Origin of the sequence: Pseudomonas trivialis (assembly GCF_001439805.1) — a bacterium.
GTDB classification, from domain to species: Bacteria; Pseudomonadota; Gammaproteobacteria; order Pseudomonadales; family Pseudomonadaceae; genus Aquipseudomonas; species Aquipseudomonas trivialis.
On record NZ_JYLK01000021.1, the window covers coordinates 1 to 56,754 of the forward strand.

General features: G+C 61.4%; 52 protein-coding genes (1 of these 52 only partly in view). 25 read left to right on the forward strand and 27 right to left on the reverse strand.

Annotated elements, in window-relative coordinates; all coding sequences use genetic code 11:
* Positions 1 to 127: 127 nt before the first annotated feature.
* Positions 128 to 2,521 carry a hybrid sensor histidine kinase/response regulator gene (locus TU79_RS22835; protein WP_057010110.1) on the reverse strand — a complete coding sequence of 798 codons (2,394 nt, stop codon included), beginning with the start codon at positions 2,519 to 2,521 and terminating at the stop codon, positions 128 to 130.
* 275 nt (positions 2,522 to 2,796) lie between these two features.
* Between TU79_RS22835 and TU79_RS22840 the strand changes: the two genes are divergently transcribed.
* The 4 genes from TU79_RS22840 (at position 2,797) to TU79_RS22855 (ending at position 6,343) form a co-directional block, all read left to right on the forward strand.
* The gene (locus TU79_RS22840; protein ID WP_057010111.1) at positions 2,797 to 3,594 is read left to right on the forward strand and encodes a hydroxymethylpyrimidine/phosphomethylpyrimidine kinase; all 798 of its coding nucleotides are present in this window, start codon (positions 2,797 to 2,799) and stop codon (positions 3,592 to 3,594) included.
* Between the two features lie 44 nt (positions 3,595 to 3,638).
* On the forward strand, positions 3,639 to 4,262 hold the full coding sequence (gene thiE / locus TU79_RS22845) for a thiamine phosphate synthase (protein WP_057010112.1): 624 nt from the start codon (positions 3,639 to 3,641) through the stop codon (positions 4,260 to 4,262).
* A gap of 17 nt (positions 4,263 to 4,279) precedes the next feature.
* Entirely contained in the window at positions 4,280 to 5,563 is a 1,284-nt protein-coding gene (gene hemL, locus TU79_RS22850; protein WP_057010113.1) for a glutamate-1-semialdehyde 2,1-aminomutase, read from the forward strand.
* A gap of 225 nt (positions 5,564 to 5,788) precedes the next feature.
* On the forward strand, positions 5,789 to 6,343 hold the full coding sequence (locus tag TU79_RS22855) for a tetratricopeptide repeat protein (protein ID WP_057010114.1): 555 nt from the start codon (positions 5,789 to 5,791) through the stop codon (positions 6,341 to 6,343).
* Positions 6,344 to 6,471: 128 nt separating this feature from the next.
* Here the strand turns inward: TU79_RS22855 and TU79_RS22860 are convergent, their stop codons facing one another.
* Positions 6,472 to 6,798 (reverse strand): DUF1820 family protein, encoded by a 327-nt coding sequence (locus TU79_RS22860; RefSeq protein WP_003236992.1) that lies wholly within the window; start codon positions 6,796 to 6,798, stop codon positions 6,472 to 6,474.
* Positions 6,799 to 6,929: 131 nt separating this feature from the next.
* On the opposite strand from TU79_RS22860, the gene miaB reads away from it, so the two are divergent.
* The 5 genes from miaB to lnt all read left to right on the forward strand — a co-directional run bounded on the left by miaB (position 6,930) and on the right by lnt (position 12,347).
* Positions 6,930 to 8,258, forward strand: a complete 1,329-nt coding sequence (miaB, locus tag TU79_RS22865; RefSeq protein ID WP_057010115.1) for a tRNA (N6-isopentenyl adenosine(37)-C2)-methylthiotransferase MiaB — start codon at positions 6,930 to 6,932, stop codon at positions 8,256 to 8,258.
* Positions 8,259 to 8,474: 216 nt separating this feature from the next.
* Positions 8,475 to 9,479, forward strand: a complete 1,005-nt coding sequence (locus tag TU79_RS22870) for a PhoH family protein (protein WP_057010116.1) — start codon at positions 8,475 to 8,477, stop codon at positions 9,477 to 9,479.
* Positions 9,472 to 9,930 (forward strand): rRNA maturation RNase YbeY, encoded by a 459-nt coding sequence (ybeY, locus tag TU79_RS22875; protein ID WP_057010117.1) that lies wholly within the window; start codon positions 9,472 to 9,474, stop codon positions 9,928 to 9,930. The genes TU79_RS22870 and ybeY overlap by 8 nt, the downstream gene beginning before the upstream one ends.
* Before the next feature lie 45 nt (positions 9,931 to 9,975).
* On the forward strand, positions 9,976 to 10,815 hold the full coding sequence (locus tag TU79_RS22880) for a CorC family transporter (protein WP_015373027.1): 840 nt from the start codon (positions 9,976 to 9,978) through the stop codon (positions 10,813 to 10,815).
* Between the two features lie 8 nt (positions 10,816 to 10,823).
* Positions 10,824 to 12,347 (forward strand): apolipoprotein N-acyltransferase, encoded by a 1,524-nt coding sequence (gene lnt, locus TU79_RS22885; RefSeq protein WP_057010118.1) that lies wholly within the window; start codon positions 10,824 to 10,826, stop codon positions 12,345 to 12,347.
* Positions 12,348 to 12,409: 62 nt separating this feature from the next.
* Here the strand turns inward: lnt and TU79_RS22890 are convergent, their stop codons facing one another.
* Both TU79_RS22890 and TU79_RS22895 read right to left on the reverse strand, forming a co-directional pair.
* Positions 12,410 to 13,171 carry a YdcF family protein gene (locus TU79_RS22890; RefSeq protein ID WP_057010119.1) on the reverse strand — a complete coding sequence of 254 codons (762 nt, stop codon included), beginning with the start codon at positions 13,169 to 13,171 and terminating at the stop codon, positions 12,410 to 12,412.
* Between the two features lie 72 nt (positions 13,172 to 13,243).
* A complete protein-coding gene (locus TU79_RS22895; protein ID WP_057010120.1) occupies positions 13,244 to 13,561 on the reverse strand; it encodes a hypothetical protein in 318 nt (105 codons plus the stop codon).
* A 262-nt stretch (positions 13,562 to 13,823) separates the two neighbouring features.
* Between TU79_RS22895 and leuS the strand changes: the two genes are divergently transcribed.
* The 5 genes from leuS to TU79_RS22920 all read left to right on the forward strand — a co-directional run bounded on the left by leuS (position 13,824) and on the right by TU79_RS22920 (position 19,852).
* Complete coding sequence (gene leuS, locus TU79_RS22900) at positions 13,824 to 16,430, forward strand: leucine--tRNA ligase (protein WP_057010121.1); 2,607 nt, start codon at positions 13,824 to 13,826, stop codon at positions 16,428 to 16,430.
* 89 nt (positions 16,431 to 16,519) lie between these two features.
* On the forward strand, positions 16,520 to 17,125 hold the full coding sequence (locus TU79_RS22905; RefSeq protein WP_057010122.1) for an LPS-assembly lipoprotein LptE: 606 nt from the start codon (positions 16,520 to 16,522) through the stop codon (positions 17,123 to 17,125).
* A gap of 39 nt (positions 17,126 to 17,164) precedes the next feature.
* Complete coding sequence (holA, locus tag TU79_RS22910) at positions 17,165 to 18,202, forward strand: DNA polymerase III subunit delta (protein ID WP_057010123.1); 1,038 nt, start codon at positions 17,165 to 17,167, stop codon at positions 18,200 to 18,202.
* 98 nt (positions 18,203 to 18,300) lie between these two features.
* Positions 18,301 to 18,465: an alternative ribosome rescue factor ArfA gene (gene arfA, locus TU79_RS22915; protein ID WP_057010124.1), complete on the forward strand. Its 165-nt coding sequence runs from the start codon at positions 18,301 to 18,303 to the stop codon at positions 18,463 to 18,465.
* 61 nt (positions 18,466 to 18,526) lie between these two features.
* Positions 18,527 to 19,852, forward strand: a complete 1,326-nt coding sequence (locus tag TU79_RS22920; protein ID WP_057010125.1) for a lytic murein transglycosylase — start codon at positions 18,527 to 18,529, stop codon at positions 19,850 to 19,852.
* A 115-nt stretch (positions 19,853 to 19,967) separates the two neighbouring features.
* Here TU79_RS22920 and TU79_RS22925 read toward each other — a convergent pair whose 3' ends face one another.
* The 13 genes from TU79_RS22925 to TU79_RS22985 form a co-directional block, all read right to left on the reverse strand.
* On the reverse strand, positions 19,968 to 20,885 hold the full coding sequence (locus tag TU79_RS22925) for a S66 peptidase family protein (protein WP_057010126.1): 918 nt from the start codon (positions 20,883 to 20,885) through the stop codon (positions 19,968 to 19,970).
* Positions 20,886 to 21,037: 152 nt separating this feature from the next.
* On the reverse strand, positions 21,038 to 22,042 hold the full coding sequence (gene lipA, locus TU79_RS22930) for a lipoyl synthase (RefSeq protein ID WP_162276090.1): 1,005 nt from the start codon (positions 22,040 to 22,042) through the stop codon (positions 21,038 to 21,040).
* A gap of 26 nt (positions 22,043 to 22,068) precedes the next feature.
* Positions 22,069 to 22,716 carry a lipoyl(octanoyl) transferase LipB gene (lipB, locus tag TU79_RS22935; protein ID WP_057010127.1) on the reverse strand — a complete coding sequence of 216 codons (648 nt, stop codon included), beginning with the start codon at positions 22,714 to 22,716 and terminating at the stop codon, positions 22,069 to 22,071.
* Entirely contained in the window at positions 22,716 to 22,991 is a 276-nt protein-coding gene (locus TU79_RS22940; RefSeq protein WP_003237028.1) for a DUF493 domain-containing protein, read from the reverse strand. The genes lipB and TU79_RS22940 overlap by 1 nt, the downstream gene beginning before the upstream one ends.
* 85 nt (positions 22,992 to 23,076) lie before the next feature.
* Positions 23,077 to 24,234: a D-alanyl-D-alanine carboxypeptidase family protein gene (locus TU79_RS22945; protein ID WP_057010128.1), complete on the reverse strand. Its 1,158-nt coding sequence runs from the start codon at positions 24,232 to 24,234 to the stop codon at positions 23,077 to 23,079.
* Between the two features lie 178 nt (positions 24,235 to 24,412).
* Positions 24,413 to 25,423, reverse strand: coding sequence for a septal ring lytic transglycosylase RlpA family protein (locus TU79_RS22950; protein ID WP_057010129.1), 1,011 nt, complete (start codon positions 25,421 to 25,423; stop codon positions 24,413 to 24,415).
* Positions 25,423 to 26,433, reverse strand: a complete 1,011-nt coding sequence (mltB, locus tag TU79_RS22955) for a lytic murein transglycosylase B (protein WP_057010130.1) — start codon at positions 26,431 to 26,433, stop codon at positions 25,423 to 25,425. The genes TU79_RS22950 and mltB overlap by 1 nt, the downstream gene beginning before the upstream one ends.
* 17 nt (positions 26,434 to 26,450) lie before the next feature.
* Positions 26,451 to 27,554, reverse strand: a complete 1,104-nt coding sequence (gene rodA / locus TU79_RS22960) for a rod shape-determining protein RodA (protein WP_057010160.1) — start codon at positions 27,552 to 27,554, stop codon at positions 26,451 to 26,453.
* 31 nt (positions 27,555 to 27,585) lie between these two features.
* Positions 27,586 to 29,484 (reverse strand): penicillin-binding protein 2, encoded by a 1,899-nt coding sequence (gene mrdA / locus TU79_RS22965; protein ID WP_057010131.1) that lies wholly within the window; start codon positions 29,482 to 29,484, stop codon positions 27,586 to 27,588.
* Between the two features lie 15 nt (positions 29,485 to 29,499).
* The gene (rlmH, locus tag TU79_RS22970) at positions 29,500 to 29,967 is read right to left on the reverse strand and encodes a 23S rRNA (pseudouridine(1915)-N(3))-methyltransferase RlmH (protein WP_003176297.1); all 468 of its coding nucleotides are present in this window, start codon (positions 29,965 to 29,967) and stop codon (positions 29,500 to 29,502) included.
* Positions 29,968 to 29,976: 9 nt separating this feature from the next.
* The gene (gene rsfS / locus TU79_RS22975) at positions 29,977 to 30,471 is read right to left on the reverse strand and encodes a ribosome silencing factor (RefSeq protein ID WP_003237041.1); all 495 of its coding nucleotides are present in this window, start codon (positions 30,469 to 30,471) and stop codon (positions 29,977 to 29,979) included.
* A 69-nt stretch (positions 30,472 to 30,540) separates the two neighbouring features.
* Complete coding sequence (nadD, locus tag TU79_RS22980; RefSeq protein WP_003237043.1) at positions 30,541 to 31,185, reverse strand: nicotinate-nucleotide adenylyltransferase; 645 nt, start codon at positions 31,183 to 31,185, stop codon at positions 30,541 to 30,543.
* A complete protein-coding gene (locus TU79_RS22985; RefSeq protein WP_057010132.1) occupies positions 31,185 to 32,450 on the reverse strand; it encodes a glutamate-5-semialdehyde dehydrogenase in 1,266 nt (421 codons plus the stop codon). Before TU79_RS22985 ends, nadD begins: the two co-directional genes overlap by 1 nt.
* Positions 32,451 to 32,625: 175 nt before the next feature.
* On the opposite strand from TU79_RS22985, the gene TU79_RS22990 reads away from it, so the two are divergent.
* Both TU79_RS22990 and TU79_RS22995 read left to right on the forward strand, forming a co-directional pair.
* Positions 32,626 to 33,309 (forward strand): DNA-3-methyladenine glycosylase, encoded by a 684-nt coding sequence (locus TU79_RS22990; RefSeq protein ID WP_057010133.1) that lies wholly within the window; start codon positions 32,626 to 32,628, stop codon positions 33,307 to 33,309.
* A gap of 116 nt (positions 33,310 to 33,425) precedes the next feature.
* A complete protein-coding gene (locus TU79_RS22995; protein ID WP_057010134.1) occupies positions 33,426 to 34,742 on the forward strand; it encodes a bifunctional DedA family/phosphatase PAP2 family protein in 1,317 nt (438 codons plus the stop codon).
* Here the strand turns inward: TU79_RS22995 and TU79_RS23000 are convergent.
* From TU79_RS23000 to TU79_RS23010, 3 genes are read right to left on the reverse strand one after another with little or no spacing between them, the layout of a single operon-like run.
* Positions 34,736 to 35,329, reverse strand: coding sequence for an LON peptidase substrate-binding domain-containing protein (locus TU79_RS23000; RefSeq protein ID WP_057010135.1), 594 nt, complete (start codon positions 35,327 to 35,329; stop codon positions 34,736 to 34,738). The genes TU79_RS22995 and TU79_RS23000 overlap by 7 nt on opposite strands.
* 23 nt (positions 35,330 to 35,352) lie before the next feature.
* On the reverse strand, positions 35,353 to 36,069 hold the full coding sequence (locus tag TU79_RS23005) for an LrgB family protein (RefSeq protein WP_057010136.1): 717 nt from the start codon (positions 36,067 to 36,069) through the stop codon (positions 35,353 to 35,355).
* Positions 36,066 to 36,419 (reverse strand): CidA/LrgA family protein, encoded by a 354-nt coding sequence (locus tag TU79_RS23010; RefSeq protein WP_057010137.1) that lies wholly within the window; start codon positions 36,417 to 36,419, stop codon positions 36,066 to 36,068. Before TU79_RS23010 ends, TU79_RS23005 begins: the two co-directional genes overlap by 4 nt.
* A gap of 186 nt (positions 36,420 to 36,605) precedes the next feature.
* Between TU79_RS23010 and TU79_RS23015 the strand changes: the two genes are divergently transcribed.
* From TU79_RS23015 to TU79_RS23025, 3 genes are all read left to right on the forward strand, one after another.
* On the forward strand, positions 36,606 to 37,061 hold the full coding sequence (locus tag TU79_RS23015) for a MaoC family dehydratase (protein ID WP_057010138.1): 456 nt from the start codon (positions 36,606 to 36,608) through the stop codon (positions 37,059 to 37,061).
* Positions 37,062 to 37,166: 105 nt separating this feature from the next.
* Entirely contained in the window at positions 37,167 to 38,885 is a 1,719-nt protein-coding gene (locus TU79_RS23020; RefSeq protein WP_057010139.1) for a C13 family peptidase, read from the forward strand.
* Positions 38,886 to 38,914: 29 nt separating this feature from the next.
* Complete coding sequence (locus TU79_RS23025) at positions 38,915 to 39,556, forward strand: oxidoreductase (protein WP_057010140.1); 642 nt, start codon at positions 38,915 to 38,917, stop codon at positions 39,554 to 39,556.
* A 237-nt stretch (positions 39,557 to 39,793) separates the two neighbouring features.
* Here the strand turns inward: TU79_RS23025 and TU79_RS23030 are convergent, their stop codons facing one another.
* The 7 genes from TU79_RS23030 to TU79_RS23060 form a co-directional block, all read right to left on the reverse strand.
* Positions 39,794 to 40,078 carry a YceK/YidQ family lipoprotein gene (locus TU79_RS23030; RefSeq protein ID WP_057010141.1) on the reverse strand — a complete coding sequence of 95 codons (285 nt, stop codon included), beginning with the start codon at positions 40,076 to 40,078 and terminating at the stop codon, positions 39,794 to 39,796.
* Complete coding sequence (ubiX, locus tag TU79_RS23035; RefSeq protein ID WP_057010142.1) at positions 40,071 to 40,700, reverse strand: flavin prenyltransferase UbiX; 630 nt, start codon at positions 40,698 to 40,700, stop codon at positions 40,071 to 40,073. The genes TU79_RS23030 and ubiX overlap by 8 nt, the downstream gene beginning before the upstream one ends.
* The gene (mpl, locus tag TU79_RS23040; RefSeq protein WP_057010143.1) at positions 40,697 to 42,046 is read right to left on the reverse strand and encodes a UDP-N-acetylmuramate:L-alanyl-gamma-D-glutamyl-meso-diaminopimelate ligase; all 1,350 of its coding nucleotides are present in this window, start codon (positions 42,044 to 42,046) and stop codon (positions 40,697 to 40,699) included. The genes ubiX and mpl overlap by 4 nt, the downstream gene beginning before the upstream one ends.
* Positions 42,047 to 42,158: 112 nt before the next feature.
* Positions 42,159 to 42,866 carry a hypothetical protein gene (locus TU79_RS23045; RefSeq protein ID WP_231986876.1) on the reverse strand — a complete coding sequence of 236 codons (708 nt, stop codon included), beginning with the start codon at positions 42,864 to 42,866 and terminating at the stop codon, positions 42,159 to 42,161.
* A 517-nt stretch (positions 42,867 to 43,383) separates the two neighbouring features.
* Complete coding sequence (locus TU79_RS23050; RefSeq protein ID WP_139136754.1) at positions 43,384 to 46,335, reverse strand: hypothetical protein; 2,952 nt, start codon at positions 46,333 to 46,335, stop codon at positions 43,384 to 43,386.
* A gap of 191 nt (positions 46,336 to 46,526) precedes the next feature.
* Positions 46,527 to 47,705 carry an NHL repeat-containing protein gene (locus tag TU79_RS23055; RefSeq protein WP_139136755.1) on the reverse strand — a complete coding sequence of 393 codons (1,179 nt, stop codon included), beginning with the start codon at positions 47,703 to 47,705 and terminating at the stop codon, positions 46,527 to 46,529.
* Between the two features lie 229 nt (positions 47,706 to 47,934).
* A complete protein-coding gene (locus tag TU79_RS23060; protein ID WP_057010146.1) occupies positions 47,935 to 49,812 on the reverse strand; it encodes a sigma-54-dependent Fis family transcriptional regulator in 1,878 nt (625 codons plus the stop codon).
* Between the two features lie 259 nt (positions 49,813 to 50,071).
* Between TU79_RS23060 and exaC the strand changes: the two genes are divergently transcribed.
* The 6 genes from exaC to TU79_RS23090 form a co-directional block, all read left to right on the forward strand.
* Positions 50,072 to 51,592 carry an acetaldehyde dehydrogenase ExaC gene (gene exaC / locus TU79_RS23065; protein ID WP_057010147.1) on the forward strand — a complete coding sequence of 507 codons (1,521 nt, stop codon included), beginning with the start codon at positions 50,072 to 50,074 and terminating at the stop codon, positions 51,590 to 51,592.
* Between the two features lie 197 nt (positions 51,593 to 51,789).
* Positions 51,790 to 53,223, forward strand: coding sequence for an ethanolamine permease (eat, locus tag TU79_RS23070; protein WP_057010148.1), 1,434 nt, complete (start codon positions 51,790 to 51,792; stop codon positions 53,221 to 53,223).
* Positions 53,224 to 53,275: 52 nt separating this feature from the next.
* Positions 53,276 to 54,670 carry an ethanolamine ammonia-lyase subunit EutB gene (locus TU79_RS23075; protein WP_057010149.1) on the forward strand — a complete coding sequence of 465 codons (1,395 nt, stop codon included), beginning with the start codon at positions 53,276 to 53,278 and terminating at the stop codon, positions 54,668 to 54,670.
* Positions 54,667 to 55,500: an ethanolamine ammonia-lyase subunit EutC gene (gene eutC / locus TU79_RS23080; protein ID WP_057010150.1), complete on the forward strand. Its 834-nt coding sequence runs from the start codon at positions 54,667 to 54,669 to the stop codon at positions 55,498 to 55,500. The genes TU79_RS23075 and eutC overlap by 4 nt, the downstream gene beginning before the upstream one ends.
* Positions 55,501 to 55,590: 90 nt before the next feature.
* On the forward strand, positions 55,591 to 56,049 hold the full coding sequence (locus TU79_RS23085; RefSeq protein WP_057010151.1) for a GNAT family N-acetyltransferase: 459 nt from the start codon (positions 55,591 to 55,593) through the stop codon (positions 56,047 to 56,049).
* A 211-nt stretch (positions 56,050 to 56,260) separates the two neighbouring features.
* On the forward strand, positions 56,261 to 56,754 hold the 5' portion of the coding sequence (locus tag TU79_RS23090; RefSeq protein ID WP_003237086.1) for a DedA family protein. It continues 163 nt past the right edge of the window; only the first 494 of its 657 coding nucleotides appear in the window; it begins with the start codon at positions 56,261 to 56,263; its stop codon lies beyond the right edge, outside the window.

Genomic DNA, 56,754 nt, shown 5'->3' on the forward strand with positions numbered 1-56,754 from the left:
AAAAAGGAAGGAAAGTATTAATATCGTGCATAAGAACGCCGGTTTGGTAGATGTGTTTGCTCGCACGAACATCATCAATCAAATCGGCGTTCTTGTTTCTGTCTTTCCCGGGATTCCGTGAAGAACCTTAAAAAAGTGGCATACCCGCCGATTGCACGGCGCCTTCGCCCTCTTGCGCACGCAGCACGCGGCGTTCCAGTACCGTCTGCAACACCTCGAAACGCACGGGTTTGAGCAGTCGTTCAGTGATGCCGACGCCATGACAATGTTCGCGCTCAGGGGTATTCGATGAACTGCCCAGGGCAATCACCGGCAGCTCGCCGCAGCCAGGCAGTGCGCGGATCTGGCAGCACAACGAGAAACCGCCTTCAGGCACGTCCAGCAAAACGGCGTCAAAATGCTCGGCTTGCAAGACCGCCAGCGCCATGGGCCCGCTGTCCACGGTTTTCACGCGGTAACCCAGCTTGAGCAACATGCCGCGCACGGCCAGTTGGCCAACGCTGTTGTCGTCCACCAGCAGCACCGCGCACTCATTGGCGGAGCGCTCCTTGCCCGAGCGCACGGCGTCGGGGTCTGGCCTCACGCTGTCCATGTCCACGTCCAGCTGGAAGCGGCTGCCCTTGCGCGGTTCGGAACGATGGGTCAGGCGCCCGCCCTGCAACTCGATCAGTTGCCGGCAGATCGCCAGGCCGATGCCCAGGCCGCCGTATTCACGGGTCATCGAGCCGTCAAGCTGGAAGAAGCGCTGGTACAGGGTGGCCTCTTCGAGAAAGGCAAAACCGATGCCGGTGTCGGTAACGATAAAGCTCAAGCGCAGGCGGCCGTCGCTGTGGGGCACGCCCACCACGCGCAGGCGCACAGAGCCGTGGTGAGTGAACTTAAAGGCGTTGTCCAGCAGGCAATCGAGGCACTGCACCAGTTTGTCGGCGTCGCCGATCAGTGGGTCTGGCAGTTCATCGGCCACGTCGATGGTAAACGCAAGGCCCCGGCTCTGCGCGCTGGCGCTGAACTGCTGGCGCACGCTGTCGAGCGTGCCACGCAGGCTGAATACACGAGGCTGCGGGCTGAGGCGCCCAGCCTGCAGCTCGGTGAGGGTGAGGATGCCATCGACCATACGCATCATGTCCCGCGCCGATCCGGCGGCGGTTTGATGGTAGTGCGCCAGATCGCCCGTCAGCGGCTGGGTGTGCATCAGTTCCAGTGAGCCGATAACGCCGTTCATCGGGGTGCGCAGTTCATGGGTCAGGGTGGCGAGGAACTCGTCCTTGAGCCGGTTGCTGCGGGCCAGTTGCTGGTTGAGCCCTTCGAGTGTCTGGCTGGCGTCCAGCAGAATCTGCGCCTGCTGCTCGCGCATGGCGTTGATGCGGTCGGCCAGGGCCAGGGACAGCAATGACACTTCAATGGCCGAACCGATCTGGCTGGCGTACATGGTGAGGAACACATTGGGCAGGTAGCCCAGCACCATCAGCGTATTGACCACCCCGCCCAGCAGGAACGCCGACCAGGCGATGATGAAATAGCGCGCCACGCGCTGGCCGCAGTACCAGGCCTTGATGGCCGCGACAAAGATGGTCACGGTGAACACCAGCGCCAGGCCGGTGGCCAGGCGCAACGCGAGGGCGTAGCTGGTCATCAGCGACAGCAGCATGACCACCGCGCCGCAGCCCACCAGCGTCAGCAGCAGGCGATTGATCCAGCGGCTGTGCTCGGCGGTGCTGAGGAAACTGCGCGTGAACAGGCTGCCGAACAATGCCGCGCAGCCGATCAGAAACGGCGTCGCCGCATTGGCCCACCATGGGCTGTTCGGCCAGAAATATTCAACCGCCGCGCCGTTTACCGACAGCTGATACATGCCGAACGAGGCGATATAGAGGATGTAATAGAGGTAGCTGGTGTCGCGCACGCTCAGGTAGATGAACAGGTTGTACACCAGCATGCCCAGCAACACGCCGTAGATCAGCCCCAGCACGTACAGGCGCAGCGGCTGTTGCTCGAGGTACGCGGTGCTGGACCACAGCGTCAGCGGCGCCTGGATCGAGCCTTCGCTTTGCAGGCGCAGGTAGACGGTCTTCTGTTCGCCAGGGGTGAAGTCGAGTTTGAACAGGTAGTTGTTCTGGCGAATCTCGCGGCTGGAAAACGGCAACGCGTCGCCGGTGCGGCCGGCCAGGCGATAGTGACCGGTGCGGTCGGGCAGGTACAGGTCAAGGTGGTCCAGGGGCGGATAGGCCAGCTCCAACAGCCAGGTGCGCTGGGCATCGGCAAGCCGGGGCACGTACTGCAGGTCGACCTTGAGCCAGAACACCGAGCGCGAATAGCCGGCGTTGAGGGTGTCTTGGTCATGGGGCTTGAACCGCGCGGCCGCAGACGGCGCGCTGACATCGGCAATCGTCAGGGCGTCGGAGGGGTCCTCGAAGACGTGCATGGCCCTGCCCAGCGGCAGGCTGCGCGTGTCCTGAGTGAACTCGATGGCGCTGGCGAGCATCGGCAGCCCGCATAACAATACAATCAGCAAATAGCGCATAGAGCCCCAGCGTGGCCTGTCCGGTCAGGTCAATAAGCCCCCCATCCTTTTGAGTAGACGTATACCGGCAATACATTAAGGTGTTTGAATTCACTCTAGCATAGCCGCTAAAGGCCATTGGACACTATTGGGACGTTATTTTGAAAGGCTCTGGAACGGGCTTTTCAGCCATTTTTCAGGCGCAGTAAAAACGCCAGGAAAACGACGCCCTCGCGCAAAATTCAGCCATCGCCCGACGGTCACGCCAAAAGCGTTTGGTGGTAAGCTCGCGCACCATGAATATCTACAGCTCTCGCCCTGTTGTTCTCTGTCTCTCCGGCCATGATCCCAGTGGTGGCGCCGGCCTGCAGGCAGACATCGAAGCCCTGCTCGCCCAGGGTTGCCATGCGGCGCCGGCCGTCACGGCGCTGACCGTGCAGAACACGGTCAATGTCAGCGATTTCCGCGTGCTCGACCGCGAGTGGGTATTGGCCCAGGCCAACGCCGTGCTCAGCGACTCCGAAGTGGCGGCGGTCAAGCTGGGCATGCTCGGTTCCACCGCGATGGTCGACACGGTGGTCGAGCTGCTAAAGGCGCACCCGCACCTGCCGGTGGTCTGCGACCCGGTGCTGCGGGCCGGCGGCGGCGGCAGCCTGGGCAAGGACGAAGTCGGCTATGCGATGCGCGAGCGCCTGTTGCCGCTGTCGCTGATCGCCACGCCCAACCTGCCCGAAGCGCGCATCCTCGCCGAACTGCCGGACGGCAGCGCCGATGACTGCGCCGAGAAGCTACTGCCGTTTGTCCGGCATCTGCTGATCACCGGCGGCCATGGCGACGAGCATGAAGTGCACAACCGCCTGTACAGCCGTGACGGCACGCGCCAGACCTTTACCTGTCAGCGCCTGCCCGGCAGCTATCACGGTTCGGGCTGCACGCTGGCCAGTGCCCTCAGCGGCCGGCTGGCCCACGGCGAAGGGCTGGTCAGCGCCGTGCAGTCAGCGCTCAACTACACGTGGCGTACCCTGCGTGACGCCGAACAACTCGGCCAGGGCCAGTTCGTACCGCGCCGGTTGCCGCTGGATTTCTGTTCGTAACGTCCGTTCGCACCATCAATCAGCAACACCGAGAGGCCTGCTCGATGAAACTACGTGGCCTTTACGCCATTACCGACAGCCAACTGCTGGCCGGTAAATTTCTCGCCTACGTCGAAGCGGCGCTGGAGGGCGGTGTGACCCTGTTGCAGTACCGCGACAAAAGCAGCGACGAGGCCCGGCGCCTGCGCGAAGCGGAGAAACTCCACGAACTCTGCTCGCGCTACAAAACCCGCCTGATCATCAACGACGACGCCGAACTGGCCGCACGCCTGGGCGTCGGTGTTCACCTGGGCCAGACCGACGGTCCTTTGGCCCCGGTGCGCGCCCTGCTCGGTTCCAAAGCGATCATCGGCGCCACCTGCCACAGCCAGATCGAACTGGCCGAGCAGGCCGCCAGAGAAGGCGCCAGCTACGTCGCCTTTGGCCGCTTCTTCAATTCCAGCACCAAGCCCGGCGCGCCCGCCGCCAGCGTCGACATGCTCGCCCAGGCGCGCAAGCGTCTGCAGTTGCCGATCTGCGTGATCGGCGGTGTGACCCTCGACAACGCCGAACCGCTGGTGGCCCACGGGGCCGACCTGCTGGCCGTGGTCCATGGCCTGTTTGGTGCAGACAGCACCCGGGAAGTCACGCGCCGCGCCCGTGCCTTCAACGCCCTTCTCAAGATTTGATTGCAGAGAGACTCATCATGTCCCGTTCCGAAACCCTGTTTGCCAATGCCCAGAAACACATCCCCGGCGGTGTGAACTCCCCCGTGCGTGCGTTCAAGAGCGTGGGCGGCACCCCGCTGTTCTTCAAGCACGCCGAAGGTGCCTACGTCACCGACGAAGATGACAAGCGCTACGTCGATTACGTGGGTTCGTGGGGCCCGATGATCCTCGGCCACAGCCACCCCGACGTGCTCGACGCGGTGCGCCAGCAGTTGCAACACGGTTTGTCCTACGGCGCGCCGACCGCCATGGAAACCGAGATGGCGGACCTGGTCTGCTCCATCGTGCCGTCGATGGAGATGGTGCGCATGGTCAGCTCCGGCACCGAAGCCACCATGAGCGCGATCCGCCTGGCCCGTGGTTTCACTGGCCGCGACAGCATTATCAAGTTCGAAGGCTGTTACCACGGCCACTCCGACAGCCTGCTGGTCAAGGCCGGCTCGGGCGCACTGACCCAGGGCGTGCCGAGTTCGGCCGGTGTCCCGGCGGCGTTTGCCAAACACACCCTGACCCTGCCGTTCAACGACATCGGCGCGGTCGAGCAGATGCTCAGCGAAGTCGGCCAGGAGGTTGCGTGCATCATCGTCGAGCCGGTGGCCGGCAACATGAACTGCGTACCGCCGGCGCCGGGCTTTCTCGAAGGCCTGCGCGAGCAGTGCGACAAGCACGGCGTGGTACTGATTTTCGACGAAGTGATGACCGGGTTCCGCGTGGCCCTCGGCGGCGCCCAGGCCCATTACGGCGTTACGCCGGACCTGAGCACGTTCGGCAAGATCATCGGCGGCGGCATGCCGGTGGGCTGCTTTGGCGGCAAGCGCGCCATCATGCAGCACATCGCGCCGCTGGGCCCGGTGTACCAAGCCGGTACGCTGTCGGGTAATCCGCTGGCCATGGCCGCCGGCCTGACCACCTTGCGCCTGATCAGCCGCCCGGGCTTCCACGCCGAGCTGACCGAGTACACCACCCGCCTGCTCGACGGCCTGCAGGTGCGCGCCGATGCCGCTGGCATTCCGTTCGTCACCACCCAGGCCGGCGGCATGTTCGGCCTGTATTTCAGCGGCGCCGACGATATCGTCACCTTTGATGACGTCATGGGCAGCGATGCCGATCTGTTCAAGCGCTTCTTCCACTTGATGCTGGAAGGTGGCGTGTACCTGGCGCCGAGTGCCTTCGAAGCGGGCTTTACCTCGATTGCCCACGGCGATGCGGAATTGAAACTCACCCTGGATGCAGCCGAGCGCGCCTTCGCCGCCCTGAAATAAACTCGCACAGTCGTCTGACGTTGCCCACAGCAGCGTCGGATTGCTACCTTGCCTACAGAGATTTCTTACTTTTTTCGAGATTTAACCTGCAATCCGGCAGATAACTTGCCCAAGCAGCAGAAAAACGAGTAAAGACTTTGTAAGCAGAGGCCTGCTTATTTCATAATGCGCGCTTATTGGATCCCGCGAGGGTCCGCGCGCCCCGTCAGAGGTAAGTCGATTCCCATGAAACGCACCGGCCGCACCCTGATTCTGGGCTGCCTGTTGCTCCTTCAGCCGCTGCTGGCACATGCCCAGGCAGGCGGCAACTCGTTGTTAATTCCAGCGATGGGTCGTTGCACCCTCAATACCCAGCCAGACGGCCAGGCCGAAGCCCTGAGCGCGTGCCAAAAACAGGCTGAGGACGGGGACGCGCAAGCGCAATACGAGTTGGGCGAGTTCTACCACGACAGCAAAAACCCTGCCGTGGACCTCAACAAAGCCTTGAGCTACTTCGAGAAAGCCTCGTTGCAAGGCCATGCCCAGGCGCAGTTTCAGCTCGGCAACATGTTTTTCAAGGGTGAAGGCGTGCCGGCCAATAACATTCAGGCGTATATCGTGCTGAAGATGGCCGCGGTCAACGGCGCCGAAGATGCGCTGGACACCGCCGATGAAGTCGCCGAGCACATGCAGCGCGATGAGCTGGAAGTGGCGACCCAGGTGCTGGGGCAGATTTTCCGCAACTATTTGCAGGAATTGCAGAGTGCCGATGGGCGTTCGCCGTTTTCACCGCTGCCCTGATTTTTGCTGAACCCTTCTACCACTATCGCAGGCAAGCCAGCTCCCACAATTGACCGAGTTCCAGCCATGGAATGCAGTCACCTGTGGGAGCTGGCTTGCCTGCGATAGCCACACCCCGGTCTTGAGCCCTACTTCTCAGGCATCGGCATCGGAAACGGCATCACGTTGCTCACGCCCCGTGCCTCGCTGATCTTCGGCGTCCCCAGGCGCTCGACTTCATCGATGCGCACAATCGAATGCATTGGCACGAAACTGCGCACCACGCCTTCGAACTGAGCCTTGAGCTTTTCTTCGCCCGGATCGACGACCAGCTGCGTGCGCTCGCCAAAGACGAACTCCTCCACCTCCAGAAAGCCCCACAGATCACTTTGATAGATCTGCTTGGCGTACATTTCGAACACCTGGCCCTGGTTGAGGAAAATCACCTTGTAGATTGGAGCTTCACGTTTGGTCATGGTGGGCGAGCAACACATCGCGGATATAAAAGAGGGCGCGAACTATAGCATGGCACCCGATGCACGACGCTAGGAACCAATGGGCATGCCCCCTATAATGCGCGGTTCTTTACCACCAGTTGACGATTCCCATGGCCAAGAAGCTCTATATCGAAACCCACGGTTGCCAGATGAACGAGTACGACAGCTCGCGCATGGTCGACCTGCTGGGCGAACACCAGGCCCTGGAAGTCACCGCCCGCGCCGAAGATGCCGACGTGATCCTGCTCAATACCTGCTCGATCCGCGAACGGGCCCAGGACCGCGTGTACTCGCAGCTGGGCCGCTGGCGTGAACTGAAACTGGCCAACCCCGACATGGTGATCGCCGTCGGCGGCTGCGTGGCCAGCCAGGAAGGCGCGGCAATCCGCGACCGCGCGCCCTATGTCGACGTGGTGTTCGGCCCGCAGACCCTGCACCGCCTGCCGGAAATGATCGACGCCGCGCGCATCACCAAGCTGCCACAGGTGGACGTGTCGTTCCCCGAGATCGAAAAATTCGACCACCTGCCCGAGCCACGCATTGATGGGCCGAGCGCCTATGTGTCGGTCATGGAAGGCTGCAGCAAGTACTGCACTTTCTGCGTGGTGCCCTACACCCGTGGCGAAGAAGTCAGCCGACCGTTTGACGATGTCATGGCCGAAATCATCCACCTGGCGGAAAACGGCGTGCGCGAAGTGACCCTGCTGGGCCAGAACGTCAACGGCTATCGCGGCCACACCCACGACGGTCGCCTGGCCGACCTTGCCGAGTTGATCCGCGTCGTGGCGGCGGTGGATGGCATCGAACGCATTCGCTACACCACCTCGCACCCGCTGGAGTTTTCCGACAGCCTGATCCAGGCCCACGCCGAAGTGCCGGAACTGGTCAAGCACCTGCACCTGCCGGTGCAATCCGGCTCGGACCGCATCCTGTCGGCGATGAAACGCAACCACACCGCCCTGGAATACAAATCCAAACTGCGCAAACTGCGCGCGGCGGTGCCGGGCATCTGCATCAGCTCGGACTTTATCGTGGGCTTCCCCGGCGAAACGGAGAAAGACTTCCAGCAGACCATGAAGCTGATCGAGGACGTGGGTTTCGACTTTTCCTACTCGTTCGTCTACAGCCAGCGCCCCGGCACCCCGGCCGCCGACCTGCTGGACGAAACCCCGGAAGCGCTGAAAAAGGAACGCCTGAATGCGCTGCAGCATCGGCTTAACCAGCAGGGTTTCGAGATCAGCCGACAAATGGTCGGCTCCATCCAGCGAATTCTGGTCACCGATTACTCGAAAAAAGACCCGGGCGAACTGCAGGGCCGTACCGAGAACAACCGGATCGTCAACTTCCGTTGCGACAACCCGATGCTGATCGGCCAGTTCGCCGATGTGCACATTGATGCGGCGCAGCCGCACTCGCTGCGTGGGTCACTGATTCAATAAATAGTCAAATCACCGCTGCTCAAAATGTGGGAGGGGCTTGCCCCCGATGGCGGTTCATCAGTATCAAATGTACTGACTGACACTCAGCCATCGGGGGCAAGCCCCCTCCCACCTTTGAACCGTGCAACACTCCGATGACGTAAGTGCTTTCGCACACCAGTCACTGGCGTTATTCTCTATTTCACTTTCACAGCCAAAGGGCGGCTAAAAGCAACCTTGAACGCACCTACAGTAGAACCCCATCGTTTTATCCTCGAGCCGTTTGAGGCTCGCCGCTTCGCCAATCTGTGCGGACAGTTCGACGAGCACCTGCGCCTGATCGAACAACGCCTGAGCATCGAGATCCGCAACCGCGGCAATCAGTTCGAGCTCATTGGTGAACCTCAGCACACCACCTCGGCAGAAAACCTGCTGCGCCGGCTCTACCGCGAGACCAAAGGCAGCGAGCTGTCGCCGGAAACCGTGCACCTGTACCTGCAGGAGTCGGCGGTGGAAGACCTGGCCAACAATCCCGTGGCCGAAGCCAGCGTGGCCCTGCGTACCAAAAAAGGCATGATTCGCCCGCGCGGCTTGAATCAGCAGAAGTACGTCAAGGAAATCCTCGGCAACGACATCAACTTCGGCATCGGCCCGGCCGGCACCGGCAAGACCTACCTGGCCGTGGCCTGCGCTGTCGACGCCCTGGAGCGCGAGCAAGTGCGCCGCATCCTGCTGGTGCGCCCGGCGGTCGAGGCCGGTGAAAAGCTCGGTTTCCTGCCCGGCGACCTCGCCCAGAAGATCGACCCCTACCTGCGCCCGCTCTACGACGCGCTCTACGAGATGCTCGGCTTCGAATACGTGGCCAAGCTGATCGAACGCCAGGTGATCGAGATCGCCCCGCTCGCCTACATGCGCGGGCGCACCTTGAACAACAGTTTCATCATCCTCGACGAAAGCCAGAACACCACCGTCGAGCAGATGAAAATGTTCCTCACCCGTATCGGTTTCGGCTCCACTGCCGTGATCACCGGCGACATCACCCAGGTCGACCTGCCCAAGGGCACCAAATCGGGCCTGGGTCAGGTGATCGAGGTGCTCAAGGACGTGCCCGGCATCAGCTTCACGCATTTCATGCCCAAGGACGTGGTGCGTCACCCGCTGGTGCAGCGCATCGTCGAGGCCTACGAGCGCTTCGAACACCGCGACGACGGCCTGACCAGGGACGTGCGTCGCGATGCTTGAGCTTGACCTGCAACTGGCGACCGACGCGCCAGCCCCCAGCGAAGCGCAATTTCGTACATGGTGCGCCCTGGCCCTGCGCCAGCGCAGCGCCGATTCGGAATTGACCCTGCGCCTGGTGGACGAAGCCGAAGGCCGGGAGCTGAACCACACCTGGCGCCACAAGGACTACGCGACCAACGTGCTGTCCTTCCCCGCCGACGTGCCCGACGAGCTGCTGGATATCCCCTTGCTGGGCGATCTGGTGATCTGCGTCGCGGTGGTCGAGCGTGAGGCGCAGGAACAAGGCAAGGAACTTGAGGCTCACTGGGCCCATCTAGTCATTCACGGCTGCTTGCATCTCCTGGGTTACGACCATATGGACGATGACGAAGCCGAAGAAATGGAAGCACTGGAACGAACGTTGCTTGCAGAATTGGGCCATCCGGACCCGTATGCAGATGACGACGCTTGAACATCACCTACTAACTGTAACGATAAAGGATTCAGAGTAATCGCTATGAGCGAAGACCGATCGAGCAACGGGCAGAAGTCCTGGCTGGGTAAATTGACCCAGGCTTTTGCCCACGAGCCGAAAAACCGCCAGGAGCTGCTGGAGCTGCTGCGCGAGGCCCACCAGAACAAGTTGCTGGACAGCGAAGCGCTGGCCATCGTCGAGGGCGCCATCCAGGTGGCTGACCTGCAGGTTCGCGACATCATGGTGCCGCGCTCGCAGATGATCAGCATCAAGGCGACCCAGACCCCACGGGAATTCCTCCCGGCCGTGATCGATTCGGCGCACTCGCGCTACCCGGTGATCGGCGAAAGCCATGACGACGTCATGGGTGTCCTGCTGGCCAAGGACCTGTTGCCGCTGATCCTCAAGGAGAACGGCGACAACTTCAATATCAAGGACCTGCTGCGCCCGGCCACCTTCGTGCCCGAATCCAAGCGCCTGAATGTGCTGCTGCGCGAGTTTCGCGCCAACCACAATCACATGGCCATTGTGATCGACGAATACGGCGGCGTGGCGGGCCTGGTGACCATCGAAGACGTGCTCGAACAGATCGTCGGCGACATCGAAGACGAACACGACGTCGAAGAAGACAGCTACATCAAGCCGCTGCCCAGCGGTGATTTCCTGGTCAAGGCGCTCACGCCGATCGAGAACTTCAACGAGTTTTTCGACAGCGAATTCTCCGACGATGAATTCGACACTGTCGGCGGTCTGGTGATGAGTGCGTTCGGGCACCTGCCCAAACGTAACGAAACCACCGAGATTGGTGCCTATCGCTTCCGCATCCTGAATGCCGACAGCCGCCGCATCCACTTGATCCGCCTGACACCTATTGCCCGCTAAGGACTGACATGCGCCGTCTCACCGCACCCGGCTGGCCCGGTAACCTGCTGGCCGTGGTGGCCGGCGCCATCACCCCCCTGGCGCTGGCGCCATTCGACATCTGGCCGCTGGCGCTGGTGGCGGTCGGATTGTTCTATGTCGGGCTGCGGGAATTAACACCCCGTCAGGCCCTGGGCCGTGGCTGGTGTTTCGGCTTCGGCCTGTTCGGCGCCGGTACCAGCTGGATCTACTACAGCATCCACCACTTCGGCGGCGCTTCGGTGCTGCTGGCGGGTTTCCTGATGCTGTTGTTCACTGCCGCGATTGCCGGGTTCTTCGCCCTGCCCGCCTGGCTGTGGGCACGCTGGCTGCGTCGCAATGAGGCGCCCCTGGCGGATGCGCTGACATTTGCTGCGTTATGGGTCGGCCAGGAAGCATTTCGTGGCTGGTTCCTTACCGGTTTCCCCTGGCTGTACTCCGGCTACAGCCAATTGGACGGCCCGCTCACGGGTCTGGCGCCTATTGGCGGGATGTGGCTGATTTCGTTCGCGCTGGCGCTGACCGCCGCGCTGCTGTGCAACCTGCCGCGCCTGCTGGCGACCAGGCGCAACGCCTTCATCGGCGCAGGCCTGGCGTTGCTCGTCGCGCCGTGGGCAATCGGCCTGGCCCTCAAGCATCACGCCTGGACCACGCCCTCCGGCGCACCGCTGAGCGTGGCCGCGATCCAGGGCAACATCGAACAAAGCATGAAGTGGGACCCGCAGCAACTGACGGCTCAGCTCGCGCTGTACCGCGACATGAGCATGAGCTCCAAACCGGTTGACCTGCTGGTATGGCCGGAAACCGCGGTGCCGGTGCTCAAGGAATCCGTCGAAGGCTACCTGGGCATGATGGGCAAGTTTGCTGCCGACCGGCACACCGCGCTGATCACCGGGGTGCCGATCCGCCAGGAGGTGCGCCACGAAAAGCGCTATTTCAATGGCATCACCGTGGTGGGCGAAGGCGATGGCACCTACCTCAAGCAGAAACTGGTGCCCTTCGGCGAGTACGTGCCACTGCAGGACATGCTGCGCGGCCTGATTGCCTTCTTTGACCTGCCGATGTCGGACTTCGCCCGTGGACCGGCCGACCAGCCGCTGTTGCAGGCCAAGGGCTACCAGATTGCGCCGTTCATTTGCTACGAAGTAGTGTACCCGGAATTTGCCGCCGGCCTGTCGGCCCGCAGCGACTTGCTGCTGACCATCAGCAATGACACCTGGTTTGGCCGTTCCATCGGCCCGCTGCAGCACCTGCAAATGGCGCAGATGCGCGCCCTGGAAGCCGGTCGCTGGATGATCCGCGCCACCAATAACGGCGTGAGCGGGCTGATCAACCCGTTCGGGCAGATTACCGCGCAGATCCCGCAGTTCGAGCGCGGCATTCTCTACGGCGAAGTGGTGCCGATGCACCAGCTCACGCCCTATCTGCAATGGCGCTCGTGGCCCCTGATCATTGTGTGCCTGATGCTGTTTGGCTGGGCATTGCTGGCAGGCCGAATGTCCAAAACTGTCTAGCCGCCCCACCCCATACCAATGTGTGAGGGGGCTTGCTCCCTCCCACACTCAGATCATCGGTGTTACTTGTAAAACAACCGATACCCCACTTGCCCCACCGCCTCATTCAACAAATACCCGCTCTGCCATAGCGACTTGAACTCCGGCATCCAGCCCCCCAGCGGCCGCGCATTGTCCACGCCGAGAAAGCCCACCGGCGCCGGCACCACGGTGAAACCGGCCTTTTCAAAGCTCCACACCGAGCGCGGCATGTGCCAGGCCTGGGTCACCACCACCACACGCTTGATACCTTCGGGCAACAGCATCTGCGCGCTCATCTGCGCGTTTTCCCAGGTGGTCCGGCTGCGCTCTTCCTTCCAGCGCACCGTGACGCCGAAATCATCCTGCATTGAAACAGCCATCAGCGCTGCCTCGCTGGGCGGTGTGCCGTAGTGCAAGCCGCCGGTGGTCAGCACCGGCAACCCGGACGCCTTGGCCAATCGCGCAGCATAACGCTGGCGCTCCAGCCCGATACCGGTAGGCTGGTCCGCCCCCCAGGCGGGGTCACCGCGTTCGCGGCCCGAACCCAATATCACAATGGCGTCCGCGCGCCGGGCCAGGGTAGACCAGTCCTCACGGGCCAACGGGGGCACGGTCTCCAGCACCCGTGCGCTCCATTCCACCACCACCGGCAGGCTCATCAACCACAGCCCACCCAACCCCAGGGCAAAGCAGCATCCGGCCAGGCGCGGGCGTGTGCGTCGCAACCACCAGCCAAGGGCCAGCAGCAGCAAGAGAATGCCGGGCGGCAGCAGCAATTGTTTGATGAAATAGCGAATAGGCATCGAGCATCTCCATGGATGCCCGAAGCCTAAGGTGTATCGGGGTTCAGCGCCAAGCTTTACACGGGGCGTGCATTACTTGAGCCGCTCGGTCAGTTGGGTTGCCGGACCGCGCCTGCGCGCTGCATCCTTGAGCCACACCACCTTGGCCGATTGTGTCGGCGCGCTTGGTGGCGGGGAAGCCACACTGTCAGGCGTCGAGCGTTCGTTTTTTTCCAGATAAGCCTTGATCAGTTCCAGCTCAGCGCGGCTCAAACCGCGCAACTCCAGCTCGACGGGGCGTTCATCACGCAATCGACCCGCGGTGCTGGCGGCATCCAACGCACGACCCAGGCGGTCGATCAGTCCTTGGTACACATCCGGTTTGGTTAACATTCGCTGCGATTTGACCATCCCCTCACCTCATTAAAGATAAGACTCGCTCCCCACTCAACAGCGTAGCCCCCGTGGCCGGGCCTGCCTGACGCCGCGACAGACGGCCTGGCCTGCGCAATCAGGGTTTCCCTCGATAGAGTGGGGTCATGTATGCTACGGCGCTTCCTGTAACTCCACTTCCCGCCGGGTTTGGGCACGGACGCGCCACTTTTTGGTGTCGCTCGACTTGAACGCTGTACCGAAGAGGATTAGGCCACCCCTATTCAGTTCAAAAGTAGCCATGCACGAACAATATCAGCCCCGTGAAATCGAAAATGCCGCCCAAACCTTCTGGGACGCGCAAAAGTCCTTTGAAGTCAGTGAACAGCCAGGCAAGGAGACTTACTACTGCCTGTCGATGTTCCCTTACCCCAGCGGCAAGCTACATATGGGGCACGTGCGTAACTACACCATCGGCGACGTGATCTCGCGCTACCAGCGCATGCTCGGCAAGAACGTCCTGCAACCCATGGGTTGGGACGCCTTCGGCATGCCGGCGGAAAACGCCGCGATGAAGAACAACGTGGCGCCCGCCAAGTGGACCTACGAAAACATCGCCTACATGAAAACCCAGCTGCGCAGCCTGGGCCTGGCGGTGGACTGGTCCCGTGAAGTGACCACGTGCAAGCCGGACTACTACCGCTGGGAACAATGGCTGTTCACCCGCCTGTTCGAAAAAGGCGTGATCTACCGCAAGAACGGCACCGTGAACTGGGACCCGGTCGACCAGACCGTACTGGCCAACGAGCAGGTGATCGACGGTCGCGGCTGGCGTTCCGGCGCGGTCATCGAAAAGCGCCAGATCCCGATGTACTACTTCAAGATCACCGCCTACGCCGACGAGCTGCTGTCGAGCCTCGACGACCTGCCGGGCTGGCCTGAACAGGTCAAGACCATGCAGCGCAACTGGATCGGCAAGTCCAAGGGCATGGAAGTGCAGTTTCCGTACCACGTCGAGTCCATCGGCGAAGCGGGCGCACTCAAAGTCTTCACTACCCGCCCGGATACCCTGATGGGCGCGACCTACGTCGCCGTGGCCGCCGAACACCCGCTGGCCACCCAGGCCGCACAGAACAACCCCGAGCTTGCGGCGTTCATCGCCGAATGCAAGGGCGGCAGCGTGGCCGAAGCCGACGTCGCCACCCAGGAGAAGAAAGGCCTGCCGACCGGGCTGTTCGTCGAGCACCCCCTCACCGCTGAAAAACTGCCGGTCTGGGTCGCCAACTACGTGCTGATGCACTACGGCGACGGCGCCGTCATGGCTGTGCCGGCGCACGACGAGCGTGATTTCGAATTTGCGATCAAATACAGCTTGCCGATCAAATCGGTGGTGCGTACCAGCGCCGGCGACACCAACCCTGCCCCGTGGCAAGACGCCTATGGCGAACACGGCGAGCTGATCAACTCCGGCGAGTTCGACGGCCTGGACTTCGCCGGCGCCTTCGACGCCATTGAAGTGGCGCTGATCAAGAAAAACCTCGGGGCCTCGCGCACCCAGTTCCGCCTGCGCGACTGGGGCATCAGCCGCCAGCGCTACTGGGGCTGCCCGATCCCGATCATCCATTGCGACACCTGCGGCGACGTGCCGGTGCCGGAAGACCAGTTGCCGGTCGTGCTGCCTGAAGACGTGGTGCCAGATGGCGCAGGTTCCCCGCTGGCCCGCATGCCCGAGTTCTACGAGTGCGTCTGCCCCAAATGCGGCGCGCCGGCCAAGCGTGAAACCGACACCATGGACACCTTCGTCGAGTCCTCGTGGTACTACGCCCGCTACGCCTCGCCGCACTATGAAGGCGGCCTGGTGGAAAAATCCGCAGCCGACCACTGGTTGCCGGTGGACCAGTACATCGGCGGTATCGAACACGCCATCCTGCACCTGCTCTACGCGCGCTTCTTCCACAAGCTGATGCGTGACGAAGGCCTGGTGAGTTCCAATGAGCCGTTCAAGAACCTGCTGACCCAGGGCATGGTGATCGCCGAGACCTACTATCGCCGCGAAGCCAATGGCGCCTACACCTGGTTCAACCCGGCGGACGTGGAACTGGAGCGCGACAGCAAGGCCAAGGTGATCAGCGCCAAACTGAAATCCGACGGCCTGCCGGTGGAAATCGGCGGCACCGAGAAAATGGCCAAGTCCAAGAACAACGGCGTCGACCCACAATCGATGATCGACCAGTTCGGCGCCGACACCTGCCGCCTGTTCATGATGTTCGCATCGCCACCGGACATGAGCGCCGAATGGTCCGACTCCGGCGTCGAAGGCTCGCACCGCTTCCTCAAGCGCGTGTGGCGCCTGGCCCACGCCCATGTCAGCCAGGGCCTGCCCGGCAAACTGGACGTGGCCGCGCTGAGCGACGAGCAGAAGGTCATTCGCCGCAGCACCCACCTGGCGATCAAGCAAGCCGGTCAGGATGTGGGCCAGAACCACAAGTTCAACACCGCCATCGCTCAAGTGATGACACTGATGAACGTGCTGGAAAAAGCCCCGCAAGCCACCGAGCAGGATCGCGCGCTGATTCAGGAGGGCCTGGAAACGGTTACCCTGTTGCTCGCCCCGATCACGCCGCACATCAGCCATGAGTTGTGGCACCGGTTGGGCCACAGCGAAGCGGTGATCGATGCGCGCTGGCCGGTGCAGGATGACAGCGCGCTGGTGCAGGACACGTTGCAACTGGTGATCCAGGTCAACGGCAAACTGCGCGGCCAGATCGACATGCCCGCCAGCGCCAGCCGCGAAGAGGTTGAGGCGGCGGCGCGGGTCAACGAGAACGTGCTGCGCTTTACCGAAGGCCTGACGATCCGCAAAGTGATCGTGGTGCCGGGCAAACTGGTCAATATCGTCGCCAGCTAAATCGGATCGGCGCGAGGCTCAAGCCTTGCGCCGAACTAAACCTTCAGGGCCTGGATAGGGCCCGCCTGGTTTCAAGGGGAGCAACAAAAATGATCAAACGCAATTTGCTGGTGATGGGCCTTGCCGTGCTGCTGAGCGCATGCGGTTTCCAGTTGCGCGGCACCGGCACCAATGAACTGGCGATCAAGGAATGGGACGTCAGCGCCCGCAACGCCTACGGCGAGACCGTGACGCAATTGCGTCAGGTCCTGGAAAGCAGCGGCGTGCACATCTACACCGGCGCGCCCTACAAGCTGTTCCTGGCCGACGAGCGAGACACCCAGCGTAACCTGAGCTACGCCAGCGCCGGCCGTGCCTCGGACATCGAGCTGAGCACCGAGCTGACCTTTGAAATCCAGGGCCGTGACAAGCTGCCCTTGATGGGTGACAAGATCCAGGTGCAGAAGGTCGTCAGCCACGACGGCAATAACCTGGTAGGTTCTGACTCGCAAATCATTCAGGTGCGCAAGGAAATGCGGCGTGATCTGGTCCAGCGCATGGTCCTGCGCCTGTCGTTGCTGACTCCGCAACAGCTTGAGACGTTGCAGCAGCGCGCTGACGACAAGGCCAAGGCCGACGCCGATGCCCTGAAAGCGGCGCAAGAGTACGAAAACAACACGCCGAAACAATCGCCTGTTGAAGTCCCTGTCGAGTAAGCCAGAGGGGGCGCCCCAGGCGCCCCGTTCGCCCCGCCTATGAAACTCGCCCCCGCCCAACTCGCCAAACACCTGCAAGGTGGCCTTGCGCCTGTCTACATCGTCAGCGGCGATGACCCGCTGCTGTGCCAGGAAGCGGCGGACGCCATTCGCAGCGCCGCACGCCAGCAAGGCTTCGATGAGCGCCAGGTGTTCAGCGCCGATGCCAGCTTCGACTGGGGCACGCTGCTGCAAGCCGGCGCCAGCATGTCGCTGTTTGCCGAAAAACGCCTGCTGGAACTGCGCCTGCCCTCGGGCAAGCCCGGTGACAAGGGCGCGGCGGCGCTGATGGAATACTGCGCACGGCCGGCCGAAGACACGGTCTTGCTGATCAGCCTGCCCAAGCTCGACGGCAGTGCGCAGAAAACCAAGTGGGGCAAGGCGCTGGTGGAAGGCGCGCAGACGCAGTTCATCCAGATCTGGCCGGTGGACAGCAACCAGTTGCCGCAGTGGATTCGTCAACGCCTGTCCCAATCAGGGTTGTCGGCGACGCAGGACGCTGTGGAGCTGATCGCCGCGCGGGTCGAGGGTAACCTGCTGGCCGCCGCTCAGGAGATCGAAAAGCTCAAATTGATGGCCGAAGACGGACAGATCACCGTCGAAACCGTGCAAGGTGCGGTGGCCGACAGTGCGCGCTTTGACGTGTTCGGGCTGGTGGATGCCATCCTCAACGGTGAGCCGGCCCATGCCCTGCGCATGCTTGAAGGCTTGCGCGGCGAAGGGGTGGAGCCGCCGGTGATTCTGTGGGCCCTGGCCCGGGAGCTGCGGGTACTGGCCAATATCGCCCTGCAATACAGCCAGGGCACGCCGCTGGACAAATGCTTCAGCCAGGCCCGCCCACCGGTGTGGGACAAGCGCAAGCCACTGATGAGCAAAGCCCTGCAACGGCACACGGCGCAACGCTGGACGCAATTGTTGCTCGAGGCACAGCGTATCGATGCGCAAATCAAGGGCCAGGCGGCGGGCTCGCCGTGGATGAGCCTCAGCCGTTTGTCGCTGTTGATGGCCGGCCAGCGCCTGACACTGCCCGCCGAGTAACCCACACTTTGCGCTATGTTTACAATTTTCAGGCTTTACAGCGCGGTGGCTTCGGCAGATTATTTGCGCCGTTCCATCACCCATCGAGCGCATCCAACATGAGCAAAAAGCCATCCAAAAATGGCCCCAACAAGGCCAAATCCATCATCGCCCAGCCACTGTTCCGCAGCCGACAGGAACGCGCCGGCAAGGGCAAAGGCAGCTACCGCCGCGAAGCCTTCCAGTCTGACAGCTGGGAGGCTTCTTACTTTCTGGCTGCCTGAAGGCAAGCGCCCCTCCGGCATGATAAGGTCTGCACTTGATTTGTAACCCCTGGACCTGTGCATGCCCTCTAGTCTTTCCCGTCGTTGGCACCTGCGCCAATTGATCGCTGCCTCCAGCCTCATTCTGCTTGTCGCCTGCGCCGAGAAACCCACCGCCGCCGACGCCCAGCCCCTGCCGAAAATCCAGACCGTGCCGGCCGTTGCGCCTGCCGTGGTTGCACCTTTGGCCGTGGACAATCTTGATATCCAGCCCACCCAGACCTTTGCCGAATGGCAGGCCGGGTTCCGCGTGGACGCGCTGAAAGCCGGAATCACACCCGCCGTCTTCGATAATGCGTTCGCCAACGTCACCCCCGACATGGCGGTGATTCGCGCCGACCGCAGCCAGCCGGAGTTTTCCCGCCCGGTGTGGGAGTACCTCGACAGCGCCCTGTCGGCGGTGCGCGTGCGCAATGGCCAGGCGCTGCTGATCAAGTACGCCGATATCCTGCAGAGCATCGAGCAACGCTATGGCGTCGACCGCCAGGCGCTCGTCTCGGTGTGGGGCATGGAGAGTAATTTTGGCGCGTTCCAGGGCAATAACTCAGTCATCCGCTCCCTGGCCACCCTGGCCTATGAGGGCCGCCGCCCGGCCTTTGCCCAGGCGCAATTGCTCGCCGCGCTGCAGATCATCCAGCATGGCGATATCCAGGCCGACCAGATGAAAGGTTCCTGGGCCGGCGCCATGGGTCAGACCCAATTTATCCCGACCACCTACAATACCCACGCCGTGGACTTCGATGGCGACGGCCGCCGCGATATCTGGAACAGCCCGGCCGACGCCCTCGCCTCCACTGCGCATTACCTGCAAAGCTCCGGCTGGCAGAAAGGCCAGCCGTGGGGTTTCGAGGTAAAACAACTGCCGACCAACTTCGATTACGCCCTGGCCGACGGCAGCGTGCGCAAGAGCGTGGCCGAATGGCTGAGACTCGGCATTCAACTGCCACCGGGAGCAAGCATGCCGCCCAACGTCGACCCGCTGTCCGCCGCCCTGCTGCTGCCAGCCGGTTACCGTGGCCCGGCGTTCCTGGTGCTGGATAACTTCCGCGCGATCCTCAAGTACAACAACTCCTCTTCCTACGCACTGGCGGTTGGCCTGTTGTCGGAGCGGTTCGGTGGCGGGGGTGTGATTCGGGGGGACTGGCCCAAGGATGAATTGCCGCTGAGCCGATCCCAGCGCATCGACCTGCAGGCAGCGCTGACCGCCAAGGGCTATGACGCGGGTAACCCGGACGGGATTATCGGGGCGAACACGCGCAAGGCGATTCGCGCGGCGCAGCAGGCATTGGGCTGGCCGGCGGACGGGTACGCGACGGTGAAGTTGCTGGAGTCTCTGCAGAACCGCTAGATTCGCTTATGGCGAATACCGTCATCGGGAGCAAGCCCCCTCCCACCTTTGAACTGTGAATACATTCAACGTGTGGGAGGGGGCTTGCTCCCGATGACGGCACGCCAGGCAACCCTTATTTAAAGACCACATCCTGCTCCAGCACCACCCGCTGCTCCCCCGCATCCAGGCGAACCACTGCGCCCAGCGGCAACGTCAGGTTGGGATCGCAGTGCCCGCTACGCCAGCCGGCCAGTACCGGAATGCCCAGCGGTTCGAAGGTCTGCTTCAACAGCCGCGCCAACGCCATGCTGTCCACCCCTGCCACATCCCCCACCAATACACCGGCCACCTGCGCCAGCTTGCCGGCCAGACGCAAGTGCGTCAGCAGGCGGTCGATGCGGTAGATCGGCTCGTTGATGTCCTCGATAAACAGGATGATGCCTTGCGCGTCGATTTCAAACGGCGTGCCCATCACTGCGGCGATCATCGACAGGTTTCCACCCTGCAAGCGCCCACGGGCGATGCCCGGCTCAAGGGTGGTCAGCGGGAAGGCCACCGGGTGCGCCAACTCGCTGCCGACGCCCAACTGGCCGCGCAGCAAGTTGAACAACGACGACTCGGTGGGTGGCTGTTTGTCGCCCAGCAGATCGGCATTGAGCATCGGCCCGTGGAAGGTCACAAAGCCCGCATACCGGTTGATCGCCAGGTGCAAGGCGGTGATGTCGCTGTAGCCGACAAAGGGTTTGGGGTTGGCGCGCAGCAGGCCGAAATCCAGGCTGTCGAGTAGACGTGGCGTGCCGTAGCCGCCGCGCAGGCAGAAGATGGCATCGATATCGGGGTCGGCGAAGGCGGCATGGAGGTCGGCGAGGCGGGTTTTATCGCTGCCGGCGAGGTAGCCGTCGCGTTCATACACGCCGGGGTAGATGCGCAGCTCGTAGCCACGATTGCGCATCCATTGTTCGGCTTTTTCCACGTCCAGCGCGGCGGGGCCGGCCGGGGCGATCAGGGCGATGGTGCCTTCGGGGCGCAGTGCGGGTACGGCGGCGTTCATCCATGTTCTCCATGCAAAAAGTGGGAGGGCGCGTGCTCCCGATGGCGGTGTGACAGTCAATACATCAGGTGACTGAAACACCGCTATCGGGAGCACGCCCCCTCCCACATTGGCCCTTGCTGCACTTCAGGCCTGCGGTGTGACTCAGCGCTCTAGGCGGAAACCAGGCTGGCCTTGACCAGTTTGGCCTGCTCGTCGGCGTGGTACGACGAACGTACCAACGGGCCCGACGCCACGTTCTTGAAGCCCATCTTGTAGCCTTCCTCGGCGAACCAGGCGAAGACGTCCGGGTGCACGAAACGCTGCACCGGCAAGTGGCTGCGCGACGGTTGCAGGTATTGGCCAAGGGTCAGCATGTCGATATCGTGTTCGCGCATGCGCTTCATGACTTCGATCACTTCTTCGTCGGTTTCGCCCAGGCCCAGCATCAGGCCGGATTTGGTCGGGATGTGCGGCATCATCTGCTTGAATTTCTGCAGCAGGGTCAGCGACCACTGGTAGTCCGAACCCGGACGCGCGGCCTTGTACAGGCGCGGCACGGTTTCCAGGTTGTGGTTGAACACATCCGGCGGCTCGGCGGCGGTGATTTCCAGCGCCACGTCCATGCGGCCACGGTAGTCCGGCACCAGTGTTTCGAGCATCACGTTCGGCGACAGCTTGCGGATTTCGCGGATGCAGTCGGCAAAGTGCTGGGCACCGCCGTCACGCAGGTCGTCGCGGTCCACCGAGGTGATCACCACGTATTTGAGTTTGAGGTCGGCGATGGCGATGGCCAGGCTTTCCGGCTCGTTCACGTCCAGCGGCTTCGGACGGCCGTGGCCCACGTCGCAGAACGGGCAGCGACGGGTGCAGATGTCGCCCATGATCATGAACGTGGCGGTGCCGCCGGAGAAGCATTCGCCCAGGTTCGGGCAGGACGCCTCTTCGCACACGCTGTGCAGCTTGTGTTTGCGCAGCAGGGCCTTGATACGGTCGACTTCCGGCGAAACCGGGATGCGCACGCGGATCCAGTCGGGTTTCTTCGGCAGTTCGGTGGTGGGAATGATCTTGACCGGGATGCGTGCAACCTTCTCGGCGCCACGCAGCTTGACGCCGGCTTCCACCTTGGCACGCGGGGCCGGGGCCGGACGCTCGGTGATGTCCAGCGTCGGGATCATGGTTTGCACTGCATCAGTAGTCATAATCAGTCGATTCCGCCCGTGAGGGTCGTCTGCTCAGCATAGTCGAGGTGTTTGACGAGCTGCGCGCGCAGCCGGGCACTTACCTCGGCAAATTTAATCGGTGTGGCGTGTTCGCTCAGTTGCGTCATCGCAAGCCCCGCATAACCACAGGGGTTGATGCGACGAAATGGCGCCAGGTCCATGTCCACATTCAGGGCCAGGCCATGAAAGGAACAGCCATGGCGGATGCGCAACCCCAGCGAGGCGATTTTCGCGCCGTCCACGTACACGCCGGGTGCATCGGGCTTGGCTGCGGCGCTCACGCCATAACTGGCCAGCAGCTCGATCAGGCAAGTCTCCATGCGGCTCACCAGGTCGCGCACGCCAAACCCCAGCTTGCGCACATCCAGCAGCAGGTAAGCCACCAGTTGGCCGGGACCATGGTAAGTCACTTGGCCACCTCGGTCGACCTGCACCACTGGAATATCACCCGGCACCAGCAGGTGCTCGGCTTTGCCGGCCTGGCCCTGGGTGAACACCGGCGGATGCTCCACCAGCCAGATTTCATCCGGGGCCGAAGTGCCGCGCTCGTTGGTGAAGCGCTGCATGGCATGCCACACGGGCTCATAGGCCATCTGGCCAAGCTCGCGAAAGCCCAGGACTGCGGGCATCACAACACCATGTGCACGAAGCCGGTGGCCCGTAGTTCACTGTTGATGTCGTAGAGCTGTTCCTGGCCGGTCGCAACGATGTGCAACTGGATCGTGGTGTATTTACCGTTGGTGCTCGAACGCTCGTCCACCCGGTTGTCGTTGATCGTCGCGTGTTTACGCACGATCTCGAGGATCTTGTCCTTGTTGCCTGCACCGGTATCGCTGATCACCTTGACGGGATAGTCCGTCACCGGGAACTCGATCTTTGGCGCCTTTACTTCTTTATCGGTCATGGCAGAACAGCCTCGCAAGCGGTAAGCCGTGGCGACGGGCAAAGCCCCGCGTCGGATCAACGCGGGGCTTTGCAGGTGCGCACAATCAGTTGAACAAGCCGTAGAAGAATAGACGGATGCTATCCCACACGCGGCGGAAGATACCACCTTCGTCGACGGCGTCGAGCGCGATCAGGTCGGCGCTGTGCACCACCTTGTCGTCCAGCTTCACTTCGACTTTACCGATCACATCGCCCTTGGCGATAGGCGCAACCAGTTGCGGGTTCATGGTCATGCTGGCAGCCAGTTTCTTCAGCTGGCCTTTAGGCATGGTCAGGGTCAGGTCGTCGGCCAGGCCGGCCTTGACCTGGGAGGTCGCGCCCTTCCACACCGGTGCGGTCGCAAGCTCGGCGCCCTTCTGGTAGAACGTCTGGGTTTCGAAGAAACGGAAGCCGTAGGTCAGCAGCTTTTGCGTCTCGGCCGCACGGGCCTGCTCGCTGTTGGTGCCGAATACCACGGCGATCAGGCGCTGGCCATCACGAACAGCGGACGACACCATGCAGTAACCGGCTTCGTCGGTATGGCCGGTTTTCAGGCCATCGACGGTCTTGTCACGCCACAGCAACAGGTTGCGGTTGGGCTGCTTGATGTTGTTCCAGAAGAATTCCTTCTGGGAGTAGATCGCATAGTGCACAGGGTCGACGCGGATGATCGCGCGAGCCAGGATCGCCATGTCGTGAGCCGACGAATAGTGCTCCGGGTTCGGCAGGCCGGTCGGGTTCATGAAGTGGCTGTTGGTCATGCCCAGGTCGCTGGCGGTCTTGTTCATCATGTCGGCGAACGCGTCTTCGCTGCCGGCGATGTGTTCGGCCAGGGCCACGCTGGCGTCGTTACCCGACTGGATAATGATGCCGTGCAGCAGGTCGCTCACGGTGACTTGCGAGCCGACCTTGATGAACATCCGCGAACCGCCGGTACGCCAGGCGTTTTCGCTGACGGTGACCGGATCGTTCTCGCCGATCTGGCCGCGACGGATTTCCAGGGTCGCGATGTAGGCGGTCATCAGCTTGGTCAGGCTGGCGGGCGGCAGGCGCACATCACCGCCGTTCTCGACCAGCACGTTGCCGCTGGCGGCATCCATGAGGACCCAGGCCTTGGCGGCCAGTTGCGGGGAAGCCGGCACCATTTCAACCGCCCAGGCGGCCGGGGTGATGATCAGCGAGATAAGCAGGCACGTGCGTTTGGCTAAGGTGGTGATGTTCATCCGTCTCTCGAAATTGCGTATGGAAACTTGCCCTCGCGGGCAAAACTTATTCAGACAGCCCGTTGCCAGACTGTCGCGTGTTCGATTGCCTGCTCACCCCTTGCCCCTGGGTTTTTGTTGTTCAACGAGCCAGCAACCAGGGTTCGAGCCCCGCAGGAGCCTGAACCTTCAATCGGGATTATTCGGCGGTGACCAGCTTGGGCTGCCCCAGGTTGGCCAGGCGTACGCTGTTCTGCACCTGCGCGACCTCGCTCGGCGAGCCGATCGGGCCCATGCGCACGCGGTGCAGGGTCTGCTGGTTACGCACGATGGAACTGATGAATACCGGCGCGTTGACCATGCCACTGAGCTTGGACCTTAACAGTTCTGCCGCATCCGGGTTGGCGAAAGCGCCCACCTGCAGGAATTGCCCGCCGGCCATGGACGCGCCAGGTGCGGCATGGGGCACGACCACGGTGTCCGGGGCGTGCTGCGCAGGCGGTGGCGTCCACTGTTCGATCTTGCCGGTGGAGGCAGTCACTTGCGGCTGCACGGTGCGCGGCTCGTTGAGCATCAACGGCGCCGGTTTGCCACGCTGGGCCCAGTATTGGGCCGGGTCGATGCCTTCGACCTTGACCCGCGCGGTGCCGGTTTCGGCATAGCCGAGTTTCTTCGCAGCGGCATAGGACAAGTCGATGATACGGTCGGAGTAGAACGGCCCACGGTCGTTGACCCGCAGGATCACCGTGCGGTTGTTGTCCAGGTTGGTCACCCGCACATAGCTGGGCAGCGGCAATGTCTTGTGGGCCGCGCTCATGCCGTACAGGTCATAGACCTCGCCATTGGCGGTGTTCTGACCGTGGAACTTGGTGCCGTACCAGGACGCCGTGCCCGACTGGACGTAGGTTTTGGAGTCCTGCAGCGGGAAGTAATTCTTGCCCAGCACGGTGTAGGGGTTGGCCTTGTAGGGGCCGGTGTGCAGGGTCGGCGTGGCATCCGGGATCTTCGACACGTCCACGTCCCACCACGGCGCGCCGTCCTTGTGCGCACGGTTGATGTCCAGGCCCGGCTGAGCGCGGACGATTGCGCCACCGGCCTTGGGCACCGGCCCACGACTGGTGGGGGTGGACGTGGAACAACTGACAACCAGCAAGGACAACGCGGCAAACGCCACCAGCTTGAGCGGTTTATGGAACGGCGATGCCCGCATTACTTGGTGCCCCGTGCTTGGACCAGCATGTCTGACAGCTGATGCACGGCCATGGCGTACATCACACTGCGGTTATAACGCGTGATTGCGTAAAAATTCTGCAGGCCCATCCAGTATTCAGGGCCGTTTTCGCCTTCGAGGCGGAACGCCGTCACCGGCAGTTCGTCGCCCGGCGCATTCTGACTCGACCAGCCCAGCGCCCGCAACTCCCCGACCGTCTTGACCGGCTCGATGCCTTGGGTCAAACCTTCGTCGACGCGTTCGCCGCTGACATCGGCGCGCACCACCACGGGCTCGCCGGCCACCCAGCCATGCTGCTTGAAGTAACTGGCCACGCTGCCAATGGCATCGTCCGGATTGCTCCAGATATTGATGTGGCCGTCGCCGTCAAAATCCACCGCGTAGGCGCGAAAGCTGCTCGGCATGAATTGCGGCAGGCCCATGGCACCAGCGTAGGAGCCCTTGAGGGCCAGCGGGTCGACCTGCTCTTCGCGGGCCAACAGCAGGAACTCGCGCAGCTCCTTGCGGAAGAAGTCGGCGCGCGGCGGGTAATCGAAGCCCAGGGTCGACAAGGCATCAATCACCCGATAATTGCCGGTATTGCGCCCGTAGAAGGTTTCGATACCGATGATCGAGACAATCACCTGGGCCGGCACGCCGTACTCCTGCTCGGCGCGGGCCAGTGTCGCCTCGTGCTGACGCCAGAAGTCCACGCCCCGGGCCACGCGGGCATCGGTGAGGAACATCGGTCGATATTCCTTCCACTGCTTCACGCGTTCGGCCGGGCGCGAAATGGCGTCGAGGATCGCCTGTTTCTTCTGCGCCTCCCGGAACACGCCCATCAGCTGTTCACCGGCGAAACCGTAGTCGCGGGTCATTTCGCCGACAAATTCGGCGACCTGGGGAGAGCCATCGTAGTCACCGGCCTGCGTCTCCTGCGATGCACCCAGCAGCCCGATCAGGCCCATCCAGGATGCATGCCGAGTCGCCCAGCCGCGCATTACTTGCATTGACATCTTCACCTTATTCAAACCTGTGCGATCCATTTGCGATGCGTATGAATCGACATCAAAACCCCAAACGCTGACAGCAATGTCACCAGCGAAGTTCCACCGTAGCTAATGAACGGCAACGGCACCCCTACCACCGGCAGCAGGCCACTGACCATACCGATGTTGACGAAAACGTAAACAAAAAAAGTCATGGTCAAGGCGCCGGCGAGCAATTTGCCGAACAGCGTCTGGGCCTGCGCGGTGATCACCAGGCCACGCCCGATCAGCAGCAAATAGATCAGCAGCAGCGCACAAATGCCCACCAGGCCGAACTCTTCGCCCAGCACCGCGATAATGAAGTCGGTGTGGCTTTCGGGCAAAAAGTCCAGATGCGACTGGGTGCCCAGCAACCAGCCCTTGCCGAACACGCCACCGGAACCGATGGCGGCCTTGGACTGGATAATGTTCCAGCCGGTGCCCAGCGGGTCGCTTTCCGGGTCGAGGAACGTGAGGATCCGCTGCTTCTGATAGTCGTGCATGAAGAAGAACCACATCGCCACCGCCACCGGCACCGCAGCCGCCAGCACGCTGAGGATCCAGCGCCAGCGCAGGCCACCCATGAACAGCACGAAGGCGCCACCGGCGAGGATCAGCAACGAGGTGCCGAGGTCGGGCTGGCGCACGATCAGGATGAACGGGATGCCGATCAGGATCAGGCTGATGCCCACGTGCTTGAGCTGCGGCGGCAAGGTGCGTTTGGACAGATACCAGGCAATGGTGGCCGGCATCAGGATCTTCATGAATTCCGACGGCTGGAAGCGAATCACCCCGGGAATGTTGATCCAGCGTGTCGCGCCCATGGCGTTGTGGCCCATCACGTCCACCACCACCAGCAGCAACACCCCGGCGACGTACCCCAGCGGTACCCAGCGCGCCATGAAGCGTGGCTCCAACTGCGCGATCACCACCATCGACAACAGGCCCAGGCCGAACGAGGACGCCTGCTTGATCAGCAAGTCCCAGTCCTTGCCGCTGGCCGAATACAGCACGAACAGGCTGCCGGCCGCCAGGGTCAGCAGCAGGATCAGCAGCGGGCCATCAATGTGCATGCGCTGCAGCAACGTCGCGCGACGACGCATCACGTCCTCGCTGGAGAGGATGCGGTCAAAATTACTCTTCACGGGCCGTCACCTCGGGAGTGGAAGGGGGGCCGCCATACTCGGGCTTGAGCCGGCCGTCATCGGCCAGCAGCCAGGCGTCCATGATCTGGCGCACCACCGGCGCAGCCACACCGGAGCCGGATTCGCCGTTCTCGACCATCACCGCCACCACGATTTTCGGAGCATCGGCCGGGGCAAAGCCGACAAACAAGGCGTGGTCGCGGTGACGCTCCTGGACCTTGCTGCGGTCATACTTTTCGCCCTGCTTGATCGCCACCACCTGCGCCGTGCCGCTCTTGCCGGCAATGCGGTACTGCGCGCCAAGCGCGGCCTTGCGCGCGGTGCCCCGGGCGCCGTGCATCACCTGCTGCATGCCGTGATTGACCTTGGCCCAGTCGGACGGGTCGCGCAGCACGATGTCGGGAATCGGGTTTTCATCCACCGGCTTTTCGCCCTCGATGGTCCGGGCCAGGTGCGGGCGGTTCCAAATGCCTTTGTTGGCCACCAACGCGGTGGCCTGGGCCAGTTGCAGCGGGGTGGCCTGCATGTAGCCCTGGCCGATGCCGAGAATCAGGGTTTCCCCCGGGAACCACGCCTGGCGACGGGTCGCGCGCTTCCATTCACGCGATGGCATCAGGCCAGGGGATTCTTCGAACATGTCCAGGGAGACTTTCTGGCCGAGGCCGAACTTGCCCATGTAGGCCGCCAGACGGTCGATCCCCAGCTTGTGGGCCAGGTCGTAAAAGTAGGTGTCGTTGGAGCGCATGATCGCGGTGTCCAGATCGACATAGCCGTCACCGGTGCGGTTCCAGTTGCGGTATTTGTGGTCGTAGTTGGGCAGCATGTAGTAGCCCGGGTCGTACACACGGCTGGAAGCGGTGACCACGCCCGCGTCCAGGCCGGCAATCGCCACCGCCGGCTTGATGGTCGAGCCGGGCGGGTACAGGCCGCGCAGCACGCGGTTGAACAGCGGTCGGTCGATGGAATCACGCAACTCGGCGTAGGCCTTGAAGCTGATGCCGGTCACGAACAGGTTGGGGTCGAAGCTCGGCTGGCTGACCATCGCCAGCACCTCGCCAGTGTTCGGGTCGAGGGCCACCACCGCGCCGCGGCGACCGCCCAGGGCCATTTCGGCGGCTTCCTGCAGCTTGATGTCCAGGCTCAGCACGATGTCCTTGCCGGGCACCGGGTCGGTGCGCTTGAGCACGCGCAGCACGCGGCCTCGCGCGTTGGTTTCGACTTCTTCGTAACCCACCTGGCCGTGCAGCTCGGGCTCGTAGAAGCGCTCGATGCCGGTTTTGCCGATATGGTGGGTGCCGCTGTAATTGACCGGGTCGAGGCTTTTGAGCTCTTTCTCGTTGATGCGCCCCATATAACCGACCGAGTGGGCAAAGTGCGGCCCCTGCGGATAATGACGCACCAGCTGCGCCACCACTTCCACGCCGGGCAGGCGGAACTGGTTCACCGCGATACGCGCGATCTGCTCTTCGGTCAGCTCGAACAAAATCGGCACCGGCTCGAACGGCCGGCGCCCCTGCTTCATGCGTTTTTCGAAGATCACCCGGTCTTCCGGCGTCAGTTGCAGCACCTCGACGATCACATCGAGCACCTGCTGCCAGTTGCCGGAGCGCTCGCGGGTCATGCTCAGGCTGAAGCTGGGGCGGTTATCGGCAACCACCACGCCGTTGCGGTCGAAAATCAGCCCACGGGTCGGCGGGATCGGCTGCACATGCACGCGGTTGTTTTCCGACAGCGTGGAGTGATAGTCGTATTGGATCACCTGCAGAAAATACAGGCGCGCGACCAGCACGCCGATCAGCCCCACCACCAGAAACGCACCAAACACGACACGAGCGCGTACCAGACGTGCGTCTTTCTCGTGGTCCTTGATGCGGATCGGCTGAGTCATCGGGCGCGGCGCAGATTATTTGTGGTACGGGTGCCCGGACAGGACTGTCCAGGCGCGATACAGCTGTTCACCGATCAGAATCCTTACCAACGGGTGCGGCAACGTCAGCGCCGACAGCGACCAGCGCTGATCGGCCCGCGCACAGACTTCCGGCGCCAGCCCTTCAGGGCCACCGACCATGAAGTTGACCGTGCGCGAATCCAGACGCCAGCGGTCCAGTTCCACCGCCAGTTGCTCGGTACTCCAGGGCTTGCCGTGCACTTCGAGGGTGACGATGCGCTCGTTGGGGCCGACCTTGGCCAGCATGGCTTCGCCTTCCTGACGGATAAAGCGCGCCACGTCGGCATTCTTGCCCCGGGTGTTGAGCGGGATTTCCACCAGCTCAAGCGACAGCTCGGCGGGCAGACGCTTGGCATATTCATGCCAGCCTTCTTCCACCCACTTGGGCATGCGTGAACCGACAGCGATCAGACGCAGGCGCACAGCCGTTCCTTATTCCTGGTCTTTGTTGAGCTTGTCGAAGTGCGCGTGGCCCACTTCCGGGCTGTGGTGCTTGCCATCGGCGGCACGGCTCTGCTCGGCGCCTTTCCACAGGCGCTCCAGGTCGTAGAACTGGCGGGCGTTGGAGGTCATCATGTGAACGATTACGTCGTCCATGTCCAGCAGCACCCAGTCGCTGTCGCCCTTGCCTTCTTCACCCAATGGCTTGACGCCCTGGGCTTTGACGGCTTCGCGGACCTTGTCCAGCATCGCGCCGATCTGGCGGTTGGAGGTACCGGTGGCGATGATCATGTAGTCGGTGATGCTCTGCTTGTCGCGCACGTCCAGCACCTGGATGTCCTGGGCCTTCACGTCTTCGAGCGCGGCAACCGCGACTTTCACCAACTCTTCGCCAGCCAGCTCCGGGCCAACGTGGGCTTCAACCGGCAGCGGGGCGCTTTTGAAGGTGCCTTTGCGCTTAACTTTGCTTACGTCTTTGTTCGTCATAAAAAACTCGTTTTGCTCATATGTTCGGGCGCTTGCTGCACGACGGTTCGTGCGGTCAAGCGCGCCTTTTCAGTTCGACGCACGGTAAAGCCCGTGCGCATCGATGTAGGCCAGGACCGCGTCAGGCACCAGGAAACGTACCGACTTCCCGCTGGCCAGCAGTTGACGGATCTGGGTGGCAGACACCGCAAGCGGGGTCTGCCAGACGAATGCAATATTCCCGTTCGGCCCGGTCAGGGCCAAGGGGTCACTTACCGACCGCGCGGCCAGCAGGTTGCGCAGGGCATCCGGCGGTTCGCTGTCGGCATCCGGGCGTTGCAGCACCAGGATGTGGCAATGCTGGAGGAGCTCCTCCCAGCGATGCCAAGAGGGCAGGCCGCAAAATGCGTCCCAGCCCAAAAGCAGAAACAACTGGTCATCAGCGGCCAGCTCGGCGCGCATCAGCTCCAGGGTGTCGACAGTGTAGGACGGTTTATCGCGCTTGAGTTCACGGTCGTCCACCACCAGCGGTGCGATGCCTTCCACTGCCACGCGCACCATTTCCAGGCGCTGCTGCGGCGACACTTGCGGCATGTCGCGATGGGGCGGCCGCGCGTTGGGCATCACCCGCATCTCGTCCAGCCCGAGCGCATCGGCCACCTCAAGCGCACTGCGCAAATGGCCGATGTGCACGGGGTCGAAGGTGCCGCCGAGCAGCCCGATGCGTTTAGCCATCAAGTGCGCACGTGACCGTCGCCGAACACTACGTACTTCTCGCTGGTCAGGCCTTCCAGGCCGACCGGGCCGCGTGCGTGGAGTTTGTCGGTGGAGATGCCGATCTCCGCGCCCAGGCCATATTCGAAGCCGTCGGCAAAGCGCGTGGAGGCGTTGATCATCACCGACGCGGAATCCACTTCGGTGAGGAAACGCCGGGCATCGCTGAAATGCTCGGAGACAATAGCGTCGGTGTGCCTGGAGCCATATTTATTGATGTGTTCGATGGCCTGGTCCAGGTCGTCGACGATGCGGATCGACAGGATGGGCGCCGTGTACTCGGTGTACCAATCTTCTTCGGTGGCCTCGATCACGTCCGCGCCCAGCAGCGCACGGGTGCGCTCGCAACCGCGCAGTTCCACGCCCTTGTCGCGGTAGATGGCAGCCAGCGGCGGCAGCACGCGCTCGGCAATGCCGGCGTGCACCAGCAGCGTCTCCATGGTGTTGCACGGGGCGTAGCGATGGGTCTTGGCGTTGTCGGCGATGCGGATCGCCTTGTCGAGGTCGGCGGCCACGTCGATGAACACGTGGCACACGCCGTCCAGGTGCTTGATCACCGGCACCCTGGCCTCGCGGCTGACGCGCTCGATCAGGCTCTTGCCACCGCGTGGCACGATCACGTCGACGAACTCGGGCATGGTGATCAGCGCGCCGACGGCCGCGCGGTCGGTGGTTTCCACCACCTGCACCACTTCGGCGGGCAGCTCGGCCACGGCCAGGCCCTGCTGGATGCACGCGGCAATGGCACGGTTGGAATGGATGGCCTCGGAACCGCCACGCAGGATCGTGGCGTTGCCGGACTTGAGGCACAGGCTTGCGGCGTCAATGGTCACGTTCGGACGCGACTCGTAGATGATGCCGATCACGCCCAGGGGCACGCGCATCTTGCCGACCTGGATGCCGGACGGCAGGTAGCGCATATCGCGGATTTCACCGATGGGGTCAGGCAGCTTGGCCACCTGACGCAGGCCTTCGATCATGTCGTCGATACGTGCCGGGGTCAGCGCCAGGCGGTCCAGCAGGGCCGGTTCCAGGCCATTGGCGCGGCCGTTGGCCAAATCCTGTTCGTTGGCGGCGGCCAGCTCTGCGCGCGCGGCATCCAGCGCATCGGCGGCGGCCAGCAGGGCACGGTTCTTCTGCGCAGTGCTCGCACGGGCGATCAACCGCGAGGCCTGGCGGGCTGCGCGACCCAGGCGGGTCATGTAGTCGAGAACGGACTCAGTCATGGTCAGGGAGACTTGGCCAAAGAGGAAAGCGGCAGATTATAGCTGTGACGCCGCCCGACTGACAGCGGTGAGGGGCGGATGGTCGAAATGAACTGTAAAAAACGGGTGTTCAGCGGTAATTAAGCGGGGAGTTGTTATTATTCGGTCACATTTACCTGCATTCCCCTGACCTCTTATGCCCAGTGTGACCCCGCAACTCCCCGCCAGCGCCCTGCCCGACCGCTTCTTCGACCGTGACGCGCAAGTGCTCGCACGGGATCTGCTCGGAAAAGTCATACGCCATCGCGTGGGCGATCTCTGGCTTTCTGCGCGAATTATTGAAACCGAAGCCTATTACGTGGCCGAAAAAGGCAGTCATGCGTCACTCGGCTACACAGAAAAGCGTAAGGCTTTGTTTCTGGATGGTGGCCATATCTACATGTATTACGCCAGGGGCGGCGATTCGCTGAACTTCAGCGCCCATGGCCCGGGCAACGCGGTGCTGATCAAGTCGGCCTATCCGTGGGTGGATGAAATCTCCGGCCCCGCCAGCCTGGCGCAAATGCTGCTCAACAACCCGAACCCCGACGGCAGCCCGCGCGCCTCGCAAAAACTTTGCGCCGGCCAGACGCTGCTGTGCAAGGCCCTGGGGCTGAAGGTGCCGATGTGGGACGCCAAGCGGTTCGACCAGGAATTGCTCTATGTGCAGGACGTGGGGCAGACGCCCACGCAGATTATCCAGACCACCCGCCTGGGCATCCCGAGCGGGCGCGATGAGCACCTGATGTACCGTTTCGTCGATGCAGGCTATGCGCCTTATTGCACGCGGAACCCGCTGCGCCGCGGCCAGGTCGAAGGCCGGGATTATTTTTTGATTTGAGCCAATGGGGCATGAACGCCCATATCGCCGCAGGCCCTTTGTGGGAGCGGGCAAGCCGCTCCCACAGTTGATCTTCCAGTGTTCCGGATTACGTAGTGCAAGAGGGAGTGGAGTGTATGGGCCAATGGCTCGATAGCATTACCGGCTGGCTGACCGTGAACCCGCAGTGGCTGGCCGTGGCGGTGTTTATCGTCGCATGCGTGGAGTGCCTGGCGATTGCCGGGCTGATCGTGCCGGGCACGGTGTTGCTGTTCGCCATTGCCGCGCTGGCCGGCAGCGGCGCGTTGTCGCTGAGCGAGACGTTGCTGCTGGGGTTTCTCGGCGGGCTGCTGGGCGACGGTGTTTCCTACTTTCTGGGTCGACATTTCCACCAGAATATCCGGCGCCTGCCCGGCTTGCGTCACCACCCGGAATGGATGAACGGCGCCGAAACCTACTTCCACAAATACGGCATCGCCAGCCTGCTGGTCGGACGTTTCATCGGCCCCTTGCGCCCGATGCTGCCGATGGTGGCCGGCATGTGCGACATGCCCTTCCCGCGCTTCGCCGTCGTGAGTGTTGTCGCGGCGGCCGGCTGGTCGGTGGCCTATCTGCTGCCGGGCTGGGCGACCGGTGCCGCGTTCCGTCTGCCACTGCCGGAAGGCTTCTGGCCGGAGGCGGCAGTGGTGGCCGGGTGCCTGGCCGTCTTGCTGGGCCTGAGTTTGAACAGCAGCCTGCGCGGCCATCGTCGCGCAACGCTGTGGATCGGTTGCGCGAGCCTGGTGCTGCTGATCGCAGTGTTTATCGGCTACCCACACCTCAATCACTTCGATCAGGGCCTGAGCGCGCTGGTGCAGGAGCATCGCAGTGCTTGGCTGGACGAGGTGATGGTGCGAATCACGCAACTGGGCGAGTTCAAAAAGATGTTCGTCGCCAGCGCCGTGTTTACCGGCCTGCTGCTGTTGCTGCGACAGTGGCGCCATGCGCTGTTCGTGGGTGCCACGCTGGCCGGCGCGGCGGTGATCAATACCGGCACCAAGCTGTTTTTTGCCCGTGGCCGCCCGGAAATTCTCACCGACCCGCTCACCAGTTTCAGCATGCCCAGCGGCCACGCGTCCGGCGCCTTCGCGTTTTTCCTCGCGCTGGCGGTGCTGGCAGGGCGCGGCCAGCCAACGCGGCTGCGCCTCACCTGGATGCTGATGGGCTGCATTCCAGCCGCCTTCATCGCGCTGTCACGGGTATACCTTGGCGCCCACTGGCCCTCGGACATCCTCGCTGGCACGCTGCTGGCCATGACCGTCTGCGCATTCAGCCTCACGGCCAGCGAATACCGCAGCCCGCTGCCGGCCATGTCGCGCAGAATCTGGTGGCTGCTGCTGCCGGCGCTGGTGGCGGTGATGAGTTTTATCGCCCTCACCGGCACCTCCCACGCCTTGCTGCGTTATGCCTATTGAGTGAACAGTTCGCCCTGCAACTCGTCGAGCAGCATCTGGATCGCATCCAGGCGCTGCTGCGGGTCGTCGACTTGCAGCAGGTCGATCTTGTCCGCCTCGGTGAACGGCAATAAATAGGCGAGCTGATTACCCAGCGCCTGCTGGCCCTCGGCATGGCCGCCCATGTCCAGGGAGGCGACCATCGGGTGCTCGGCCAGGGCCTGGAGCAGGGCCAGCAGGTCGGCGTCCTCTTCTTCGAGCGGCAGGTCCGGTTGCTCGTCCAGCCATTGCACGTCGGCCACCAGCAACTGGTCTTTCTGCACCCCCGCTTCACGTACGCGAAATCTGCGCCCGCCTTCGACGCGAATCCCCAGCAGGCCGTTTTCCTGCTGCTTGAAGTCGCGAATCAACGCCTCGCAGCCGATCAGCGCGTAGCCATCCGGCGCCATGCCGACTTCCCGGCCGTCGAGGATGCACACCACGCCGAAGCTTTCGCCCTTTTTCATGCAGCGGCTGATCATGTCCAGGTAGCGCGCCTCGAACAGCTGCAGGTCGAGGGTGCAGCCGGGGAACAGCACGGTATTGAGCGGGAACAGCGCCAGACTCATAAAGGTTTCCTTCATACCTGGGTTTAAACAATCACCGACACGGCCAACGGCAAAAACACCGCCGTGGCCACGCCCATCAGACTCATGGCCAGCGCCGCAAAGGCACCGCACTCTTCACTTTCCTGCAAGGCCACCGAGGTGCCCACGGCGTGGGCGGTGAGGCCCAGCGCCATGCCGCGTGCCTCGGGGCTGTGCACACCGAGGCGCGTCAGGTAGGCCGGGCCGATCATGGCGCCGACCACGCCGGTGATCAGCACAAACACTGCCGCCAGCGCCGCCACGCCGCCGATCTGCTCGGCCACCAGCATGGCAATCGGCGAGGTCACCGACTTGGGCGCCATGGTCATCAGCATCCGGTGTTCGGCACCGAACCACTCGCCCAGCAGCAGGCACAGGCCGGTGACCAACACCCCGCCCAACACCAGCGCCGTGAAGATCGGCCAGAACAACTGGCGAATCCGCCGCAGATTCAGGTAGAGCGGCACCGCCAGCGCTACCGTGGCCGGGCCCAACAGGACGCCCATGATCTCGGTGCTCTTGCGGTATTCGGCGTAGCTGAGGCCACAGGTGAGCAGCACGCCGATCACCAGCAGCATGGAGACCAGCACCGGTTGCAGAAAGATCCAGCGGGTTTTCTCGAACCCGGCCAGCACCAGTTGATAAGCGCCCAGGGTAATGCCGATGCCGAACAGCGGGTGATGGATGACGGACGTCCACGCGCCGTGCCAGTCGACGATCATTGATCCTTCTCCTTGCGCTTGACCATCTGCTGCATCAATACCCCGACGAACCCCATGGCGATCACCAGCGACACCACCAGCGCACCGATGATGGCCCAGAAGTCAGCGGCAATCTCGCTGGCATACACCATCACGCCGACGGCGGGCGGCACCAGCAGCAGCGGCAGGTAGCGCAACAGGCTGCTGGCCGCCAGGTTCAACGGCTCGCCGACTTCGCCGCGCCAGATCAGAAAACCCAGCATCAGCAACAGGCCGATGATCGGCCCCGGCAATACCGGCAACAGCAAATGATTGAGCGCGGTGCCGATCAATTGGAACAGCACCAGCCAGGTCAGACCCCGTAACAACATCCGCTTTCTCCCCCGTCAAAGCTCGCCCGCATTATAAGCATGTCAGGTCTATACACCGGCATTCGCCATAAGCATGGTGGATTGACCGGGCAGTAGGGCCGTGATGATCTACATTGGTGCTCTGCAATCCAGAAAAACGCCCCGATGACCGGGCGGATAAAACCCGCTGAACCCAGGAGAGACGCAATGCCCCATGTACCTGTAGCGCAGCTCAAAGATCACATCGGCAAGGAACTGGGACGTTCCGAATGGCTCACCATCGACCAGGCCCGTATCAACCTGTTCGCAGAAGCCACGGGCGATTACCAGTTCATCCATATCGACCCGATCAGGGCCGCGCAGACTCCGTTCGGCAGCACCATCGCCCACGGTTTTCTATCACTGTCGCTGATGCCCAAATTGATCGAAGACATCATGCTCGTGCCCGAAGGCCTGAAAATGGCGGTCAACTATGGCCTGGACAGCGTGCGTTTCATCCAGCCGGTGAAGGTCGACTCCAGGGTGCGTCTGGCGGTTACCCTGACCGATGTTACCGAGAAAAAGCCTGGCCAGTGGCTGCTCAAGGCCACCTGCACCCTGGAAATCGACGGCCAGGAAAAACCTGCCTACATTGCCGAGTCGCTTTCCCTCTGCTTCGTGTAAGGCCCTGCCTGGGGTGAGGCGCTAAACCTCGCCACAGCGTATGTAAATTTATGTATCAATCGCGCGGCTGCGGCATACTCGGCGCTCAATTATCCGGATCCCGCTATGCGCCCACTCGCCCCCCTTGCCCTCGCCCTGTTGCTCACCGCCTGCGGAGACGGCGAATCGCTGTTGCCGCCCGATGCGCGCCTGCCCGATGGGGGCCGCTACCGTGGCGATGTGGTCAATGGCCTGCTGCAGGGCCAGGGCCGCGTCGACTACCCCAACGGCAGCTGGTATGCCGGCGCGTTCGACAAGGGCCAGTGGCACGGCCAGGGCGAATGGCATGGCAGCAACGGCGAAGTCTATAAGGGCGAGTTCCAGCAGGGCCTGTTCGATGGCCAGGGCAACCTGACCACTGCTGGCAGCCAATACGTGGGCGGCTTCAAGAACGGTCGCCGCAACGGCGAAGGCACCCTCAAAGAGGGGCAGATGACCTATCGCGGCGAATTTCTCGACGACCAGTACTCAGGCCTCGGTCGCCTGGAGCTGGCCGACGGCAGCCAGTATCAGGGCCAGTTCGCCCACGGCAAGCCGAACGGCGAAGGCCAGCGCAACGACGACAGCGGCAACCAGTTCAGCGGCCGTTTTGTCGACGGTCAGCTGGAAGGCAACGGCACGTTCAACAGCGCCGACGGCGACATCTATGTAGGCCAGTTCAAACAGAACCAGCTCAACGGCAAGGGCCGCTACGAAAACGCCGACGGCGATGTGTGGATCGGCGAATTCAAGGAAGGCGCACTGAGCGGTAAGGGCGAGTTGATCGGCGTGGACGGCAGCCACTATGTGGGCCAGTTCAGCGATTGGCGCTTTACCGGCGAAGGCCGTCTGAACCTCACGGACGGCAGCTTCTATATCGGCGGGTTCGACAGCGACAATTATCAAGGTCGCGGCACGCTGGTGCTCGCCGACGGTAACGTGCAGGCCGGCACCTGGGTCAACGGCCTGCGCGTGCGTGACGCCGACGGCAAGCTGCTGCCCGACCCGCTGGAAATCGGCGTGCTCGCCCAGGGTCGTTTGCTCAACGAGGCGCTGGCCGCTGTGCCCGCCTCCACCCCTGCCGTGGAGCTGTACACCCTGGCCGTGGCCGGCGACGGCAAGCAAAGCGTGTTCCTGCGCGAAGCCGATTACGTCAGCAACATGCTCGCCACGCGTTTCGGCGCCCGTGGGCAGATACGCCTGGTCAACCATCGCGACCACATCACTGACCGCCCCCTGGCCACCCGCGAAAGTCTGCGCCGCGCAGTGCAGACCCTGGCCGAACGCAGCGGGCCGGAAGACCTGGTGTTTATCTACCTGACCAGCCACGGCACCCACGAACATGAACTGGTGCTGGACCAGCCGCGCATGGAGCTGGCCGACCTGCCCGCCGACGAGCTGGCCGCCGTGCTCACCCCGTTGCAAAACCGCGACAAGATCATCGTGATTTCCGCCTGCTATTCCGGCGGCTTCATTCCGGCGCTGAAAGATGAACACACGCTGATCATGACCGCCTCACGAGCTGATCGCGTGTCGTTCGGTTGTTCCGAGGAAGCCGACTTCACCTACTTCGGCGATGCTCTTTTCGCACAGGCTTTCAACCAGACCGACGACTTGCAGCAAGCCTTCAAACTGGCGCAACTGCACGTGACCGAGCGCGAGCAGGCGGACAACTTCGAAGCCTCCGAACCGCAGATCTGGGCGCCCAAGGGGGTGATCGCCCACTGGCAACTCTTACGCAAACAGCAGGCACGAAAGGCGCTCGAAAGCGTCTCAATGAATAGCAAGGAAGCCAAAGGCAACTAAGCTGTACTGTGTAATAAGGGGGAAACACCATGTATCTGACACCTCAGCATATCCTGCTCGCGGGCGCCTCGGGCCTCACCGGCGAACACCTGCTGGACCGCCTGCTCAACGAACCCACCGTCAGCCGCGTACTGGCGCCGAGTCGCAAACCACTGGCCAAACACCCGCACCTGGAAAACCCGGTGGGCGAACCGGCAGTGGTTCTGCCACAGCTGAGCGGCCAGGTGGATATCGCCTTCTGCTGCCTGGGCACCACCCTCAAGAAAGCCGGCTCCGAAGCCGCATTCCGCGCCGTCGACCTGGACCTGGTCGTGGCGTTTGCCAACCGCGCGCGGGAACTGGGCGCGCGGCACCTGATCGTGATCAGCGCGATTGGCGCCGACCCGAAATCCTCGGTGTTCTACAACCGTGTCAAAGGCGAAATGGAACAGGCGTTGAAGGCGCAGGACTGGCCGCAACTGACCATCGTGCGGCCGTCGCTGTTGCTGGGCGACCGACTGGAACCGCGTCTGGCCGAACAACTGGCCGGGCCGTTGTCGCGCTTGATTCCAGGCAAGTACCACGGCATCGAAGTGTGCGACCTCGCCCGGGCGATGTGGCGCCTGGCCCTGGAAGAGCAGAATGGGGTGCGGGTGGTGGAGTCGGATGAGTTGCGCAAGCTCGGCAAGTAACCCCTCTTATCAACACAAAATAACGTGTTGATTTAATCAGGCAGCCACATTCCCGTGGCGAGCGGGCTTGCCCCGCGTTGGGGTGCGAAGCAGCCCCCAATCAAGGACAACGCGGTGTATCTGACACTACGCAGCGCATGGTTTTGGGGCTGCTGCGCAGCCCAACGCGGGGCAAGCCCGCTCGCCACAAAAAGCCCGCTCGCCACAACAAACCATTCGCCACAGAGGCTCCAATTATTAGAGACCGCCCGTCGCGTTGAACCCCACGCCCAACACCGTCAACACCGAGAGCGGCAATAACAGCGTATCGAGTAATGCGCTGGCTGGCAGGTCCACATGAGGGTAGCGCGGCGCCTCAGCCCCGAACTTGTCCTTGGCACAGCAGCCGCCGTCAATCGCGTACAGGTCCAGGCGTGTGCCGGCATACACCACCGGCGCGCCGGGCTGCGCCGCATCCAGCGTGCGTGCGGTGGCGCAGCCGGCCAGTTGCAGCGCCAACACCAGCAGCAGCGCCTTATTCATCGCTGCTCAAATGGTGCTCGCCCCAGCGCGGCAGCATGTCCTGGGGAATATTGAGCAGGTTGAGAATACGCGCCACCACGAAGTCCACCAGGTCGTCGATGGTCTGCGGCTGGTGGTAGAAGCCTGGCGACGCGGGCAGGATGGTCACGCCCATGTTCGACAACTTGAGCATGTGCTCCAGGTGAATGCTCGAGTAGGGCGCCTCACGCGGCACCAGAATCAACTGGCGACGCTCCTTGAGCGTCACATCCGCCGCCCGCTCGATCAGGTTGTTGCAGGCACCGGTGGCAATCGCCGACAACGTACCGGTGGAGCACGGCACCACCACCATCGCCGCAGGCGCGCCAGAACCCGAGGCCACGGGAGACATCCAGTCCTCCTTGCCGTAGACCTTGATCTGCCCCGCCGCCGCACCGGTGTATTCGGTAAGGAACGCCTGCATTGTCTGCGTCTTGACCGGCAACGACACATCGGTCTCGGTGGCCAGCACCAATTGCGCAGCCTTGGAGATCAAAAAGTGCACCTCGCGCTCTTCACGCACCAGGCAATCGAGCAGGCGCAGGCCGTAGGGCGCGCCCGAGGCGCCGGTCATTGCCAGCGTAACGCGTTCCGGGCCGCTCATTTCAGCGCCTCGGCCAGCTTGCCGTGCAAGCCGCCGAAGCCGCCGTTGCTCATGACCACCACATGGGTGCCAGACCTTGCCTGCTGCTTGACGTGCTCGATGATGCCTTCGATGGAGTCGCAGACGGTCGACGGCACGGTGCACAGCGCGGCAATCGCCGGCAGGTCCCAACCGAGACTGGCAGGTGCATACCAGACCACCTCGTCGGCATCGTTGACGCTCTGCGGCAAGCCATCGCGGTGCGCGCCAAGCTTCATGGAATTGGAACGCGGCTCGACAATCGCGATGACCCGGGCATCACCGACCTGCTTGCGCAGGCCATCCAGGGTGGTGGCAATCGCCGTGGGGTGGTGGGCGAAGTCGTCGTAAATGGTAATCCCGTTCACCTCGGCGACTTTTTCCATACGGCGCTTCACACTTTTGAACGCGCTCAACGCCGCGATACCCATGGCGGGCACCACGCCCACATGCCGCGCGGCGGCCAGGGTGACCAAGGCATTGGCGACGTTATGCTGGCCGGTCATGTCCCACGCAACGATGCCCTGGGCCTGGCCTTCAAACAGCACTTCAAAGCGCGAGCCGTCTTCGCTCAGCAGCCTGGCCTGCCACTGCCCGCTGGCGCCGGTGGTCTGCACCGGGGTCCAGCAGCCCATGTCGATCACGCGCTGCAGCGCAGGCTCTGTGGTCGGGTGGATTACCAGGCCTTCGCTGGGAATGGTGCGCACCAGGTGGTGGAATTGCCGCTCGATGGCCGGCAAGTCCGGGAAGATGTCGGCGTGATCGAACTCAAGGTTGTTGAGAATCGCCGTACGCGGACGGTAGTGGACGAACTTGGAACGCTTGTCGAAAAAGGCGCTGTCGTATTCGTCCGCCTCGATCACGAAGAACGGCGTGTCGCCCAGGCGGGCCGACACCGAAAAATTCTGCGGCACGCCGCCGATCAAAAAGCCCGGACTCATGTCGGCATGCTCCAGCACCCAGGCGAGCATGCTGCTGGTGGTGGTCTTGCCGTGGGTGCCAGCCACCGCCAGCACCCAACGGCCTTCCAGTACATGGTCGGCCAGCCATTGCGGGCCGGAAACATACGCGAGCCCCTTGTTGAGCACGTACTCGACTGCCGGGTTGCCACGGGACATGGCATTGCCGATCACTACCAGGTCCGGCACGGGGTCGAATTGCGAGGGGTCGTAGCCTTGGGTCAATTCAATGCCCTGGGCTTGCAGTTGCGTGCTCATGGGCGGGTAGACGTTGGCGTCGGAGCCGGTGACGTGATGACCCAGTTCTTTGGCGAGTACCGCCATCGAGCCCATGAATGTGCCGCAAATACCAAGAATATGAATGTGCATGGTTGACCTCTTGAACATCGAGGCAGGTTAGCGCAGGGAGGGGGAAATCGCACCTGTTATGCGGAGGGCCGCCGAACGATGAATGCTGGCGCGCTTCGCTCGGCGGGCCTGCTCAAACGGTGGCTGACGCTTCGGCTTTAAGCTCCTGCGCTTTCATTGCCGCGAGGAAACGGAGTTTTTCATAGGCTGCAGCCAGGGGGGTGAACTTCCTTTCAATCAGATCAAGGCGCTCTTTTGCACCTTCAGGTGTTTTTTCTCCGGGTCTATACGGTTTGAAAACAAGGCCGTTCTGCCGCGCGGCTTTTTTGAAATGTTGTTCGCACAGCCTCAATAACTTTTCGAGGTTGCCCAGGCGTCCGACGTCATCACTTGGCCAACTCGCACTTTTGGTAAATACACTGCTGGTGTCGCCCAGCATGAACATGACAGCCGAGGCCATGCCGAGCAGCTTTACCTCGAAGTCTTCCAGGCGCGCACTGAAGGAGGCTGTCGTGGTGGAGTTTGCAGCCTCAGACTGAAGAGGCGTCCCCGTCCTGGGCTGACTGGCAGCTCCCGGCAAGAAAGGCGGCGGCAACACGCCAGGTGCGTATGAAGACTTGATCGCCTCCCCGGCGGCGACGGAGCCGGCATAGGCCGCTACGTTGATCGGCGCGCTGACAACGCCAGTGATTCCAGCACTTATAAACGCATCACGCGCCACCCGGCTGGCGTTGGGCCCGGTCGACACCACACCTGCCTTGATCAGGCTCTCTGCGTCGATAAGCCGCTTGGCGGCCTCAGCCACACTGAGCGGCGCTTGCCTACGCAAGTTCGCCATCATTACTTCGTCATTTGCCTTGATTTTATTGGCGATAATGACCGTCTTTCCTGCATCCCTGAAGCCGTTTCCCGAAGGTCTCGGAGCGGGACCGGGTTGAGACCTGGCCGGGGGTGCCGACTTGGGCCTGGGCGGGGGCGCGGAGACCGACACGGTATCTGGAAGGCTGGCGGGTCTAGCCGATCTTCGCCCGAAAAGCCCGCCCAAGCCAAAGCCTGCGCTTTTAATACCCCGCTTGCTACGCGCCAAAGGTTGATCCAAATGATCAGGCTCATGGGACTTGGGTTGCACAGGGGAGTAATCGACGCAATCAGGTTGCACAGGAATAACAGGAACAGGGGAATTTATAATGATCATCATGTTCGCTCGCGTGAGTTTTATTGTGTGAATCGCTCTTAACAGCTGCCCTGTTTGAGTGGGCAGTTGGGCGGGAGCAGTTCCGGGGTGAAAGGCCCACGTAACAGGTATGACAATTCTTTTTTAATCATGAAAGCAGTCTTTACCCGACAAGCGCAAAGTGCTAACTCCCACTTCCTTGCATGACTCTAACCCGCGTGAGTGTCTTGCGTAGGGCATCAATTCGTTCTTCAATGGCCTCTACTCGGTCCTGTAATTCAGCGTAACGGTAATTGACATCATCGTGCGGGTTATAGGGTTTACAAAAAACCTCATAAGCTTCAGCAATTTGCACAGTGCGATCTTCGAGCCTATCCAGTGCTGCTTCTAATTGATCTGCGTATTTATGAATATCGGCATGCGCTATCTTGATCGGAGCCTCCGCGAGGAATCCACACTCAATAGTCAACTCATCCAGTTCAGTGATATACCGTGAAGCGCTGTCGAAACGGGACAACAGGGATGGATCGATAAAACTCGGCGCTGGCGGAACGTCCGACACTTTCACGTCGGCGGGATCGAATGTTACGCCGTGGGCAGGCTCACGCCCGTAGTGTCTCACCAACGCTTTCTCGACAAAAACCGACGTTCCAGAAAAACCAACCTGGGTGACGGTATCAAGCGCCGTAGACGCAAGAGGACTGATACGGCTGGAAACCGATTTGGAAATAAAACCTTTTAACGGTTCACCGTAGAAAGTCTGAGTGGCAATGTCGAAGGCATACCATTTACCATTCAGTTCAATAGCCATAACCGCTACAGCTTCCCCATGAACGCCCAAAGGACGATAAATACCTTCTGCAATATTATCTTTTTGTGCCCATCGAGAAGGCGTAAAACTACCCTGCCCTGCATGTAGACTAGTTAGTTTTTTAAAGCCCGCCTTACCCAGTTTAAAAACACCACGACCGACATCGTAAACCCCCGCAAGAGGATTGACAGATTGAACACCTGCTTTAGCGAACCCTTTAATGAAGCCGAGCGCCGAACCTACGCCGCTTTTAACACCCAGTCTGACGCCCTGTATACCGCCTTTCAGAACCGGCACAAAAAAACCAAATACGTCCAGGAGAGCGTTAAAAAAGCCCTCTGCCGGTCGGCCATCAATAAAGCTGCGAACGGCACTGTAGAAAGGAACAAGTCCTAAAAAAAACTGATTGACGGCATTTGAAAGGTGCTCCTCGCGCTCTTGTTCTGTCGTGCCATTGGCCATTACTTTTGCTTCTTGCAAACCTCGGGTGTAGTAGGCACCGATAGCGGCGGCCAGTTGACCGGAATTGGGCGAGGTGAAGGTGTCAGGTGGCGTCACGGGATAAGGTTTGGATGTGCCGGCTTGCAGAGACCGCGAGGGATATATAGAAAGAGCGGCAAAGTCTATTGGGTTTTCCTCTGGCCAAGGCGTGCCTAGAGCCTGCCACAAAATGGTAACCGCTGGCTCTTTGCCCTCCGGTGAATCGGGCCGCGGTATGGAGAAATACAACCGGCTGCCTGGAAACTGCAAGCCAGGCCTGGATGGATCAGCATCCTTGATAATTCGCCCCTGGGCCGGCGAATACAGATAGTGACAAACCTTCCCATCAAGATCTGCCCTGAAGAGTATCGCGCCACTGTTTATATACGTGTGTATTTTATGATCGGGGTTCACGGGAGCTTGATGCCTGTCGGGAACGCCCAGCTTGAAGGTAGTGACCTTACCGTATTCAATCAGCCGCCGGTCCTCTGCGGGCAGCAGTGATAGCTGATATTTGAACTGCGCATTAAATGCACCGCTCAGACCTTGAATATAGTCGTTGAATTTATTTTCAAACTCTCTTTTTATATTCTTGAGTTTCGGTAGACCTACATTAACTTTCACCGTATCAAAGTCAGCATCGCTGGATATCCAAAAATGCTTGCCGAGGTCGCCTGACATATAAATATCCAATAATGAATATGCCTTCCGACCGGGAGAGCCAGGAACGGTATCTGCCAGCAAGCGCTGCTCAAAAAAATGCTGATTTTCAATTCCATACACACGCCGCAACTCAGTAAGCGCCAACTCCCGGCGGGTTGGCATTGGCGTGCTTAGCGCGGTGACCGAGTCGGCCAAAATTTCATGCTGTGCCTGCATTGCATCGACTGCACGCTCGATGTCCGCGGCGGAATACGCATCATCGCTGTTTTCAAGGATGACGCCGTTTGCGATAGCCCAGTCGATTACGGCTGTCATCTGAGCGAATTGCTGCTGGCGTTTTTCAGCAACCGACACGGGCTCTATCTCATCGAGCGCCATAACCGCGCAATAGCTCATTGAAGCCGCTGATCCAGGCTGACCGGCCTCTATACGGGCCACAGCCGCACTGAAAGTTGCCCACTGATGAGAACCGTACACCAGGGTCGACGGTAAATCCTTTACTAAAAATTCAGGGCCTGAGACCGACAATAGTAAAAAAACTGCGACCTTAGCTATTGCCTCTCCAAACCTTGGAGTCAGGTAGCTTTCGAAGTGTTTGACGATATCAGGAGCACTCCGCCCCCAATTACTCTGCTGACGTAGCGAATACGAAGCCAAACTATTGCGCTGCTGCCCACCGGCGGGGTCCACATCCAACAACACAGCAGTTAACAGCGCTTCATAGGCGCTGGTCGACGCGGGCATTGCCTCATTACTTTTCTGAAGCAACGCGCCCAACGCCTGCCCTTGCGCAGAGTCGAGGATGGCGTTCAGTATTTCGTCAGGTCCATGGGTATCGGACGTCAGATCGCGGGGAAGCGTACGCAACAGAAGTTCGATAATACTTCGCGGACCCTGCACATGATCTGAATGTATTTCTATTTGGCGTGCTTTCCATGCGTCGACTATCTGTTGACGTCTCGCCTGGTCTTCAGCAGCCAGCGACGCGCTCTTATTGAGCAACCCTGCGTCATGGTGCACACGCGAGGGCGAATAATTTTCTGCAGCTGTATGGCGTTTGGTGCGTACACGTGGATTTGGAAAACCGGAAAGATCATGACCGCTGGTGTCGCTGCTTTGAGACGGTACAGGCAAGGCTGTGATTTCTGGCGAACCCACCGAGGCCAAACTATTAATAGGCATAGGTTACCCACAACGCCGGCATCTGCGGCAATTTTATATTTTAGATGAAGCCCGCCACAGTGTTTCCCTTTGTGCCAGGCTTATTTTTGAGACCTGCCGACAAACCATCCTGATCGACCCTTGGCAATTAAAGTCCTCAATAAAACAATACACACACCTAGCGCAGCGTTGCCTTATCGGCTCAATGTCAATTACGCTGGCCGACGCAACTTCATTCCCTCTAGAACTTTACCTTGCGCTTTCTGCAAAGACTCAATCCTACTTTCCACTGCGACGAGACGGGCGTCTGCGCCGGCAAGCCCTTCAGCAGCTTTTACGGCAGGCAAATAAGCCTTGAAGTAGACCTCGTATTCATCCGCAACCTCCTTAGTGTGTAACTCCGCATGGTCCAACATATTTTCAAGGTTTTTGAGACGTGCAAGCGGTTCTGCTGGCCATTCCTGTTGAGGCAATAAAACCGAGCCCGTATCTCCATATTTGAGCAACATAGATTGATTTGTGACGCTAAAGGCAATAACCTGAGCCTCATTCATTCGTGGATAAAGTGCTTCTACATCAACATCTTCCTTGCTCTTCGTAAGTTCTACGGATGACTTTGCAATCGGCGTTGGCGGCGTCAAGGGCACAGGCAAGTATGCTGCTTTGATTTTTTCAGCGGCGGCGGTAGACCCAGCATAAGCGCCGATGTTGATTGGTGCGGAAACCAAACCAGTAACGGCGGCGCCAATAGCGGCATCGCGAGCAACGGCAGCGCCGGACGGTGACGTAGATATGATCCCGGCCTTGACCATTTTATCGGCATCGCTCATGCGAGTGACGACCTCCGCTATCGTCAATTTAGGTGCGGCTTCAGGAGCTGGAATTTCTCTCTGCCACGCTTTTACGCCTTTCAGCACAGAGGCCGGAAACAACTGTTCATGAGGTTCGTTATTACCCTTCGCTGCACTCGAAAGATCTCTAGCGACTTTGCCTTCCTTATCGAGCGGCCTCCCTATTTTATCAATTAGAATACCTTCTTTATTGACAAGCTTCCCGTCCTTGTCAATCAGCTGACCTTTAGGATCTACTAAACGTCCGTCACGATTTACCAAACGCCCCTGTGTATCAACAGGACGCCCGGCATCGTTGATGAGCCGCCCATAACTGTTGATTAAATGCCCATTTTCATTTATCAGGCGACCCTTATCATCGACCGCTTGACCCTGTCGATTGAGAAGTTGCCCGCGATCATTAATTCGCTGATTGCTTTCATTGATCAAGTAACCTTTCTTGTTGATCGCTTGCCCTTTGTCATTAAGCAACTGCCCCTGCCGATTCACCAACTTACCTTCATTATTGTAACGGCTGCCCGCAGGCGCATAGTCAGGCACTTTCTGTGGCACCCGGGGAATAACTGGAGACGGATAACGACGTATAGGATTTGTTCGAACGGGCATATAGCCACCTCATAATTAATTAACGTTAAGACTGCGACGAAACCCTTGGGCTTCTGTTAATTAAGTGGCGACACGCGCAAACCAGGTTCCTCACGAAAATATACAGAATCATTTATCGCAAACTAAAACCGCGACCACGCCAACTATTTAATTAATAAGCACACTACGCCGGACGCTTGATTTTATATTTAAGCGTTTTCCTATAGAGCGTATTTCGACTTATACCTAACTGCTTCGCGGTGCGCGTCATGTGCCAATGACATTGTTCAAGCGTCGATAACAATGCATGGTGCTCAGCCTCTTCAAGAGGCGATTCACAGTCTTTTTCAACAGGTGCGTGATGCAAGATCGAGGGCAGATCCAGCAATCCAATCCTGCCGTCATCACTAAGCGCTATCAGCGTGCTCAGTAAAGTGCGCAACTGACGCACATTGCCTGGCCAGGCATAGCCCAGCAGGGCCTGGCGTGCCGCCGGTTTGAGGCTGACCGTTTGCTCACCTGACTCCTGTGCCAGCAAAAAATCCAACACCTGTGATTTGTCAGCACGGTCACGCAACGCCGGCAGCCTCACCTCCAGGCCATTGAGCCGGTAGTACAAGTCCTCGCGAAAACTGCCCTCTTGCACACGCTCCAGCAGATTGCGGTGGGTGGCGCTGATGATTCTGACATCCACGGCCCGGGGTTCACCGCCGATGGGCACCACGATACGGTCCTCCAGCACTCTTAATAGACGGGTCTGCAGGGCAAGGGGCATATCGCCGATTTCATCCAGGAACAGCGTCCCACCATCGGCCTCTTGCAGTTTGCCCTGCATACCTTCCTTGCGCGCACCGGTGAAACTGCCGCCACGGTAGCCAAACAGTTCGCTTTCAATCAGGCTTTCCGGGATGGCGCCGCAGTTGATGGCGACGAATGCCTTATCGGCCCTTCGACTGGCCTGATGCACGGCCTTGGCGAAGGCCTCTTTACCGCAGCCGGTTTCGCCATTGATCAGCAGCGGTACGTCGCGCTCGAACACTTTGAGCGCCCTGCCAAAGTTCGCCTGCAACGCGGGATCACTCAGGCAAATACCCGGCACGCTTGGCACTTCTGGCTTGGCAGCGGCGGCTGGCACGCTACGCTGCTGACCACGCAAGGCAGCAAATAGATGACGGCCGTCACGGGTACGTAGCGGCCAGCTTGCGGTGGCATTGGCGCTTGCGCGCCCAAGCAATTGGTCAAGCGTACAGTCGAACAACGCTTCCACCGGCTGCCCGAGCAAACCGCCGCGTGCTTGGCCAAGCAGGTTCAGGGCACTTTGATTGGCCGCGCAGATACGCCCATCGCCATCGAACGCCAGCAGTCCTTCACTGAACAGGCCCACCGACTCGGCCTGCAGATGAAAACGCAGCAACCAGTGATGCTCAAAATGACGCAGGAAGTAACAGCTCTCAATCATCTTGGCCGACAGGTTCACCAGCGCCATTGTGTGGAACTGGCTCTGGCGCGACACCGCTTCACGTGCCGATGACACATCCAGCACTGCCAGCAATTCGCCATGAGGGTCGAACACCGGGCTCGCCGAGCAGGTCAGCCCGGTGTGACGTCCGCGAAAATGCTCATCGCGATGAATCGTCACGGACTGGCGCTCCACCAGGCAAGTGCCGATGCCATTGGTGCCTTCGCACGCCTCGCTCCAATCGGCACCGAGCCACAGCCCGGCGCGCTCGAAAATCCTGCGCTCGGACGGCGCGGTGACACAATTGAGGATCAACCCGCGCGCATCCGTCAACAGCACCGCATGGCCGGCGCCGGAGAGTTGCTGATGCAGGCTGTGCATCTCGCTGCCGGCGATGTGCAGCACCTGTTGCAGACGCTCGCGGCTTTCCTGCAGGCGGCCGTGTTCGAGCACCGTGGGGGCAATGGTCTGTGCGGGGTCGAGGTGGTAGTCCTCCAGGCAGCGCAGCCAGGAGCGCGCGATGGAGGGATCACTGGACGGGTCGCGGCCACGGGCCACGGTGATGACTTGTCGGGCATGGCGACTGAAATGATCGTTGCGCATTTTTATTGTTCTCCCTGCGTGAGAACGGCCAGCATCCCCCAGCCATCCAGTCAATGCAATCGCGCGCCCGTCGGGTGTACCGTTTATGGCACAAACTGTCACTTCGACTGTACCGCCTGCGTGACGGCAACGGTTTGCAACAAACGCCAACCCCTTGATTTACCTGGCCCGCCACGCGCTGGCCCGACCTTTGCTCTACGCTTTATCACGCGCGACATCGCTGTACTCCAATAAACATAAAAGTCAGGAGATACCCACCATGCGTTATGCACACCCCGGTACTGAAGGCGCCATCGTTTCGTTCAAGGCCAAATACGGCAACTACATCGGCGGCGAATTCGTCGCGCCGGTCGATGGCAACTATTTCACCAACACTTCGCCGGTCAACGGCAAGCCGATTGCCGACTTTCCGCGCTCCACCGCCAAAGACATCGACAAGGCGCTGGACGCCGCCCACGCCGCCGCTGACGCCTGGGGCAAGACCTCGGCCCAGGACCGCTCGCTGGTGCTGCTGAAAATCGCCGACCGCATCGAACAGCACCTCGAACTGCTGGCCATCACCGAAACCTGGGACAACGGCAAGGCCGTGCGTGAAACCCTCAACGCCGACATTCCGCTGGCCGCCGACCACTTCCGCTACTTCGCCGGCTGCATCCGCGCCCAGGAAGGCAGCAGCGCTGAAATCAACGAACACACCGCCGCCTATCACTTCCATGAACCGTTGGGCGTGGTCGGGCAGATCATCCCGTGGAACTTCCCGTTGCTGATGGCCGCCTGGAAACTCGCGCCGGCCCTGGCCGCCGGTAACTGCGTGGTGCTCAAGCCCGCCGAGCAAACACCGCTGGGCATCAACGTGCTGATGGAGCTGATCGGCGACCTGCTGCCACCGGGCGTGCTGAACGTGGTGCACGGGTTCGGCAAGGAAGCCGGCGAAGCCCTGGCCACCAGCAAGCGCATCGCCAAGATCGCCTTTACCGGCTCCACGCCGGTGGGCTCGCACATCATGCATGCGGCGGCCGAGAACATTATTCCGTCCACCGTCGAGCTGGGCGGCAAGTCGCCGAATATCTTCTTTGCCGACATCATGAAAGCCGAGCCGCAATTCATCGAGAAAGCCGCTGAAGGTCTGGTGCTGGCGTTCTTCAACCAGGGTGAGGTGTGCACCTGCCCATCCCGTGCGCTGGTGGAAGAGTCGATCTACGACGACTTCATGAAAGTGGTGATGAAAAAGGTCGAGTCGATCAAACGTGGCGACCCGCTGGACACCGACACCATGGTCGGCGCCCAGGCGTCCGAGCAACAGTTCGACAAAATTCTGTCCTACCTGGAAATCGCCAAGGGCGAAGGCGCCGAGCTGCTGACCGGTGGCAAGGTCGAGAAACTGGCGGGGGACATGGCCGGCGGCTATTACATCCAGCCGACGCTGCTCAAGGGCACCAACAAGATGCGTGTGTTCCAGGAAGAAATCTTCGGCCCGGTGGTGAGCATCACCACCTTCAAGGACGAAGCCGAAGCCCTGGCAATTGCCAACGACACCGAGTTCGGCCTGGGCGCTGGCCTGTGGACCCGCGATATCAACCGCGCGTATCGCATGGGCCGTGCGATCAAGGCGGGCCGCGTGTGGACCAACTGCTACCACCTGTACCCGGCGCATGCGGCATTTGGTGGTTACAAAAAGTCCGGCGTGGGCCGTGAGACCCACAAGATGATGTTGGATCACTACCAGCAGACCAAGAACTTGCTGGTGAGCTACGACATCAATCCGCTGGGCTTCTTCTGATGTTCTGACTGCAATGCAAGCCCCTGTGGGAGGGGGCTTGCTCCCGATTGCAGTGTGTCAGCCAATATGTAGGCCACTGACCCACCGCTATCCGGGAGCAAGCCCCCTCCCACACCTGGATCTCCACAGGTACTTGCGATGTGTATTCGGCCTATATAGGCCGAGTTAAAAACAATAAGAATGGAAGGTACTTCCTCATGTCCAGCGAACCCACTCGCTCCTCCGTCGACTTCGAAAACGTCGACAGCGACTACTTCCAACAACGCGAACTGAAAAAAGGCGCCGCCGGCTGGGTGCTGCTGGTCGGCCTGGGCGTTGCCTATGTGATTTCCGGCGACTACGCTGGCTGGAATTTCGGCCTGGCCCAGGGTGGCTGGGGCGGCATGTTCCTCGCCACATTGCTGATGGCCACCATGTACCTGTGCATGTGTTTTTCCCTGGCCGAGCTGTCTTCCATGATTCCTACCGCCGGTGGCGGCTACGGCTTTGCCCGCAGCGCCTTCGGCCCCTGGGGCGGGTTCCTTACCGGCACCGCCATCCTCATCGAATACGCCATTGCCCCCGCCGCCATCGCGGTGTTTATCGGCGCCTATTGCGAGTCGCTGTTCGGCATTGGCGGCTGGATGATTTACCTGGCGTTCTACATCCTCTTTATCGGCATCCATATCTTCGGCGTGGGCGAAGCGCTGAAGCTGATGTTTGTGATCACCGCCGTCGCCGCCATTGCCCTGGGCGTGTTTCTGGTGTCGATGGTGCCGCACTTCAGTGTCGCCAACCTGCTGGACATGCCGGTGACCGAAGCGCGAGGCGCCAGCAGCTTCCTGCCGTTCGGCTACGTCGGCGTGTGGGCGGCGATCCCTTATGCGATCTGGTTTTTCCTTGCGGTGGAAGGCGTGCCACTGGCCGCCGAAGAAACCCGCAACCCCAAGCGCGACCTGCCACGCGGCCTGATCGGCGCCATTGTGGTACTCACCAGTTTTGCCCTGTTGATTCTGGTGATTGCACCGGGCGGCGCCGGCACCTATGCGCTGGTCAAGTCCGGTAACCCATTGGTTGAGGCGCTGGCCCTGGCGTACGGCGGTTCGACCTGGATGGGCAGCTTCGTCAACCTGGTCGGGCTGGCAGGACTGATCGCGAGCTTTTTCTCGATCATCTATGCCTATTCCCGACAGATTTTTGCCTTGTCCCGTGCCGGCTACCTGCCGCGCAAGTTGTCCGAAACCAACAAGAGCAAGGCGCCGGTGCTGGCGCTGGTGATCCCCGGCATCATTGGCTTTGGCCTGTCGCTGACCGGCCAGGGCGACTTGCTGATCCTGGTGGCCGTGTTTGGCGCGACCATTTCCTACGTACTGATGATGGCCGCACACATCACCCTGCGCATTCGCCGCCCCAAAATGGACCGTCCGTACCGCACGCCGGGCGGCATCTTCACCTCGGGCGTGGCGCTGGTTCTGGCCTGCGTGGCCGTGGTGGCGGGCTTTCTGGTGGATCCACGGGTGGTGATTGGCGCCGCGATCATCTATGGAGTATTAATTGCTTACTTTGCTTTCTACAGCCGGCATCACTTGGTAGCAGGCACGCCCGAAGAAGAATTCGCGGCGATCCAGGCCGCAGAGGCCGCCTTGCACTGAACTGCCGTAAACCTCGACGCGGGCGCTGCCTGCGTCGCCAAGGAGACACTGTATGGCAAGTTTTTCCCACGCGGTGGGTGCGCAAACCTACCGCTTCGACAGCCTCAAGGACGTGATGGCCAAGGCCAGCCCGGCCCGTTCCGGTGACTTCCTCGCCGGTGTCGCCGCGCAGAACGACGGTGAACGGGTTGCCGCGCAAATGGCCCTGGCGAACATCCCGCTCAAGCACTTCCTCGAAGAAGCGCTGATCCCGTATGAACGCGACGAAGTCACCCGGTTGATCATCGACACCCACGACAAGCAGGCCTTTGCCGTGGTCAGCCACCTGACCGTGGGCGGCCTGCGCGACTGGCTGCTCAGCGATGCCGCCGACGAACATTCCCTGCGCGCCCTGGCGCCCGGGCTGACACCGGAAATGGCCGCTGCCGTGTCCAAGATCATGCGCGTGCAGGACCTGGTGCTGGTGGCGCAGAAGATCCGCGTGGTCACCCGCTTTCGCGGCACCATGGGCCTGCGCGGGCGCCTGTCGACGCGCCTGCAACCCAACCACCCCACCGACGAACCGGCGGGCATCGCCGCGAGCATCCTCGACGGCCTGCTCTACGGCAACGGCGACGCCATGATCGGCATCAACCCGGCCACCGACAGCACGGCCTCGATCTGCGCCATGCTGGAGATGCTCGACGCAATCATCCAGCGCTACGAAATTCCCACCCAGGCCTGCGTGCTGACCCACGTCACCACCTCCATCGAGGCCATCAACCGGGGCGTGCCGCTGGACCTGGTGTTTCAGTCGATTGCCGGCACCGAGGCGGCCAACGCCAGCTTCGGCATCAGCCTGAGCGTGCTGCAGGAAGGTTACGACGCCGGCTTGAGCCTCAAGCGCGGCACCCTGGGCCAGAACCTGATGTATTTCGAAACCGGCCAGGGCAGTGCGTTGTCCGCCAACGCGCACTTTGGCGTCGACCAGCAAACCTGCGAAACGCGTGCTTACGCGGTGGCGCGGCATTTCAAGCCGTTTCTGGTCAACACCGTGGTCGGTTTTATCGGGCCCGAGTACCTGTACAACGGCAAGCAGATCATCCGCGCCGGCCTTGAAGACCACTTCTGCGGCAAGTTGCTCGGCGTGCCCATGGGCTGCGACATCTGCTACACCAACCACGCCGAAGCCGACCAGGACGACATGGACACCCTGCTGACCCTGCTGGGCGTGGCCGGGATCAACTTCATCATGGGCATCCCCGGCTCCGACGACATCATGCTCAACTACCAGACCACCTCGTTCCACGATGCCCTGTACGCACGCCAAACATTAGGTTTAAAGCCAGCGCCGGAATTCGAACAGTGGCTGGCCAAAATGGGCATCTTTACCCAGGCCGATGGCAAGGTGCAGTTTGGCAACAGCCTGCCACCGGCGTTCCGCCACGCCCTGGCGCAACTCGGATGAAGGAGCCACCCGTGTCACTCGACCTGCCTGACAACCCGTGGCTGCAATTGCGCCGCCTCACCCCGGCGCGCATCGCTCTGGGCCGCACCGGCACCAGCCTGCCCACCAGTGCGCAGCTGGACTTTCAATTCGCCCACGCCCAGGCGCGGGATGCGGTACACCTGCCCTTCGATCACGCGGGTTTGAGCAGCCAGCTGGCCGAGCGCGGCCGCGACAGCCTGCTGCTGCACAGCGCAGCCAGCGACCGCCACAGCTACCTGCAACGGCCGGACCTGGGCCGACGTCTAAGTGATGAATCAGCCCAAAGCCTGCGCGATTACGCCGCAGCGAATCCCGGCGGCGTGGACCTGGCGGTGGTGGTGGCCGATGGTTTATCGGCGCTGGCGGTGCATAAACATACGTTGCCGTTTCTGACGCGCATGGAAGAACAGACCCGTGCCGAGGGGTGGTCCCTGTCGCCGGTTATCCTGGTGGAACAGGGCCGCGTGGCCGTGGCGGATGAGATCGGTCAGCTGCTCGGCGCCAAAATGACGGTCATTCTAATCGGCGAGCGGCCAGGGCTCAGTTCGCCGGACAGCCTGGGCCTGTATTTCACCTACAACCCCAAGGTTGGCCTCAACGACGCCAATCGCAACTGCATTTCCAATGTGCGCCTCGAAGGCCTGAGCTACGGCATGGCGGCTCATCGCCTGCTGTACTTGATGCGAGAGGCGTGTCGCCGGCAGCTGTCGGGGGTCAACCTCAAGGATGAGGCGCAGGTTCAAACCCTCGAATCCGACGATCCCGACCTGATCAAAGGAAACTTCCTGCTCAGCCCGCCCAGCGACTGATCGCGGCACGATTGCGCTTTTTCGCGTCCTTAGGCAGCATCAAGTCACGGCCGCTCCTGTGGTCATATCCTTTGGAAGTTGAGGCCTGGCATGCGGATTACTCAAGCGACCCTGGAACACCTGGACCTGTTGACCCCGCTGTTCGTCAAATACCGCGAATTCTACGGCGCGCTGCCGTTACCGGATTCGTCGCGGGGCTTTCTGGAAAAGCGCCTGCGCCGTAAAGAGTCGGTGATTTACCTGGCACTGGCCGATGACGACGACAAGCGGCTGCTGGGGTTCTGCCAGCTGTACCCGAGCTTTTCCTCGTTGTCGCTCAAGCGCGTGTGGATCCTCAACGACATCTATGTGGCCGAGGATGCGCGCCGGCAACTGGTGGCCGACAACCTGATGCGCACCGCGAAGAAAATGGCCAGGGATACCCACGCGGTGCGGCTGCGGGTGTCGACCAGCAGTGACAATGAAGTGGCGCAGAAGACGTATGAGTCCATAGGTTTTCGCGAAGACACCGAATTCAGGAATTACGTTCTGCCGATCAACGAAGACTGAGGCAAAAGCCCCCGCAGCGCCTATGTGGGAGTTCCCTCCCACGTTTGGAACCACGACACGCCCCGCTACAAAAGCCGCACGCTTTTCAGCGTTCAATCCGTATAATGCGGACCTTTCCAGGGTTGTAAGAAATGCGACAGTCACTTGTAGCCTTATTGCCCGAGCCTCCGCACAGGCCTGCCGAGTCGGGCCGTTCACACAGGTGCCATCCATGGATTTCAACCCGCTTGACCTGATCCTGCATCTCGACGTGTACCTCGACATGCTGGTAACCAACTACGGTCCGTGGATCTACGCCATTCTCTTCCTGGTCATTTTTTGCGAAACAGGCCTGGTGGTCATGCCCTTCCTGCCAGGTGACTCCCTGCTGTTTATTGCCGGCGCCGTCGCTGCCGGTGGCGGCATGGACCCGGTACTGCTCGGCGGCCTGTTGATGCTGGCTGCAATACTTGGCGACAGCACCAACTATGTCATCGGGCGAACCGCAGGAGAACGCCTGTTCAGCAACCCGAACTCGAAGATCTTCCGCCGCGACTACCTGCAAAAAACCCATGATTTCTACGACAAGCACGGCGGCAAAACCGTGACCCTGGCGCGCTTCCTGCCGATCCTGCGCACCTTTGCGCCGTTTGTGGCCGGCATCGCCAAAATGCCCTACCCGCGCTTCTTCGGGTTCAGCGTGCTGGGCACCATTCTCTGGGTGGG

Bases quoted from the DNA above. Each gene is read 5' to 3' on its own strand.
- miaB (WP_057010115.1), top strand. From the start codon at position 6,930: ATGGCCAAGAAGCTCTATATCGAAACCCACGGTTGCCAGATGAACGAG.
- mltB (WP_057010130.1), bottom strand. From the start codon at position 26,433: ATGCAAGTAATGCGCGGCTGGGCGACTCGGCATGCATCCTGGATGGGC.
- TU79_RS22840 (WP_057010111.1), top strand. From the start codon at position 2,797: ATGAATATCTACAGCTCTCGCCCTGTTGTTCTCTGTCTCTCCGGCCAT.
- TU79_RS22995 (WP_057010134.1), top strand. From the start codon at position 33,426: ATGGGCCAATGGCTCGATAGCATTACCGGCTGGCTGACCGTGAACCCG.
- holA (WP_057010123.1), top strand. From the start codon at position 17,165: ATGAAACTCGCCCCCGCCCAACTCGCCAAACACCTGCAAGGTGGCCTT.
- TU79_RS22940 (WP_003237028.1), bottom strand. From the start codon at position 22,991: ATGACCGATAAAGAAGTAAAGGCGCCAAAGATCGAGTTCCCGGTGACG.
- TU79_RS22890 (WP_057010119.1), bottom strand. From the start codon at position 13,171: ATGCCTATTCGCTATTTCATCAAACAATTGCTGCTGCCGCCCGGCATT.
- TU79_RS23000 (WP_057010135.1), bottom strand. From the start codon at position 35,329: ATGAGTCTGGCGCTGTTCCCGCTCAATACCGTGCTGTTCCCCGGCTGC.
- TU79_RS23075 (WP_057010149.1), top strand. From the start codon at position 53,276: ATGGCAAGTTTTTCCCACGCGGTGGGTGCGCAAACCTACCGCTTCGAC.
- mpl (WP_057010143.1), bottom strand. From the start codon at position 42,046: ATGCACATTCATATTCTTGGTATTTGCGGCACATTCATGGGCTCGATG.
- TU79_RS23015 (WP_057010138.1), top strand. From the start codon at position 36,606: ATGCCCCATGTACCTGTAGCGCAGCTCAAAGATCACATCGGCAAGGAA.
- TU79_RS23050 (WP_139136754.1), bottom strand. From the start codon at position 46,335: ATGCCTATTAATAGTTTGGCCTCGGTGGGTTCGCCAGAAATCACAGCC.
- mrdA (WP_057010131.1), bottom strand. From the start codon at position 29,484: ATGACTCAGCCGATCCGCATCAAGGACCACGAGAAAGACGCACGTCTG.
- lnt (WP_057010118.1), top strand. From the start codon at position 10,824: ATGCGCCGTCTCACCGCACCCGGCTGGCCCGGTAACCTGCTGGCCGTG.
- TU79_RS23005 (WP_057010136.1), bottom strand. From the start codon at position 36,069: ATGATCGTCGACTGGCACGGCGCGTGGACGTCCGTCATCCATCACCCG.
- lipB (WP_057010127.1), bottom strand. From the start codon at position 22,716: ATGCCCGCAGTCCTGGGCTTTCGCGAGCTTGGCCAGATGGCCTATGAG.
- eat (WP_057010148.1), top strand. From the start codon at position 51,790: ATGTCCAGCGAACCCACTCGCTCCTCCGTCGACTTCGAAAACGTCGAC.
- ubiX (WP_057010142.1), bottom strand. From the start codon at position 40,700: ATGAGCGGCCCGGAACGCGTTACGCTGGCAATGACCGGCGCCTCGGGC.
- TU79_RS23045 (WP_231986876.1), bottom strand. From the start codon at position 42,866: ATGATGGCGAACTTGCGTAGGCAAGCGCCGCTCAGTGTGGCTGAGGCC.
- TU79_RS23020 (WP_057010139.1), top strand. From the start codon at position 37,167: ATGCGCCCACTCGCCCCCCTTGCCCTCGCCCTGTTGCTCACCGCCTGC.
- nadD (WP_003237043.1), bottom strand. From the start codon at position 31,185: ATGGCTAAACGCATCGGGCTGCTCGGCGGCACCTTCGACCCCGTGCAC.
- rodA (WP_057010160.1), bottom strand. From the start codon at position 27,554: ATGCGTCGTCGCGCGACGTTGCTGCAGCGCATGCACATTGATGGCCCG.
- TU79_RS23085 (WP_057010151.1), top strand. From the start codon at position 55,591: ATGCGGATTACTCAAGCGACCCTGGAACACCTGGACCTGTTGACCCCG.
- TU79_RS22925 (WP_057010126.1), bottom strand. From the start codon at position 20,885: ATGAACGCCGCCGTACCCGCACTGCGCCCCGAAGGCACCATCGCCCTG.
- TU79_RS22860 (WP_003236992.1), bottom strand. From the start codon at position 6,798: ATGACCAAACGTGAAGCTCCAATCTACAAGGTGATTTTCCTCAACCAG.
- hemL (WP_057010113.1), top strand. From the start codon at position 4,280: ATGTCCCGTTCCGAAACCCTGTTTGCCAATGCCCAGAAACACATCCCC.
- rsfS (WP_003237041.1), bottom strand. From the start codon at position 30,471: ATGACGAACAAAGACGTAAGCAAAGTTAAGCGCAAAGGCACCTTCAAA.
- TU79_RS22880 (WP_015373027.1), top strand. From the start codon at position 9,976: ATGAGCGAAGACCGATCGAGCAACGGGCAGAAGTCCTGGCTGGGTAAA.
- TU79_RS22990 (WP_057010133.1), top strand. From the start codon at position 32,626: ATGCCCAGTGTGACCCCGCAACTCCCCGCCAGCGCCCTGCCCGACCGC.
- TU79_RS23030 (WP_057010141.1), bottom strand. From the start codon at position 40,078: ATGAATAAGGCGCTGCTGCTGGTGTTGGCGCTGCAACTGGCCGGCTGC.
- TU79_RS22985 (WP_057010132.1), bottom strand. From the start codon at position 32,450: ATGACTGAGTCCGTTCTCGACTACATGACCCGCCTGGGTCGCGCAGCC.
- TU79_RS22895 (WP_057010120.1), bottom strand. From the start codon at position 13,561: ATGGTCAAATCGCAGCGAATGTTAACCAAACCGGATGTGTACCAAGGA.
- ybeY (WP_057010117.1), top strand. From the start codon at position 9,472: ATGCTTGAGCTTGACCTGCAACTGGCGACCGACGCGCCAGCCCCCAGC.
- thiE (WP_057010112.1), top strand. From the start codon at position 3,639: ATGAAACTACGTGGCCTTTACGCCATTACCGACAGCCAACTGCTGGCC.
- TU79_RS22855 (WP_057010114.1), top strand. From the start codon at position 5,789: ATGAAACGCACCGGCCGCACCCTGATTCTGGGCTGCCTGTTGCTCCTT.
- TU79_RS22920 (WP_057010125.1), top strand. From the start codon at position 18,527: ATGCCCTCTAGTCTTTCCCGTCGTTGGCACCTGCGCCAATTGATCGCT.
- TU79_RS23060 (WP_057010146.1), bottom strand. From the start codon at position 49,812: ATGCGCAACGATCATTTCAGTCGCCATGCCCGACAAGTCATCACCGTG.
- TU79_RS22835 (WP_057010110.1), bottom strand. From the start codon at position 2,521: ATGCGCTATTTGCTGATTGTATTGTTATGCGGGCTGCCGATGCTCGCC.
- TU79_RS22950 (WP_057010129.1), bottom strand. From the start codon at position 25,423: ATGCGGGCATCGCCGTTCCATAAACCGCTCAAGCTGGTGGCGTTTGCC.
- lipA (WP_162276090.1), bottom strand. From the start codon at position 22,042: ATGATCCCGACGCTGGACATCACCGAGCGTCCGGCCCCGGCCCCGCGT.
- TU79_RS22905 (WP_057010122.1), top strand. From the start codon at position 16,520: ATGATCAAACGCAATTTGCTGGTGATGGGCCTTGCCGTGCTGCTGAGC.
- TU79_RS23010 (WP_057010137.1), bottom strand. From the start codon at position 36,419: ATGTTGTTACGGGGTCTGACCTGGCTGGTGCTGTTCCAATTGATCGGC.
- leuS (WP_057010121.1), top strand. From the start codon at position 13,824: ATGCACGAACAATATCAGCCCCGTGAAATCGAAAATGCCGCCCAAACC.
- arfA (WP_057010124.1), top strand. From the start codon at position 18,301: ATGAGCAAAAAGCCATCCAAAAATGGCCCCAACAAGGCCAAATCCATC.
- TU79_RS22945 (WP_057010128.1), bottom strand. From the start codon at position 24,234: ATGAACATCACCACCTTAGCCAAACGCACGTGCCTGCTTATCTCGCTG.
- TU79_RS23025 (WP_057010140.1), top strand. From the start codon at position 38,915: ATGTATCTGACACCTCAGCATATCCTGCTCGCGGGCGCCTCGGGCCTC.
- eutC (WP_057010150.1), top strand. From the start codon at position 54,667: ATGAAGGAGCCACCCGTGTCACTCGACCTGCCTGACAACCCGTGGCTG.
- exaC (WP_057010147.1), top strand. From the start codon at position 50,072: ATGCGTTATGCACACCCCGGTACTGAAGGCGCCATCGTTTCGTTCAAG.